Source organism: Empedobacter sp. UBA5987, assembly GCF_002429865.1.
In the GTDB taxonomy this organism is placed as follows: Bacteria; Bacteroidota; Bacteroidia; order Flavobacteriales; family Weeksellaceae; genus Empedobacter; species Empedobacter falsenii_B.
In genome coordinates this window covers 1-57,671 of sequence record NZ_DJBB01000015.1, presented here as the reverse complement: position 1 = coordinate 57,671, position 57,671 = coordinate 1, and the positions used below count along the sequence as shown (strand labels likewise).

The following is a 57,671-nucleotide window of genomic DNA, read 5'->3' as shown; positions in this document are numbered from 1 at the left end:
CAAAAAATGGTGTTTTGGTAAAAAATGCCGAAGCTTTAGAGCGCTTGAACAAAGTAACAACTTTAACGATTGACAAAACAGGTACGATTACTGAGGGAAAACCTGCAGTGGTGAATATCATTCCGTTTGAAGGAGCAAATAAAAATGAAGTATTGCTTTTAGCAGCAAGTATGAACCAAAATAGTGGACATCCATTGGCGCAATCTTTTGTTCATGCGGCTGAAAAAGAAAGCTTGAACTTGCATTCGATTCAGAATTTTGAAGATTTAGCAGGTAAAGGAGTAAAAGGTTTGGTAGACGGAAAAGAAGTGTATTTGGGTAACGAAGGATTGATGACATTTGCAGGGCTTCAAGTACCAAAAGTGGATAGTACGAACACTCTATCTTTCTTGGGTGTAAACGGAAAAGTGTTGGCTGCATTTGAAATTTCTGACGAAATAAAAGTATCATCGAAAGAAGCAATTCATAAAATAAAAGCGCAAAAAGTAGATGTAATGATGCTGACGGGCGATAATGAGCAAACAGCTTTGAAAGTAGCTAAAGAAGTCGGTATTGAGCATTTTAAAGCGAAAGTTTTACCTCAAGAAAAACTGAATACGATCAAAGATTTGCAAGACAAACAACAAGTGGTTGCGATGGCGGGCGATGGAATAAACGATGCTCCTGCATTGGCACAAGCTGATGTTTCGATTGCGATGGGAACAGGAACCGATGTGGCTATTGAAAGTGCGGATATTACTTTATTGAAAGGTGATTTGATTGGCGTGTATAAAAGTATTGTATTGAGTCATAAAATGATGCGAAATATTAAAGAAAATTTAGTTTTTGCTTTTATCTATAATGTATTAGGGATTCCAGTTGCAGCAGGATTATTGTATCCATTTTTCGGAATTCTATTATCACCAATGGTGGCTGCAGCTGCGATGAGTTTGAGCTCTGTCTCTGTCATTTTAAATGCTGCTCGATTAAATAGAGCAAAAATTTAGGTTTAATATAAAAGTGAAAATTGATAAAAAATAAAAATTGAAATAATGAAAAATATAAAATCGATTGTTGGAATTTCTGTTTTAGCAACATTTTTTTTAGTGTCTTGTTCAAAGAAAGATGAAGAAAAATCATCGCCAGAAACTACTCATGTAGAGCATCAAGAAAATATGAATATGCAAATGTCTCCAAATACAGAAAACTTGGCTTACAATGTGGGAGATAAAGTTCCGAATAAGCAAGTTTGTATGGTGAACAACGCGTATATGGGCAAAAATCAGTTCGAAGTTCCTTATGACGGAAAAACCTATTATGGATGTTGTAATATGTGTGTAGAAAGAATTCCGAATGATGAAACTGCGCGTAAAGCAAAAGATCCTTTTACAGGAAAGGAAATTGATAAAGCGAATGCGTATATTGTTTTGAAAGATCAACAAGGAAATGTTGATTATTTCGAAAATGAGGAGAATTATAAGAAGTATAGTCAGTTATAATAAATCATTCTCATGAGGAAATTACTTTGTTTACTTTTTATTCCGTTGGTGATTGCTTTACAGGCACAAAAACGTGTTGAATACGATTTATATGTACGTGATACCATTGTTAATTTTTCAGGAAAAGAGAAAAGAGCGATTTCGGTAAATGGTCAAATTCCTATGCCAACTTTGGAGTTTACGGAAGGTGATACGGCTGTCATTCGTGTACATAATAAATTGAATGAAGATACTTCTTTGCATTGGCACGGCGTGTGGTTGCCGAATAAGGAAGATGGAGTTCCGATGTTGACGCAGATGGGGATTAAACCTGGTGAAACGTACACGTATTCGTTTCCGATTATTCAGAACGGGACGCATTGGTATCACAGTCATTCGGGTTATCAAGAACAAATCGGGATGTACGGTTCGATGATTTTGAAGAAACGCGAAAATGATCCTACGTTCCGAAAAGGAATTGATGATTTACCTACAATTCCTGTGATGTTGAGCGAATGGACAGATCTTAATCCAAAAAATATTCAGCGAATGTTGCATAATGCAAATGATTGGGCGGGAATCAAAAAAGGTTCTACGCAAAGTTATGCTGAAGCAATTCGAGAAGGTCATTTCAAAACAAAATTGACCAACGAATGGAAGCGTATGTTGGCGATGGATGTGAGCGATGTTTATTACGAAAAATTCTTGATAAATGCTCAGAATGAAAGTCAACTGAAACAATTCAAAGCAGGAGATAAAGTACGTTTACGCATTTCGAATGGTGGTGCATCAACTTATTTTTGGTTGCGTTATGCGGGTGGAAAAATTACGGTTGTAGCAAATGATGGAAACGACGTAGAACCTTTAGAGGTGGATCGTTTGATTATTGGTGTTTCCGAAACTTATGATATTGTAGTTACAGTTCCCGAAGGTGGTTTGTCGTATGAATTTCAAGCAACTTCTGAAGATAGAACAGGTTCGGCTTCATTGTTCATTGGTGAAGGAAAGAAACAATTGATGGAACCACTTCCGAAATTAAAATATTTCGAAGGAATGAAGATGATGAACGACATGATGAATATGGACGGAACAATGAACGATATGGGCATGAAAATGAGCTTGCAGCAAATGGACATGAATACGGTGATGTATCCTGAAATTTCTGGTGAATCGAAAAAGAAATCTAAAAAATTAAAGAAAGATTCGGTAGAAAAGCATCAAGAAATGAATCATTCAGAAATGGTTGAAATGGATCATTCTTCGCACGGAAATACATCCTCAAACATTACCACTTTAAATTACGGAATGCTAAAATCACCTGAAAACACAACACTTCCGAAAGATGCTCCAATAAAAGAAATGCGTTTCGAATTAACAGGAAATATGAATCGTTATGTGTGGAGTATGGATAACAAAGTGTTTTCGGAATCGGATAAAATTCCAGTCAAAAAAGGTGAGATTCTGCGTATTACCTTATATAACAATTCGATGATGCGTCACCCAATGCATTTACATGGTTTCGATTTTCGTGTCATTAATAAAAATGGTGAATATTCTCCGCTGAAAAACGTGTTGGATATTATGCCGATGGAAACAAATGTCATCGAATTTGAGGCAAATACAGAAGGTGATTGGTTTTTCCATTGTCATATTTTGTATCACATGATGGGCGGAATGAATCGCGTTTTTGAGGTTGGAGATTATCAAAATCCTAATTTACCAAATAAAAAACATGCTTATAAAATGTTGCAAATGGAAAGTAATATGAAGCATGTTATGGTAGAAAATGATTTCGCTACAAATGGTTTAGATGGTATGTTGATGGTGCAAGATGCACGTTGGGCTTTTACTTCGGAGTGGGGAATTGGTTACAAACCAGAACACGGTTATGAAGTAGAAACACATTTGGGACGTTTTATTGATCGAAATCAATGGTTTCAAGTTTTTGTAGGTTTTGATTGGAATCAACACAAAATGTTAACAGACCACGGAATTGTAGAAAAGAATATTTTTGGTCAAAAAACAGATAGAAACAAAGGATTATTCAGTGCTGGTTTTGTGTATAAATTACCAATGTTAATTGATTTTCAGACCGAAATTTATCAAACAGGAAAAGTTCGTTTGCAACTGATGAGAGAGGATATTCCAATTTCAAAACGAGTTCGCGCTGGTTTTATGTGGAATACAGATAAAGAATATATGGGCGAGTTGAGCTATATCTTGAACAGAAATATGCACATCAGAACTCATTACGATAGCGATATGGGATTCGGTGTAGGATTGAGGTTAGTTTATTAGAAATATAAATAGTATAAAACATAAAAAGCTTCGAGAATTTTCTTGAAGCTTTTTGTTTTTAGATGATGTTGAATGATTAATCCATCGCTTTCAGTTCATTTAAGAAATCAACAATATCTTGTCCAGAATAATCCGCCATTCCCATTGTTGTATGTGCAATATTTCCTTTCTTGTCTAAAATAACTGTTGTTGGTAACGAACCATTAAAAAACTCAGTAGGAATAGATGAATTTGGATAAACTACAGGCAACGATAAATTTTTACGTTCCATAAATTTTGCTACTTTATCACGTTTTCCTTCTACTTCAACCGTCAAAATAACGATTTCGTTATCATCTTTTACTTTATCATAAAGTTTTTGAATTGATGGCATTTCCGCGATACAAGGCGGACACCAAGTTGCCCAAAAATTCATGAATACAACTTTACCTTTCAAATCTTCCATATTGATTGCTTTTCCGTCAGCATACACCATTTCGAATGTATAATTTGCTTTAGATTTTGGTTGAGTTGTTGGTTCAACTTTTTCTAATTTCGGTTCAAATAAGCCTAATTTCATTAAACCTTGTTGCATCATTGCTTTTGCTTCTGGCACAAAAAGTAAGACCAAAGCCAGCGCACCTATGATAATTGTTGAATAATTTCTTTTTAACATTGCTATAAATTTGTTATTGTTTGTTCCCATTGTAATCCGCTTATATCGGTTAAAACTACTTTGTGAATTTTGTCTGAAATATCAAAATTCAGATTTGCTTTCGCTCCCAAAGGTAACACCAAACTGTGTTTGTTCGGTGTAACTTTTGCTACATAATAATTCGAAATTTGTTGTTTGTCCAAATTAGATAACTCTTTCATATCCAAACTTTCAATTATTTCATTTTGATGATTATGAAAATCAATTTGGATTAAAAAAGAGCCATAAACATCAGCGCCTTCTATTCGCATTACATCAAATGAAACCTTGTTTTGATATTGTTTCAAATTAGATATTTCTACTTTTGGTTTGACAGATTTATTGTGCAAAGTCCCGTAAACTCCACCATGAAAAACCTGATTTGTAAACAAAGTAACGAATAAAATAAAAAAACTAAGACCTACAAAATAAGGTCTATACTTTTTGATTGAAATTGAATTCCAGTTATTTTCTTGTTGAATAAATTGATTTTTATTAAAGAAATAATCCAACGAAATTTTTCCTGAACCAGCCTGAAATAGTGTAAAACCTCCAGCTAATCCTAAAACGCCAATTTGCCATTCATCTAAACAAGTTGTACCAATCCAGCCCGAACCAAGTAAAATTCCCATTGCCAAAAAGAAAACAGCAATACTCATGAAACGTGTTTTGTAACCAAGTATTAAAAGTAAGCCAACAACGCCTTCTACAATGGTGAAAATCCACATGTTCCAAAGTAACGCTTCAGGATTTTCGACTAAATATTGAATAAGTGATTTGATGAAAAGGGCATTTGGTAAAAAATGATTGAATTTTTCGCCAATATAACCCGCAGCTTCTGGATCGAGTTTATTTTCTAAAATTAAACGCCTCCAAAAGGCAGAAAAGTACGTCCAACCAATGACTAAACGTAACGCCAATACAGCATTACCCATTGATAAAACAGATTTATTTTGCATGAATTTTTATATAAGTGATTGAATATTGTTGTCTAAATTAATTAAGGAAATTAAGACATCAACGAATACTTCAATTGCTTATACAACAGATAAAAAGGTATTTTTGGTGATTGAATTTCATTCGAATCAATATCTTCTTCTATTAATGAAGAGCGTGCTAACCCAATGAAATGAATAGATGAATCTGGTAAATCAAAATTCGGAACATCAAGATTCTTTGTTGATTTTTTAATCGTTTCAAACTTAACAACAGAACATGAATTCGAATGATTTTGATTGATTTTGACTTGAGAAGTTTTTGTTTGATGAACATTTTCTACTTGCAAAATCGTATGAATAGAAGCTTTGATGCTACATGGCGTAAGTAGCACAAGAATCGAAGAGATAATTAAAATGAAACTTCTAAAATTCATGAAACGAAACTAATCATTAATTTTCAATAAAAACCAATTCACAATTAAACTTTAAGAAATTATTAGAATTTCTATCTTTGTCTTGATGAAAGAAAAACCACTATTTTTTGTTTTAATAATTCTGACACTTTTATTCTTTGTTTTGAGTTTAAGCGTTGGAAAAGTCTCGATTTCTTTCACCGAAATTTTTAATGTTTTTTCTGGTCATTCAGATGAAATGTTGCATAATCTTGTGCTTAATTTTCGTTTACCAAAATCATTAACTGCTTTATTGGTTGGTATTTCGTTACCAGTTTCAGGTTTTTTGATGCAAGAATTATTCAAGAATCCATTAGCAGAACCTTCTGTTTTGGGAATAACTTCGATGGCAAGTTTAGGCGTTGCGATTGTGATTTTTCTTTTTTCGATGATTGGTTTAGAAGAATTTCTCAATAATCCTTGGATTACAATTATAGCATCATTTTTGGGCGCAATTGTTGCCTTGTTCTTGGTGATTTCGTTATCATTTCGTGTCAAATCATCGGCATCTTTGGTGATTATCGGATTTATGATTGCAGGTTTAGCAGGTGCATTAATTGGTATGATGCAATATTTTGCTCCTTCCGATAAAATTAAAGCCTATTTAGTTTGGGGATTCGGTTCATTGAGCGGTTTATCGTGGGAACAATTAGGCGTTTTTGGTTTATTTGTTTTGAGTGGAATAATTGTTTCATTATTTACTTTACGAGGAATTACCGCCTTATTATTAGGCGAAAAATATGCACAATCTTTAGGAATTAATATCAAAAAATTACGTTTTACAATTTTAATTTCAACAGCATTGTTAACGGCATCAGCAACGGCTTTTGCAGGACCAATTAGCTTTATTGGATTGGCTGTGCCACATATTTGCAGAACATTGTTACGAACAGGTGATATGAAAATTTTATACCGATGGATTTTCGTTTCAGGAATATTTTTCATGTTATTATTTTCAATTTTAACAGAAGTTTTTCCGTTTGGAACGTTACCAATTAATATTATCACAGCGTTGTTTGGAGCTCCAATTGTCATTAGTATTTTGTTGAACAATAAAAACGAAGTGCGATGAAAAATACCATTTTAAAATTAGAGAATGTTTCAGTTGGATATGGTTCAAAAGAAATTGTTTCAGCTATAAATGCGACTATAAATTCGAATGAATTGATTGCTGTTTTAGGTAAAAATGGTGCAGGAAAATCAACATTGATTAATTCGATTTTAGGTTTTCAGAAAACACTGAATGGAGAAATTTATTTAGAAAATCATTCAATCAAAAAATTATCTTCTCAAGAAATTGCGCAGCAAATTGCAGTCGTTTTACCACGTTTGTCAGTTGTTCCAAAAATTAAAGTTTCGGAATTGGTTGCGATGGGACGTTTGCCTTATCACAAGGTTCTGAAAAAGATTTCTATTGAAGAACAAAACTTAATTGATGAGGTTTTGGAATTGGTTGGAATTTCGAATTTAGCGAATCAATTTGCGAATGAAATCAGTGAAGGTCAATTGCAATTGGTGATGATTGCGCGTGCGTTGTGTCAAGATGCGAAATTGGTTATTTTGGATGAGCCAACTTCTAATTTAGATTTAGCGAATCAATATCGTATTTTCAATTTGTTGAATGAATTAAAATTGAAAACAGATAAATCGTTTTTGATGATCACACACGAAGTTGATTTTGCATTGGAAAAAGCGGATAAAATTTGGTGGATTGAAAATGGAAACCTTTTTGAAAATATTCCAGAACAAATGGCTTTTGAGCATCAAATTATTCAAAAATTATCCAATCAAAATTTAACGTATGATGAAAAAAATAATCGCTTTTCAACACAAAAATCATTTTCAAAAACGATTGGTGTAAAAGGAAATTCGGAATTAGCTTTTTGGGTGAAAAATGCCTTAATTCGAAATGGAATTTCTGTAGAAAATAATGCGGAAAATCATATTGAAATCACAGAAAATAACATCATCTTTGAAGGAATAAAGTTTGAAACGATAGAAGAAATTGTAAATTTTGTACAACACTATGAAAAATATAATTGTAACGGGAGCGAGTAGAGGAATTGGTTTTGAATTGGCAAAACAACATTTGGAATTAGGAAATCGAGTGTTGACAGTCTCTCGAAATGTAGATAAATTGAAGGAATTAACAGCTTTTGCAAAAGAAAATCAATATCAGTTTATCGGTGTTGATTTGGCTAATTTTGATGAGATTTCAGATGTTTTGAAAGCTGTGGAATCTTGGAATAAAGTAGATGTTTTGTACAATAATGCGGGAGTTTGTATCAACAAACCATTTATAGAAATGCAACAAGAGGATTTGTTAACTTCTTGGCAGATTAATTTTATGGCACCTTATCGCTTGATACAAGTTTTGATGCCAAAATTTGATACATCTTCTCATGTAGTTAATATTTCGACAATGGGAGCTGTACAAGGTTCGGTGAAATTTCCTGGTTTGTCTGTTTATTCGTCTTCAAAATCTGCAACGGTTAATTTGACTGAATTGTTAGCAGAAGAATTAAATGAACTTGGTCCAAGAATAAACGCAGTAGCGTTAGGAGCGGTGCAAACAGAAATGTTAGAAGAAGCGTTTCCGGGATATATTGCGCCTTTACAACCAGATGAAATGGCCGAATATTTGGTCGATTTTGGATTAAACGGTTGGAAATATTTTAACGGAAAAATTCAACAAGCTTCTATTTCTACGCCATAAAAAAACGTAATAAGAATCTATATAGAAGATGTAATCTGCATAAAAAAATAAGTTTTTATGCAGATTTTTTTATTTGAAATTAATGGAATGTCCTTAAAACTAAAACCTTATTTTTGTAGTATGCATATTTTAGTAGTAGAAGATGATCAAAGAATGTCTGAATTAATTCGAAGAGGATTAATAGAAAATGGATTCGAAGTTACTGTAGTTTATGATGGTGAAATGGCACTTAAATTAGCTCTTCGCGAAGAGTATGATTTAATTGTATCTGACATAATTTTACCTAAATTAAGTGGATTAGATTTTTGTCAAGAAATCAAAAAGCAGAAACCTTTTCTTCCTATTATTATGTTAACAGCTCTTGGAACAACAGATGATAAAGTAGAAGGGTTTGATGCTGGTGCAGATGATTATATGGTGAAACCTTTTGAAATGCGAGAACTTGTTGCTAGAATAGGGGTTTTATCAAAAAGAAATTTTAATCATAATTCACAATCCTTTTTATTAAAATATGATACTTTAGAGATGAATCTTCATACTAAAATTATAAAAAGAGAAGAAAAAGAAATTGATTTAACTCCTAAAGAATTTCGATTGCTTCAATATATGTTAGAAAACAAAGAACGAGTTTTGTCTAGAAATGAAATTGCAGAAAATGTTTGGGACACACATTTTGATACAGGAACTAATTTTATTGATGTTTATATAAATTATTTAAGAAATAAAATTGATAAACATTTTTCTACAAAACTAATTCACACAAAAACAGGTCAGGGATTTATATTTAAGAAAGATGAAAATAAGAGTTAGACTGACTATTTTATTCACTTTGCTTACAGCTGCAATACTTTTCTTTTTTGCTTTTATTATTTATTATTCTGCTAAAAAAGATAGAGAAAAAGAGTTTTTTGAATTATTGAAAAAAGAAGCAATTACAAAATCAAATCTTTTTCTTAAAGCTAAAGTTCCTTCAGAAGTTTTACATAATATTTATCATAATAATAGACAAACAATCAATGAAGTAGAAGTTGCGGTTTATAATCAAAACAAAAAACTACTTTATCATGATGCTGTTGAAATAGATTTTGTAAAAGAAACTGACGAATTATTTGATGAAATACAACAAAAAGGATTTGTAATTTTTTATCAAGATAAATGGCAAGTAGTTGGAATGAATTATGTTGTAGATGGCAATCATTACATTGTAACAGCGGCTGCTTTAGACGAATATGGATACAGTAAAATAAATAATTTATTGAAAAACATCATACTGATTTATATTTTTTCTTTGCTATTAATTATTTTGTCTGCTTTCTTTTTTACTAATAAAGCAATCAATCCAGTTAAAGAAATAACAAATAAAGCTAAACAAATTTCTGCTTCGAATTTAGATTTGAGAATTGAATTGAAATCAAAAGGAGATGAATTAGCAGAATTAACAACAACAATTAATCAAATGTTGCAACGATTAGAAAACTCTTTTGATGCACAAAAAAACTTTGTTTCTAATATTGCGCATGAACTTCGTACACCTTTGGCGGCAATTATAACAGAGTTAGAAATGGCTTTAGATAAAGAGCATACTAACGAAGAATATCAACAGTTAATCCAATTTGCATTGAATGATACGAAAAGAATTGTTCGTCTTTCAAATAGTTTACTTGATATGGCAAAAGCAAGTTATGATCCTTCTGAAATAAATTTTAAAACGATTCGGATTGATGAAATACTTTTAGATTCTGTTGCGCAAATTCAAAAAAGCAATAAAGAGTATAAAGTAGATTTAAACTTTATTAGAATACCAGAAGAAGAAAATGAAATTGAAGTTATAGGAAACGAGTATTTATTAAAGGTTGCTTTTACTAATTTAATAGAGAATGCTTGCAAATATTCAATTAATAATAGTTGTATTGTTCAAGTTGACTTTGATGATAAAGAAGTGAAAATTAATTTTATTAATAAAGGAGATAAAATTGATCAAGAAGAATTAGCATTGATTTTTAAACCTTTTTTTAGAAGTGATAAACATAAAAATATTCAAGGACAAGGAATAGGATTACCTTTAACAAAGAAAATTGTCGATTTACATGATGCTCGTTTAGAATTATATTCTGAAGAAGGAAAAGAGACTATTTTTCAGATCGTATTGAAGAAGTCATAATAAAACTTAAATCATTAAAAAAAAAATAATGGAAGCCTGCTATTTAGCAGGCTTTTTTTGTTCTAATAAAATTCTAATATTCTTCTAAAGGGTTTCTAACAGCAGTAGCTTTTGATGTATTGTAAATTTGCACCAGAAAAAAATATAATGGAAACAGATTCCCAATTTGTCAAACAATAAACCTAAGATTCATTTATAACTGCTTTTGAGATAATTGAAATTTTGGTTTGTCTTAAAAAAGGAAATAAAATGAATTTAATGAATTTTACAATGCAGTTAGGATTAGCTTTTCTATTAGGAGCTGCAATAGGTTTAGAGCGAGAATATCGTCAAAAAAGTGCTGGATTAAGAACAAATACTTTAGTATGTGTGGGTTCAGCAGCGTTTATATTAATGTCTTATTCTATCGGAGGTGATGCAGTAGGACGAATAGCTTCATATGTTATCAGCGGAATAGGTTTTTTAGGCGCTGGAGTAATCATGAAAGATGGATTAAGTGTAAGAGGATTGAATACTGCCGCTACCATTTGGTGTTCAGCAGCAATTGGGTTATTTGTCGGTTCAGGACTTTCAATAGAAGCAGTTATACTTACTTCAATTATAATGTTAGCGCATCTACTATTAAGACCAATTAGCAATCACATTTATCGTTATTCTTTCAAAAATAAAAACCACAAGGATACTGAATATTTATTGGTAATAAAATGTAGAAATGATGTAGAAAATCATTTGAGAGTATTACTAATGCGATCAATAGAGAATAATGAAAATCTTATGATGAAGTCTCTTTCAAGTGATGATGATTTAATAAATGATTCTGTAATGATTTCAGCAGAAATATCAGCTTTAAATCAACAAGATAGTCTTTTAGAAAAAATAGCAAGTCGATTAACAATTGAAAAAGATGTCCAGAAAATTCGTTGGGAAATTATAAGTAACGAAGTGTAAAAATAATAAACAGTAATAAGAATATACAGAAAAAATATCTCATGAAAATAACAAGATTAACTCATTTTATACTGCTTTTAGTAGGAAGTGCAATGTTTTTGACGAATAGTTGTAAAAATAAAACAGATCAAACTGATAATCCAGATTTTTATTGGGTAAATAATGAAATAGAATTATCAGAAAATTCTCCAATAGAATCTAAATTGAAATTAGAAACATCAAAACTTCAAACGATAGAATCGGAGTTAAGTTCGACAGGAGTTGTAAAAGCAATTCCTGAACGATTTGCTCAGGTAGCATCGCCTTTTGCAGGACGCATAGTAAAATCTTTCGTCACATTGGGACAGTATGTGAAAAAAGGCTCTCCCATTTTTGAAATAAAATCTTCAGAATATTTTTCAGCTCAGCAAGAATATTTTTCAGCTCAGCAAGAGTTAAAACAAGCAGAAATGAATTTGAAACGTCAAAAAGATTTATACAATCATGCTGTAGGTGTAAAAAGAGAATTAGAGGAGGCTGAGACAGATTACAAGTTAAAGAAAATAGCAACAGATCAAACTGCTGCATCATTGAAAGTTTTTAATTCATCTTCTAGAGTAGGAATGGGGCAATCTTTAATTGTTCGGTCTCCTATTTATGGACGAGTTGTAAGCAGCGATTTAGTTGTTGGTCAATTCATAAAAGAAGATCATGAAGCTTTAGTTACAGTAGCAGAATTATCAAAGGTATGGATTTCGGCACAAGTAAAAGAACATAATTTAGGCTTCTTAGAAGAGTTAAAAAATATAACATTTACAGTTGATGCTTTTCCATCAAAAATATTCGAAGGAAAAGTAATTAATATAGGACAATTGCTAAATGAAGAAACGAGGAGTGTTGATGTGCTTATAGAAACGAATAATAATCAATTTGTTTTAAAACCAGGAATGTATGTTAACGTAACATTGAATAGTCTAGATAAAGAAGAGATAATCCTTCCTGCAAAAGCTGTTTTTCAAGAAAAAGAAAATCAATATGTTTTTGTGAAAATAGGTGATAGAAAATATCGAAAAGCAAAAGTAAAAGCAATTGGAACTTCAGAAAATAACGATTTTGTTCGTGTTACAGATGGTTTAAAAGTAGGAGAAAGAGTAGTGATTGAAGGAGGTATTTTTTTAATGGGAGCAAAATAAATAAGCTATTGTGATGAATAAACTAATAGAAATGGCGATTGCCAAAAAATGGTTAATGGTAGCTTTGTTTTCTTTGGCTGCATTATTTGGATATTATTCTTGGAAACAATTATCTATCGAAGCTTATCCTGATATCGCTGATGTAACTTCGCAAGTAGTAACTCAAGTTCCTGGGTTGGCTGCGGAAGAAGTAGAACAACAAATAACAATTCCAATAGAAAGAGAGCTAAATGGTTTACCAGGTATGCATGTTATGCGTAGCAAAAGTACATTTGGATTATCTATAATTACGATTGTATTTAAAGATGGAGTAGATGATTATTGGGCTCGTATGAGAATTCAAGAACGATTGAATGATATTGAGTTGCCGTATGGAGCTGAACCAGGATTAGATCCTTTAACATCTCCTATTGGAGAAGTATTTCGTTATATTATTGAAAGTGATACAAAGAGTTTAAGAGAATTAACAGATTTACAACGCTTTGTTATTGTACCAAGAATTAATCAAGTTTCAGGAGTTGCAGAAGTAACAAATTTTGGAGGAATTACAACGCAATATCAAATAGAAATAGATCCAAATAAATTAACTCAGTATGATGTTTCGTTAAATGATATTGTAGAAACAATAGAAAAAAATAACATTAATGCAGGAGGAAGTACATTACCTCAAGGAGATATAGGATATGTGATTAGAGGAATAGGTCTTGTAAAAGATTTAGAAGATTTTGGTAAGATTGTTATTAAATCAGAAAAAGGTGTACCTGTTTTATTATCAGATATAGGCGAATTAAAATATGGAAACTTAGAGCGAAAAGGAATTTTAGGTTATAGCGATAAAAGCCGAAATCATAGTGACGGAATTGAAGGGATAGTTCTATTGTTAAAAGGAGAAGATACTTCTGTAGTTTTAGAAGGTATTCATGAAGCTGTAGATGAATTGAATAATGATTTGTTGCCAAAAGATGTAAAAATACATGCATTTTTAGATCGTACAGATTTAGTCGATACAACACTTAATACTGTTTCGTACACATTAATGGAAGGTATTTGTTTAGTCGTTATTGTACTTATTGTATTTCTTGGAAGTTGGAGAGGAGCTCTTCTAGTAGCTATAACAATTCCTATTTCATTGCTTATAGCATTTATATTAATGCATTTTACATCCATTCCAGCTAATTTACTTTCGTTAGGAGCTATAGATTTCGGAATTATTGTAGATGGAGCTATTGTGATGATGGAAACCGTTTTGAAAAAAAGAGAGGAAAATCCTAAAGAAGAATTAAAGGAGAAAACTATTTCAACGGTTGCAAAGCAAGTAGCAAAACCAATATTTTTTGCAACACTAATTATTATAACAGCTTATTTACCATTGTTCGCTTTTGAAAGAGTAGAACGTAAACTTTTTACTCCGATGGCTTTTACTGTTGGTTATGCATTACTTGGAGCTTTATCAGTTGCACTTTTATTAATCCCAGGATTAGCATTTGTAATGTATAAAAAACCAAGAAAAATTTATCATAATAAATGGTTGGAAAAGCTGACGAAATCTTATTCAAAGGTTATCAAAAAAATAATTGCTAAACCCAAAAAAGTTATTCTACCATTACTTCTAATTCTTGCTAGCGCGACAGTATTATCTATTTCTGTTGGAAAAGATTTTTTACCAACATTAGACGAAGGTTCTATTTGGTTACAAGTAGAATTACCTCCAGGATTATCGGTAGAGAAGTCAAAAGAAATGAGCGATGTATTGAGAGAACATACAATGAAATATGACGAAGTTACCTATGTAATGGTTCAAGCTGGTAGAAATGATGACGGAACAGATCCATGGACAGCATCTCATTTTGAAGTTTCAATAGGACTGAAACCATATAAAGAATGGCCTAGAGGAAAAACGAAGAATGATTTGATTCGAGAATTAGAATCAGAGTATGCTAGTATGCCAGGATATACAGTTGGTTTTTCACAACCAATGATTGATGGCGTTATGGATAAAATTTCAGGAGCACATAGTGAGTTGGCTGTAAAAATATATGGGAAAGATTTTACTGAAACACGTAAAATAACTGAGAATATCATGAAAGAATTAAAAATGGTAAAAGGAGCAGTTGATGTATCAATAGATCAAGAACCACCTTTACCTCAACTTCAAATTCATGCTAATCGAGATAAAATTGCACAATATGGATTGAATGTTTCTGATGTTTCAGAATTAATAGAAGTCGCAATTGGAGGAAAAGCTATTTCTCAAATATTTTCAGATGATAGAGTATATGATTTTACTTGTAGATATAAAGAAGATAGTAGAAATACACCAGAAAAAATACGAAAATTAACTTTGACAAATGTAGATGGTGTAAAAATACCATTAGCGCAAGTTGCCGATGTAAAACTAAATACAGGAGAAAGTACAATTACGCGTGAAATGAATAAACGTCATTTGACAATAAAACTGAATTTGAGAGACCGCGATTTAAGTTCTTTCCTAAAAGAAGCCCAAAATAAAATAGAACTAAATATTGATTATGATCATAGTCAATATCATATTAAATGGAGTGGACAGTTTGAAAATCAAGACAGAGCTTATAAAAGACTTTCAGTTATTATTCCAATTGCAATATTAGTCATGTTTATACTTTTATATGCAGCATTCGGTAAATTGAGACAAGCTTTGCTTTTAATAGGAATTATTCCTTTGGCGATATTCGGTGGAATGTTAGCTTTAAATGTAAGAGGAATGACGTTGAATGTATCTTCAGCAGTTGGTTTTATTGCATTATTCGGAGTTGCAATTCAGAATGGAGTGATTATGATTTCTCAAATCAATTTACTGAAAAATAAAGGAATGGAACTTTCTCAAGCTGTTATAGAAGGAACAAAAAATCGTTTCAGACCTGTTTTGATGACAGCTACAGTTGCGATTCTAGGATTATTACCAGCTTCATTAGCAACAGGAATAGGATCAGATGTTCAACGTCCATTAGCAACGGTTATCGTATACGGATTATTATTCTCAACAATCATTACACTTTTTGCCCTTCCAGCTTTGTATTATATGATCGAAAAGAAATGGGGAAAAGATTCAGTAGAAAAATCAGTTAATCAAAAACAAGATTAAAATGAAAAAATATTGGTTATTAGTTGTGTGTAGTTTATTTATAGTAAATACTAAATTAATTGCTCAAATAACAAATGAAAGAGAATTAGATTATAAAAAATTTATAGAAACAGTTCAGGCAAACAATATTTCTTATACAGCAGAACGCTTTAATGTAGATATTGCCGAAACAGAAATTTTAAGTGCAAAAGCATTTACGGATCCCGAACTTCAATTTGAATATTTTGATAATGGAGAAGCCAAAAGAAAAATGGGACTTGGATATTCAGCGGAAGTTGGATGGGTTTTAGAATTAGGAGGAAAAAGAAAAGCTCGAATTAATTTAGCTAAAAGTGAATTTGAATTAACGAAATTAATTCTTTTAGATTATTTCAAAAACTTGAAAGCAGATGCAACATTAGGATTTCTTCAAACAATCTATCAGAAAGAAATGTTGAATGTAAAAGAGAATTCTTATAACATGATGAATCAGTTAGCAAATTCGGATGAAATAAGATTCAAATTAGGAGAGATTTCTGAAACTGATGCAAGACAAAGTCGATTAGAAACTCAGTCATTAAAAAATGAAATAATACAAGCAGAAACAGATTTTGCTACATCAAAAATTCGATTATCAACTTTTATGGGAATTGATCAATATGCAGATTTATTTTCTACAGTAGGAGATTTGAAAACGTTTCAACGTGATTTTGATTTAATCAATTTGACTGAAATGGCTTTAAGTAATCGAACTGATTTATTAGTTGCCTTGCAAAGTAAAGATGTTAGTCAAAGAATGATTGAGTTAGCCAAAGCAAATCGTGTAATAGATTTGGGACTGATTTTAGGATTAGAGCATTCAACAGCTGTTAGAAATTTGATAGCAGAAACTCCTCAGTTCACACAAATTAAAGGAGGAGTAAATATTCCATTGAAATTTTCTAATAAATATAATAATGAATTGAAGGTTGCTAAAATGCAATTTAAACAAGAGGAGCTAAATTATAAACAAATAGAATTAGAGATTAAATCTCAAGTAAAAGAAGCATATGAGTTGTATGAAGGTTATAAAAAACAGTTGAAACAATTTGATATTGAAATATTAAAAAATGCGAATTTAATATTAGAGGCTAAAAAATACAGTTACAAAAGAGGAAATTCGTCTTTGTTAGAGGTTCTAGACGCTCAACGTACTTATAATGAAACTCAAAATCAATATTTGGAAACTCTTTATAATTGTGCTTCAGGTCTTATTGACTTAGAAAGAGTAGTAGGAATTTGGGATATTGATTTTTAAATCTTTACTAACTCTAAAGATTTATGAATTATATTCGTGATGATTTTTCAATTAAATGTCTAGGACATATTTCAACGGAAAAATTTAATAAGCTTCTATTTCTACACTTTAGGAAAATAGAATTTAGATGAAATAGTAAAAGTCGTTTTAGTGCGACTTTTATTATTGATTTAAAACTCGTTTTCTAAAAATGTACATTAACGGAAAACTGCGTAAAAACATCCAAATTCCGAATGCAATCCAGATTCCATAAATATTTAAACCAAAGTAATTTGCAAGATAAATGGTTGGTAGGAATCCAAGAAATGTTGCGATAATTAAGTTGTTTCGCAAGAGTTTAGCATCGCCCATTCCTTTGAAAAATCCATCAAAAATATAAGCTAATGTATTGATTGGTTGCATCAATAAAACCATCCAAAATACAGAATTGAAAATGATCAAAACATTTGGATCTTGATTGAAAATTTGCCCAATTTGATTATAAAAAATAAAACAAATAGCAATTAAAATACATGCAATTAAAACTGAATATTTGGAAATATCTTTGCTTAAAATCCAAAGTTTAGGATAGTTTCGTTCGCCTTGTAAACGACCTGCCATCGCGTTTCCAGCACCTGCATATCCGTCAATAAAGAATGAAAAGAACAACCAAATATTCATCAAAATACTTTGCGCGGCGATATAATTTTTTCCGTAATCGGTGGCGTAAGAATTCGCAAGAAAAAATGTAACATTCAACGAAGCTGTTCGTAAAATAAAATTGAAACTTAAGTTGATATATTTCTTAAAAAGTGGATGAATGGTTTTTCCTGGATTTAATCCAAATGAAGTTTTCGTGAAATAGTAGTAAAACGCCATAATTACCATAATCAATTGTGCAATCAAACTTGCATAAGCAGCGCCTTTAATATGATAAGCGGGAATTATCCCATTTACTCCAAAGATTAGAATATAGTCTAAAAAGACATGAACAAATGCAGCTGTTAAACTACATTTCATTGCCCAAACGGTGTTTTGCATTCCTCTAAATGCTCCAAAAAGAGTGAGCGAAATAAGTGTTAATGGAAAACCAAATGCTCTGATTTTGTAATAATCTACTGAAAATTGAAGAACCAAATCTTTTGCATTGTACAATTCGAATAGATTTTGTGCAAAAAAATACGTTGGAACAAAAATAAGTAAACTCAAAAATAGATTGAAATACAACGCTTGCGGAACTAAAGTTTTGAGACTTTCCAATTTATTTGCTCCAAAACTTTGCGAAACCAAAGACGAAATAGAGGTTTTGGTTTGGGTAACAATCCAGATAATTCCTGAAAGAAAAGAACCAACTAAACCAGTCGCAGCAAGTGCTTCAACCGAATACTCTTTTACATTACCCACCATCGCAATATCGGTTAAGGTAATAAGAGATTCGGCAATTCCCGAAAATATAGCAGGAATAGCTAATTGATTAATTTGTTTGAACGTAATTCTATCCGAAACCAAATTCATTTCGAAAAATTATTTTTTTACGCGTTTGTATGGAGGTTTGTTTTTGATGATTTGACTCAACATAAATAAGGTAGTTCCGACCAATGTGAAATAACCTAAAAGTGGTAAGCCCGGAATGTGATAATCGTTGTATTTGAACATGAAAATACATGCTAAATATCCAGCGAAAATCAAATAATAAATTACTTTTTTGAATGATCCGTAAGTAAATTTTCCTCGAATATATTCAATCAAATTCAACAGAATTAATAAGAAATAAAAGCCGAAAAAGATATAACGCAATGGGTTAATTGGACGATCGGTAGTTCTTATATTCACCATTAAATTGTAATTGTAAACACCGTTATAAATTAATAACAATAAGATAAGAACGATAATAATACGAAGTATTTTCATAAAGTATTTTTGCATTAAAAAAAGCTGTCGAAACAGCTTTTTGATTTTATTTTACAGGTTTGAAATCTAATGAAAGCGAATTCACACAATAACGTAAACCAGTTTCTGTAGGTCCGTCATCAAAAACGTGTCCTAAGTGACTTCCGCAATTTCCGCAAAGAATTTCTGTTCTCTTCATTCCGTGCGAAGTGTCTACGCGTTCTACGATTTTACCTTCTTTTATTTCTTTGTCAAAACTTGGCCAACCACAATGTCCATCAAACTTAGAAGAAGAAGAAAACAATTCTTCTCCACACGCATTACACGTATAAATTCCGTTCTCGAAATGCATGTTGAATTTTCCTGTAAAAGGACGTTCTGTTCCAGCTTCTCTTAAAACATAATACTCTTCAGAAGAAAGTTCTTTTTTCCATTCTTCGTTTGACTTATTGATATTGAATTGAGGTTTTTCGTTCATCGTAACAGTGTTTGAAGGTTGTTCTACTTTAGCATCTTCTTTCTTGTGTTGAGATGTACAAGAAACCATAAGGCTCAATATTAATCCAACAACAAAAAAAGAAGTATATTTTTTTAGGCAATCCATTGATTATATTTTTCAAAAGCTTGTCTGATTTCTTCTTCAGTACAAACTACATCATAACGACAATTTCCAATCTTATTGATCAAACTAAAGTTGATTGAATTGTTTTGATTTTTTTTGTCGTGTTTCATCCATTCCATTAAGTTCGGAAAAATTTTCATATCAATTGTATTTAATGCATACATTGACGAAAAACTTTCGCAAACTTCTTCCACATCAGCTTTAGAAATTAATTCTTGATCATAACTAAGGAACGTTTCAATAATCATTCCGATTACAATTGCTTCACCATGTAAAAGTGGAAAATCAGTTTCTAAGGATTCACTTTCGATAGCATGACCAATTGTATGACCAAAATTTAAAATTTTGCGTTCACCTTTTTCATACGGATCATTGTCAACCACATTTTCTTTGATATGAATAGAATCCATGATAAAAGGTGCTAAAGCTTCGGCATCGTGGGAAGGTAATTGCACCAAATTATCCCAATGATCACGATTTTTGATTAAACCATGTTTCAACATTTCTGCCAAACCAGATTTTACTTGACGTTGTTCTAATGTCAACAAAAATTTAGGATCAACTAACACCATTTCTGGCTGTGTAAATGTCCCGATCATGTTTTTCATTCCTTCTAAATCAATTCCATTTTTTCCGCCAGCAGAAGCATCGACTTGCGATAATAAGGTAGTTGGAATGTTAATAAATTTGATTCCACGCTTGAAAGTAGAGGCCATAAAACCTCCCATATCCGTTAAAACTCCACCACCAACATTGATAACTAATGAATGACGATCTGCACCCAATTCGCTTAATGCTAACCAAAGATTGGTTACAGTATCAATGTTTTTATTTTCTTCTCCAGAGTCAATTTCAAGGATTTCGTAAGCAGAAATATTGTCCAAATCGGCTAATAATAGCGGTAAACAATGCACATGAGTGTTCTCATCTACCAAAAAGAAGATAGAAGAAAAAGTGTTATTTGCAAGGTAATCGTCTAATATATATGCGATTGAACCAAAATGAATCGGAGCTGATTTCAAAATGAAAAATGTTTTTAAAATGTGCCTAAAATTACGACGACCTTTTTACATCGACCAAATATTTTGAATGATTTATTTTAGGAGGGCTGTCGATAGAATCTATATTGATATTATCGACTTATAAAATAATTATTTTTAAATTTGCACAAATTCATAGATCAATGAACATAGTTCTTTTTGATGGCGAAGAATGGGAAGATTTTTTGCCCCTAACATTTACAAGACCTGTAGCAGCCCTAAGAATGGGAATATTGAGTTTTGCAGAACGTTGGGAAAAAATACTAAATACAGAGGTTTCTTATCAAACGAAACCTTATTTGCAAGAAAAATTTCCTGCTAAACTTCAAACAGAAAATACATTTATCAACCCAACTTTTTTTCCGAATGAAAAATTAATTGAAGCGATAAAGGATTTAAAACCAAATCAAACCCTAATTTTTGACAATCAACTTGTAGCAGTTAAATCAACTGAAGAAACTCCAAAAATCACATCAGATATTATTCAATTTGAAGATGAAGTAATTCATCTACAACATTCTTGGGATCTGTTTACTTACAATTTCCAGGCAATTGAATTTGATTTTGATTTGGTGACAAAAGGAAGAACTTCTCAATCAATATCTACAACCAACCAAGTTTTAGCTCCTGAAAAAATATTTATTGAAGAAGGTGCGAAAGTTGAATTTTCTATTTTGAATGCATCAGAAGGTCCAATTTATATTGGAAAAGATGCCGAAATTATGGAAGGTTCTATGATTCGTGGCGGATTAGCTTTATGCGAGCATGCAAAAATAAATATGGGTGCAAAAATATATGCTGGTTGTACGATTGGTCCTTTTTGTAAAGTTGGTGGTGAATTAAATAATTCAATCCTAATAGCATATTCAAATAAAGGACATGATGGGTTTTTAGGGAATTCTGTAATTGGAGAATGGTGCAATTTAGGCGCGGATACAAATAACTCAAACTTGAAAAATAATTATGCAGAAGTAAAGTTATGGAGTTATAACCAAAAAAGATTTGTAAAAACAGGTTTGCAATTTTGTGGTTTAATAATGGGCGATTATGCTAAATCTGCAATCAATACACAATTTAATACTGGTACAGTTGTTGGAGTTTGTGCGAACGTTTTTCAATCAGGTTTTCCACCAAATATGATTAAACATTATAGTTGGGGTGGACAATCAGACGCTCCTGTTTTTAATTTTGATAAAGCTTGTGAAGCTGCAGAAAAAATGATGGAAAGAAGAAAAATTGCTTTTACACTTGCTGATAAAAGAATTTTAGAACATATTTTTAATTTAAATAATAACTAATTTAATAACGAGTAAATCATAAGAATTTAAGTTTAAAATTGTAATATGATTAATTTTACGTGTTAATCTTTTAACAATTAATTAAAAAATCCTTAATTTTGCTTTTTGTTAGAAAAGAATATTTGTGAAATGACTGGTAAATATAAAAACGTTTTAGAGTTAATTGGAGATACTCCATTAGTTCAGTTAAACAGAATTAACCAAGACATTCCAGGCGAAGTTTATGCAAAGTTAGAATGTTACAATCCTGGACATTCAACAAAAGACAGAATAGCTTTACATATTATAGAAGAGGCTGAAAAAAATGGTCTATTAAAACCTGGTGCTACGATTGTAGAAACAACTTCAGGTAACACTGGATTTGCTGTAGCTATGGTGGCTATCGTAAAAGGGTACAAATGTATCTTAGCGGTATCGGATAAAACAAAGGCAGAAAAGATTTCATTCTTGAAAGCGATGGGAGCAAAAGTATTTTTGTGCCCTGCGAATGTACCTGCTGATGATCCAAGATCATATTACGAAGTAGCAAAACGTATTGCTGCGGAAACGCCAAATTCTCTTTATATTAATCAATATTTTAATCAAGGGAATACAGAAGCTCACTATTTAACAACAGGTCCTGAAATCTGGAATCAAACAGAGGGTAAAATTACTCACCTAATCGGTTGTACAGGTACAGGAGGAACTTTGACAGGTAGTGCACGTTATATAAAAGAGCAAAACCCAGATGTGAAAATCATCGGAGTTGATGCTTATGGATCAATATTGAAAGGTTATCACGAAACTGGAAAAATTGATCAGAATGATATCTATCCTTACAGAATCGAAGGAATGGGAAAAAATTTAGTTCCTGGAGCTTTAGATTTTGAAATGGTTGATTCTTTTATCAAAGTGACAGACGAAGAAGCTGCTTATCGTACAAGAGAAATTGCTTTGAAAGAAGGAATTATGGCAGGATATACTTCTGGTGCTGCAACACAAGCATATAAACAATTGGCTGAAGCTGGAGAATTTGACGAAAATTCTTTAGTTGTAATTTTGTATCCAGACCATGGTTCGCGCTATATGACAAAAGTTTTTAGTGATGATTGGATGGCAGAGCAAGGCTTTACAAATAGCAGACTCAATGGTTTAGAAGCTCGAGCAACAGTCGAAAGAATTAAATAATACGTATATTTGTAAAAATTAAATATTTAAAGTAGGTAGTGTTCGTTCACTTTCTACTTTTTTTCAATTAATAAAAAATTAAACTATAATAAAATGGACATTTTTGAACGTTTAAAACAGAACCCTGGACCATTAGGTCAATTCGCTGATTATGGTGAAGGTTATTATGTTTTTCCACAGTTAAAAGGAGAAATTGGACCCGTAATGGAATTCCAAGGTAAAAAAGTAATTACTTGGTCAATCAATAACTATTTAGGTTTAGCTAACCATCCAGAAGTTCGTAAAGCTGATGCTGATGCGGCAGCTGAATATGGTATGGCTTATCCAATGGGAGCTCGCGCAATGTCTGGACAAACAGATTTTCACGCACAATTAGAGCAAGAATTGGCTGATTTTGTTCAAAAAGAGTCTGCTTATTTAATGAATTTTGGATACCAAGGAATGGTATCTACAATTGATGCTTTAGTGTCTAAAAATGATGTAATCGTTTATGATGCTGAATGTCATGCTTGTATCGTGGATGGTGTTCGTTTACACTTTGGTAAACGTTTTATTTATCAACACAATAACATCGAAAGTTTCGAAAAAACAATTATTCGTGCACGTAAATTAGCCGACAAACAAGGAGGAGGAATTTTAGTGATTACAGAAGGTGTTTTCGGAATGACAGGTAAGCAAGGTATTTTAAAAGAAATTGCTGCTTACAAAGACGAATACAAATTCCGTTTATTAGTTGATGATGCACATGGTTTTGGTACTTTAGGTAAAACTGGAGCTGGAGCTGGAGAAGAGCAAGGTTGTCAAGATGCAATTGATATCTATTTCTCTACTTTCGCAAAATCTATGGCTGGTTTTGGAGCTTTTATCGCTGGAAATAAAGATATTATCCGTATTTTAAAATATAACTTACGTTCTCAAATCTTTGCAAAATCATTGACAATGCCAATGGTAATCGGAGGTTTAAAACGTCTTGAATTGTTACGTTCTCATCCTGAGCTTAAAGATAAGTTATGGCACAATGTAGAAAAAATTCAGAAAGGATTACAAGATCGTGGGTTTGATATCGGTGGATCTGATACATGTGTTACACCAATCGTATTGAATGGTTCTCCTATCGAAGCGACTGTATTAGCGAAAGAAATGCGCGAAGAATATGGTATTTTCGTTTCTGTAGTAGTTTATCCAGTTATTCCAAAAGGAATGATTATTTTCCGTATTATCCCAACTGCTGCTCACGAAGACGAGCACATCGAATATACGTTAAACTCATTTGCTGAGATTAAAGATAAATTAGCTGACGGATATTACAAACGCAAAGCAGAAGAATTGAATGTTGATTTTGTTCAATACTAAAATATATATTCAATCAAATAATAGAAAAACCCTAAACTGAATAAGTTTAGGGTTTTTTGTTTGTATTCTGTTCAAAAGTAACGTCCATTATCACCGATTACACCATTTGATTTACTATATTTGTTTACAAATTAAACACACAAACACACAACAATTTTAATTATGAAAATTCACAATTTTAGTGCAGGACCATGCATTTTACCACAAGTTGTTTTCGACAAAATGGCTCAAGCTTGTTTAGATTTCAACAATTCAGGAACATCAATTTTAGAAATTTCTCACCGTCGCAAAGATGCGGTAGAAGTGATTGATACAGCAAGAGCGTTGGTAAAAGAATTGATGAATGTTCCAGAAACGCATGACGTAGTTTTTATGCAAGGCGGAGCTTCATTGCAATTTCCTACTGTAGCTTACAATTTATTGAAAGAAGGCGGAAAAGCAGCTTATACACAAACAGGAAAATGGGCAGAAAATGCTATCAAAGAAGCGAAGCGTTTCGGAGAAATCGAAGTTATAGCTTCTTCAAAAGATCAAAATTATAATTATATTCCGAAAGGATACACTGTTCCTTCAGATGTAGATTATTTCCACTGCACATCAAATAATACTATTTTTGGAACACAAATGAAAGAGTTTCCAAATTCTCCAGTTCCAATGGTTTGCGATATGTCTTCGGATATTTTATCTCGCACAATTGATGTTTCTAAATTCGGTGTAATCTATGCTGGAGCCCAAAAAAATATGGGCCCTGCGGGTTCTGCCGTTGCAATCGTTCAAAAAGATTTATTAGGTAAAACAGGACGTAATATTCCTGATTATTTAAACTACGAAACACATATCAAAAAAGAATCATCGTTTAACACTTGGCCAGTAATAGCAATTTACGGTGTCATGTTAAATTTACAATGGTTAAAAGAGCGAGGTGGAGTAGAAGCGATTGCAAAAATTAATACTGCAAAAGCGGATGCAATGTATGCTGAAATTGATCGTAACGGATTATTTACAGGAACTGCTGCAACAGAAGATCGTTCTCAAATGAATGCTACTTTTGTTTTAAATAACGAAGATTTCAAAGCTGATTTTGACGCAATGTTAAAAGAAGCTGGAGTTGTTTCTTTGGCTGGTCACCGAGATGTTGGTGGATATCGTGCGTCTATGTACAATGCTTTACCATTAGAATCTGTTCAAGTTTTGGTAGAAGTAATGAAACAATTTGAACAAAAATTTGGTTAATCAACAGACATTAGATGCTAGATATTAGTATTGAGAAATATATTATCTAACATCTAAAATCTCACATCTTAATTCTATAATAATAACATGAAAATATTAGCAAACGACGGAATTTCTAAGGCAGGAATAGAAGCTTTAGAAGGAAAAGGTTTCGAAGTAATAACTGCTCACGTAGCACAAGAACAATTAGAAAATTATATCAACGAAAACGGAATAGAAGTACTTTTAGTGCGTTCTGCGACTAAAGTTCGTCAACCTTTGATTGATGCGACAAATCTTAAAATTATTGGTCGTGGTGGAGTTGGTATGGACAATATCGATGTTGCTTATGCACGCGAAAAAGGAATTCAAGTCATTAATACGCCAGCATCTTCTTCTCAATCGGTAGCAGAATTTGTGATTGCGCATTTGTTTTCTATTGTTCGTAATTTGCACCAAGCCAATCGTAATATGCCTTTAGAAGGAGATTCTAATTTCAATGGATTGAAAAAAGCTTACGCAAAAGCAATCGAATTGAGAGGAAAAACAATGGGAGTAATCGGTTTTGGTCGTATCGGTGTAGAAGTAATTCGTGAAGCGATTGGTTTAGGAATGAATATTTTAGTGTATGATAAATTCCCAGCAACACGCGACATCGAATTAGAATTTTTTGATGGTCAAAAATTAACATTTACCATCACTTCTGTTGATTTTGATGAAGTGATTACAAAAGCAGATTTCATTTCGCTGCATGTTCCAGCACAAGATGGATATATTTTGGGCGAGAAAGAATTTGCAAAAATGAAAGATGGTGTGATTGTAATTAACACGGCTCGTGGAGGAGTTGTTGATGAAAAAGCGTTGGTTGATGCTATCGAAGATGGTAAAGTTGCAGGTGCGGCATTGGATGTTTTCGAGAATGAGCCAACACCAGAAATGGGTTTATTGATGAATGAATCTTTGTCGTTATCTCCTCATATTGCAGGTTCTACGAATGAAGCGCAGGACAGAATTGGAACTGAATTAGCTTCGCAAATCGTTGAGATTTACGGAAAATAATTTTGAGTTTCATTCTATCTAAAACTATTCAAAATGCCTCAATTTAAACCATTCAAAGGAATTCGACCTACAGAAAAAACTTCTCAAGAATTTGTGACGCTTGCCGTTAATCAATATTCGAAAGAAGAATTGGATTATTATATCAATAACAGAGAAAACTCTTTTTTGCATATTATTTTGCCAACTTGGGACGAAACGATTCAAGATCCGAAAGAGAAATTCAGAAAAGTTCGTGAGAATTTTGAGGATTTTATTTCGAAAAAAATATTAACGCAAGACAAGTCTTCTTTTTATATTTATCAAGTGATACAGCCTGATGGACGCGAAACAAAAGGACTTTTGGGCTTGGTGAATATTGATGATTATCGTCAAAATAAAATAAAAAAGCACGAAGAAACATTGGAACGTCGTGTGGAATTATTTGCAGATTATTTGAAAGAATCTCATTTCCATGCGGAGCCTGTTTTGTTGACCTATAAACCTGCTCAACGTGTAGATTTGTTGATTGATACGGAAATGAAACGCAAGCCGATTCTGAAAATAGAAGAAGAAAACGGAACGCAACATTTGTTGTGGAGAGTTGATAATCGTCTGAATTTGAAACAATTAAAAGATTCAATCGAAAAATTAGACGAATTATACATTGCAGATGGACATCATCGTATGGAAAGTTCGGAACGATACACAAAATTTGCGGTTGAAAATTCGAAAGATGAAGTCTATGGTGATGAAGCGTTTAATTATACGTTAGCACTTTTAGTTTCGAATGAAGATTTGATTATCAATGATTATAATCGATTAATTAAAGATTTAAATGGCTTAACTCCAGAAGCGTTTTTAACTGCTTTAGAAGTTGATTTTGAAATTATTCCGAAAGCTGATGAATTAGTTGTGCCAACAAAAAAACATCATATTGTGATGTATTTAGATGGTCAATATTATAGTTTATATGTCAAAAATAACTTATTGACAACCGAAGGATTAAGCGAGTTGGATACGTATATTTTCGAAGAAAATGTGATGAAACCAATTCTTAATATTCAAGATTCTAAAAAGGATAAACGTGTTCATTACGAATGTGGAACGCGTAATAGAGAAGGAGTGGAAGCACTTAAAAACAAGGTTGATCATCACGATTATATTGCAGCTTTTGCTTTCTATCCAGTGGATGTGAAGGATTTGCAATTGATTGCAGATTTAGGGCTTAAAATGCCTCCAAAAAGTACATATATCGAACCAAAACCTTTAAGCGGTTTTGCTGTATTCGATTTGAAAGAATAAAAAATGAGTATTCAAGAAAATTTAAAAACAATCGAAGCTACAATTCCTGCTCATGTGACATTGGTAGCGGTTTCTAAGACAAAACCTGTAGAGGATTTGCAAGAAGCTTATGCGGCTGGAATGCGAGATTTTGGAGAAAACAAAATTCAAGAAATGTGTGATAAATACGAAGTTCTTCCAAAGGATATTCGTTGGCATATGATTGGACATGTACAAACCAACAAAGTGAAGTATATGGCGCCTTTTGTGCATTTAATTCATGGAGTTGATAGTCTAAAATTGTTGAAAGAAATTCACAAACAAGCCGAGAAAAATAATCGCGTAATTGATGTTTTGTTGCAACAATTTATAGCAGATGAAGAAACTAAATTTGGTTTGGATCAAGAAGAAATTCAACAAATTATGCAAGAAGAAATTCAACATTTACCAAATGTAAGAGTTGTTGGATTGATGGGAATGGCAACGTTTACGGAAGATGAAAATCAAATTCGCGAAGAATTTCGTTCTTTAAAATCTAACTTTGATTCGTTGAAAAATAATTTCGAAAATCTAACTATTTTATCAATGGGAATGTCGGGAGATTATCAAATTGCGATAGAAGAAGGTAGTACAATGGTTCGCATTGGAAGTTCAATTTTTGGACATCGTAATTATTCCATATAATGGACTAATTTTTTTTAAAATAACAAAACCCTAAAATGATAAGTTTTAGGGTTTTTGTATTTTTAGTTTTGATTAAAAAGTTTTTATATGTTAACCATTTCCTACGCCTCCGCTTTGCTCTTGGTTAGATTTTGATCGTTCTATTTTGAATTGTTTTCCAAAATTATAACTTATTCCAATTCGGTACGATCTGTAAGATTGGCTTACACCAGTATTTATAACATTATTAGAAATGCTTGTGTATGAACCATTTTTGTTTTCGAAAAGGTTAGAGATATTTGCCGAAAGTTGTAATTTCTTTTTAAATACCATTGCTCTCATACCAATGTTATGACGCATAAAATCTCCAAATTTGTCTAATCCATCTGTACTTTTTGTATAATATGAATAAGTGTAATTAGCAAAAAGTGTTTTCTTTTTATTTAAATCTAAATTATTTGTAATTCTAAATTCCCCATTCATTCCGTCTAATGTATAATTCATTTCAGGAATTTTACTGGTTGTTTTACGATAGAAAACATCTGCCGAAGCATTTACTTTCCACCATTTATAAGGTTTTACGTTGATGTTTTCACTTAAACCAATACTATATGTTTTTCCAATATTATAAGGCTTAGAAAGTGTAATCTTGGTATCAGGATCCATGATGCTTACTTGTTCAAAAAGATCATTCGCATTGCGGTAATACAAACTTGTTACCAATAAATCTTTATACGCATGCTCTAACTCGAAATTATTCGAATTAGAAGGCGTCAAATTTGGATTTCCTTCTGAATAATTATACTCATTTTGTTTCGTTCTTCTTGGATTTAAATACCAAATAAATGGACGATCTACACGACGACTATAGTTTAATGTAAACGAATGATTTTCCGATGATTGATACATCAAATAAGCGGTAGGATATAAGCCGTCATAAGTTTTTTCGTAATTATTTTTCGGATCTTCCATAATGCTTTTCACTTGTGCATGCTCATAGCGTAACCCAACTTTTCCTGTCAGCTTTTCACTCAATTGTTTTTCTACCGAATAATACAATGCGTAGACATTCTCTTTGTAATTGTATTTGCTTGCAAAATCGGTATCTTCATGGAAATTATCATTCGGATTAAGTTTTAAAAATCGTTGATTTTCCGCTTCATCTGTTGCCCAACGTAAACGCGTTCCATAATTCATTTTCCACGAATTAACAGGATGCTCCATATCGATACTTGCATTGAATCGGTTTGAAGAGCCGTCATTTAAGCTGTAATTATTTTCGTATTTACCAGGGATTTCTGCCCAATTAGGATCAAATTCGTTACTGATATTTTTGTTATTGCTATCGTTTCCGTTATTCGAATAGTCAAAATCGAATGTTAACTTTTTACCTTCCGTTTTGAATTTTTTGATGATATGGTAATTTAATCCCAGATAATTCCAATTCCATTTTCCACCATCCCAATTCGTCGTCATATAACGATTTGTTTTGTTGTTCACTAAATCGAAAATATCAATGACTGAATTTCCTTTACTTTCTCCTTTACCATCTGAAATATCTAAATTGAAACCTGTAATTAAGTTGTCATTGATTTGATAATCAATACCAATTCGACCACCATAATAATTGTTCTCATTTTTATTAATTCCGTCCGAAGTCCATTTTTGATCTGGATATAAAGTTGTGTTTTTACTTTTACCATACCAATTTCCTTTACCACTATAAATATTAGAGGTTAATGTCCATTTTCCTTTGCGGTAATTGATATTCCCGTTCAAATTGAATCCACCGTATTTTTGCTGGTTGTATGAAGTCGAAATAGAACCATTCAAACTTTCTTGTTTTGCATTTTTCAATACAATATTGATGATTCCACTGTTTCCTGTCGCATCGTATTTGGCTGGAGGATTTGTAATGACTTCAATTTTTTCAATATCTTCTGTTCGAATGGTTTTTAGATAATTTGACAATTGTTCACTGCTCATTTGCATTAATCGGTCATTAATCATGACGCTTACTGAACCTTTTCCTATAATCGAAATAGCATCTGTCGCTTCTTCCACCTCGATACGTGGCGCAAGTTTCAATGCATCTAAGGCATTTCCACCTTTTGCACCTTCTGCTTGATCGACATTGAAAATTAATCGGTCTACTTTCTTTTCAACTAATTTTTTTTGTCCTGTTACAACGGCTTCCGTTAACGTTACATTTTCATTTTTTGGAACTAAAATAACACCTAAATCAGTATTTTTAGTAACTTGTAGCGTAACTGAATGTAACGTAACACCAGCTTCTTCTATTTTGAATGTATACGAATCTTCTTCCAAAATTACTGAGAAATGTCCATTTTCGTCTGTAGAGATTTCATCTACAATTTTATCTCCTTGCAAAATCACAACATCTGCTAAAGCAACAGGCGTTTGATTGGTATATTGTATAATTCCTTTTACTTCTTGTTGTGCATAGGTCTGAATTGCTGCAAAACAAATAATTGGAAGAAAGTATTTTTTCATATTATAGGGTTATTTACAAATAAGACGCAGCACTGTTTGAAAAGTTACATGGTTAAATGTGAAATAATTCTTAAATATGTGTTAAATGAATTATGAATTAACTTAGCTTAAGTAATTCATTTAAACCTTCTTTCTCAAAAATTAATTGTCCAACTCGAATGTCGGAAGAACCATTTTTTATTTTGTAGGTATAAATTGGCAAATTATCTTCAATAATACATTCCAAATGCAGAAATTCTGTGTTATCAAGTTGTTGTAATTCGTCCAGAATTTCATTGAGATGTGTTGAAATAAATGTCAAGGTATTTTGATGTGAATCTAGACCTTTTATTGTTTTTGTTAACAAATTTGTCGCATCAATCGAATTTGTTCCACTAAACAATTCATCGAAAATAGCGAAACTATAACCTGCTTCTTTACTCGAAATGAGATAATTTTTTAGGTTCATAATTTCATTCATAAAATGACTATATCCTTTCAACACATTGTCTGTATGATCGATATTGATACTTATAGTTTGATAAAAAGGAATTGTTGCTGATTTGCATGGAACTGGAAGTCCAAGATTTCCCAAATAACTACAAAAAGCAATTGCACGAAAAAAAGTTGATTTTCCTGACATATTTGCACCTGTTAATACAACAACATTTTTAGAAGTTTTGAAATTATTTTTGACAGGATTTTTGAGTAATGGATAATAAAAATCAACTAAATCGAGTTCGTTTTGTGGTGAAATAGTCGGGAAAATAAATTGATGTTCAATTACTTTTAAACTAATAGATAAATATGCTTCGAAGAGATGAAGTTGCTCGAAAAATGAATTGATTTGTGCTTTGTTTTCAATCAATAAATCGTTTGCATTTAGAATTTCCTTGCTCTTAAATTTTCTATTTCGAATGAATTGATAATTTTTTTCCGTTTCAATTGACATCAATGTAGCAATCATATTGTCTAATAGATTTCGAAATTTAGTTGGAAACAATTGTACTTCTAACGATTGCAAAAACGTATAAATTTTATTGAAGAAAATATAAAGTTGTGTTAGCGAACTTTCGAGCGTAGATTTAACAGATGAATAGAATTTTATCTTTAGAAAATCGACTGATTCAACGTTATTTATTGTATTCAAAACCTCGTTGTATTCCGTTTTAGAATAATTGTAAAGTGATTTTCCTTTCACTTGTTGTGTAAAACCTTTGATAATATTTTGCCTATCCATCATCTCTTGCAATGTTTTCGGTTTTGTATTCAATAATTGGAGTAACGTCGAACGTGAATTATAATTCAACGTCATATTAAAAAGAGGTAGAATATCTTTATCTACATTCAAATTATCAATGTTCATCATGGTTGGCAACTATTTCTATTGAAACTATTTTTCAAGATAATCATATTTGATTAAATTACTGAACAAAATAGGATTTAACATTAATTTAAAAGCTACACAATATGAAAAATGAAATTTATCCATGTCTATGGTTTGATGGACAAGCTCAAGAAGCCGCAAATTTTTATTGTTCGATTTTTCCTAACTCAAAAATTATAACCGATAATCAGATGGTGGTTATTTTTGAGTTGAACGGAAAAAAGTTTATGGGATTGAATGGAGGTCCAAATTTTAAGTTTAATGAAGCGACTTCATTTGTTATTGATTGTGAAACGCAAGAAGAAATTGATTTTTATTGGAGCAATCTTACTTTGGATGGAGGAGAAGAAGGGAATTGTGGCTGGTTGAAAGATAAATTTGGTCTTTCTTGGCAAGTTGTACCGACTGTTTTTCCAAAACTTTTGAGTAATCCAGAAAAAGCTCAACGCGTGATGCAAGCGTTTATGAAAATGAAAAAGTTTGATATCGCTACATTGGAAAATGCTTAATTGGTAGGAAAATTTTGAAAATTATTTCTCCCAAAACTACTTTCGGAGCTCATCATATTTGACTAAATTTGAAGTATGAAAGCAAGTTTTGAACCTTATATTTTGAAATTCAAAAATCCAAGCGGTACTTCGCGCGGCGTTTTGACAGAGAAATTGACGTATCTTTTTACATTAGAAGAAGATGGAAAAGAATATGTTGGTGAATGTGGATTGTTTAAAGGGTTGAGTTTTGATGACCGCCCTGATTATGAAGAAAAATTGCAATGGGTTTGTGACAATATTGACTTAGGAGTTGATGAATTGTGGCGTGAATTGCGCGAATGGCCTTCGATTCAGTTTGGAGTAGAGCAGGCTTTTCAGAGTATGTTTGCGAATCGTTACAACGAAAATTATACAGATAAATTGAATCCTGATTTGTATGAATCAGCTTTTTCGACAGGTGATAAAGGTATTCAAACTAATGGTTTAATTTGGATGGGTTCGATTGATTTTATGCGCGAACAAATCAAAGAAAAATTAGCGATTGGTTTCAACTGTATCAAGTTGAAAATCGGTGTTGATTGGGAAAATGAGCATAAGATTATTCAACAATTAAGACAAGATTTTTCTGCGGATCAATTAGAATTAAGAGTAGACGCGAACGGAGGTTTTACGTTTGAGGAAGCAAAAGTGGTGTTGCAACAATTGGCTGATTTAAAAATACATTCGATTGAACAACCTATCAAAGCTGGACAAGTAGAGTTGATGGCAGAGTTATGCGCTGCTACACCAACACCAATCGCATTGGACGAAGAGTTAATCGGAATTGTTCATCAAGAAGATAAATTCAACTTATTAGAAAAAATCAAACCGCAATATATTATTCTAAAACCAAGTTTGGTTGGGGGAATTAGAGGTTCGTTGGAATGGATTAATGCAGCAGATACATACGAAATTCCGTTTTGGATAACATCAGCATTGGAAAGTAATATAGGCTTAAATGCTATTGCACAATGGACAGCGATTTTATATCCAGAAATGCCACAAGGATTGGGCACAGGAGGTTTGTTTACAAACAATTTCCCAAGTCGATTAGAATTAAGAGGAGAATATTTATTTCGAAACAAATTAGCATGAATAAAGTAATTATCGCATTTTTTGCAACAATCGTTTTAATGAGTTGTCAAACGACAAAAAAAACAATTGATTTAGTTGCAATTCAAAAATATCAAACCGAATTGGCGACTTTTTATACTGATCTTAAAACGACGCCATTGGTAGACGAAGAAAAAACGAATTTCAAAGGAATTACATTTTTTCCGATTAGCGAAAAATATATTGTGAAAGCGAAATTTACGCCAATCAAAGATGGAAAGGTGATTCCGTTTCCTACTTCTGCGAAGAAAATCAAAAATTACAAAGAATACGGAACGGTGACATTTATGTTGGATAATGTTGAACAAACGTTGACGGTTTATCAATCTTCTCCAATTATGGAGAAATATGCTGACAGTTTGTTTTTACCTTTTATGGACGAAACAAACGGCGTGACGTCTTATGGAGGCGGACGTTATTTGGATTTGACAACAAAAGATTTGGGTACAAAAGCCAATGAAATAACGTTGGATTTTAACCAAGTGTACAATCCTTATTGTGCATATAGCAAACATTACAATTGTCCGATTCCGCCAGCTAATAATGTGTTGGATGTCGAAATTAATGCAGGTGTAAGTTATCATAAATAGAATGTTGTATTTAGATTTTTCTCAACCTAATTTTGATGTCAACGCTATTCAATTTACCAATGAATTTGAGCAGTCGGTTAAAGATTTTTTGGTTGAATGGTTTTCTGATTCTGAGGTGATGATTGCGCATACTTCTGGCTCAACAGGAACTCCGAAAGAGATTATTTTGAACAAAGAAAATATGCGTAAAAGTGCGAATATGACGGGGAAATATTTGCATTTAGAGAAAGGAAATTCGGCTTTATTGGTGATGCCTGTTACTTATATTGCCGGAAAATTGATGTTGGTTCGTGCAGTAGAAATTGGTTTGAAATTGATTTGTATGCAACCGACTTCGCATATTTCTCTGGATGAAATTAATCGTGGAATTTCGCAAGATTTTACTTCGATTGATTTTGTTGCATTAACGCCTATGCAAGTCGAAAATTCGTTAGATTTTGTTTCGAAATGTCAAAAGTTAATCATCGGAGGAGCGCCTCTTTCAGGGAAAGTGAAACAAGAATTGTTTGCTTTTGAAAATGAAGTCTACGAAACGTATGCAATGACGGAGACGATTACGCATATTGCGTTTAAACAAGTTTCAAATCAAAAAAATCCTAATGCAGCACAAATTTTTGAAGCTTTTGATGAGGTAACGATTTCACAAGATGAGCGAGGTTGTTTGGTGATTGATACGCCTTATGATGGATTGCAAGTTATAACGAATGATATCGTTGAAATCATTGATTCGCGTAAATTTAACTGGATTGGACGTGCAGATAATGTGATAAATTCGGGTGGAATAAAATTATTTCCCGAACAAATAGAAAATAAGCTGAAACCGTTCATTCATTCTGATTTTTATATCACTTCAAAAGTAGACGACTTATTAGGTCAGAAATTAATTTTAGTGGTAGAAGGAGAGGAGAGAAGCTTGGATTTTTCTTCAGCAGATTTAACCAAATATCAAGTTCCGAAAGAAATTATTTTCATTTCTACATTTTCTCGAACGGAAAGTGGTAAAATAAAACGACAACAGTTTTAGGATCGACCTATTTTTTTATTTTGTTCGTGTATTTTACCTAAAATAGCTTAATTTTATCACTACTAAAACTTATACTGTGGATTACAATCGACTTTTTAATGATATTTTTTTCTTGATTTTTGATGATAAAATGGATGAAAATCAATATCCTATTTGGAAAAGTTTTTCGTTTATTCACAATCCAATTCAGCAATTAATTAAGGCACAAGATTTATTAAATCAGTTGCTACACGAATATCCAAAAGATAAAAAAGCACTTTTTTTGAAAGGAGTTGTTCAGCGCAATTTAAACTTCAACGAAGAGTCGATTTTGTATCTTTTAGAAGCAAAAAAGGAAGATTATTACTTGTATGCTGCGAATTTCTACATAGCCGAATATTATATTCATAAATTGAAATTTGAGGAAGCACAAAAGTATTTGAAAGAAATTGAAATTGTGTATCCTACCAATCAACGTTTTCTTTTCTTATCGATTTTAGTGAGTTTAGAATTGTTTGATTTTGAAGAAGCTAAACGATATTTGAATATTTTGTATCAATTGGTTGAGGATAAACAAGTTTTAGAATTATTGAGTAAAAACCTTCAGATTACTGAAGAAATTGTCTTGAAAACGACAAATCGATTGGTCTTAAAAAATTTCAAGTTGAGAAGTTTTAATTATAATCTTCAGCTCAAAACAAATTTGATTGCTTTTTATAAGAATTTCGCTGATATCGGGGTTAATTTTAATGGAATCAATTGCTTTATTATGGCACTTACCTTGAAGCAAATTACGTTGTATCCGACGTTTCATAATCTTGAAATTTATAATGTTCAAACGATTTTAGATTATATTGATGTTGATAAAAAAGGGATTCAAATGCGCTTAGAAGACATTGATTTTGACCATGATTTTGTCAAAAATTACCACGAATATTTAGAAGTCGAAATTCTATTGAAAGAAGATTAGTTTTTTTACTCAACTACATTTTTCTCAAGGAAATATTTTTGTTGTGATCTTGAAACGAGTTCAATCTGACAATTTAGTAGTTGCAATTAAGTTAGAAAATTACGTATTTATTAAGCTAGATTTAGTTCAGCTTAGTATAAGTTGAGGAAGACTTTTCTATTGAAATGATAAATAGGTAACGTGAATAAAAGTGGACAATCAGAAAAAAAACTTTAATTTTGCTAAAATTTATAAGATGGAATTTGTTCAAGATAAGGAAGAAGTTTTTGATAACGTCGAGTTGTTTTTAGAAAGTCTAGAAGTTGGAACGGATGAAGAAAAAAAGAAATCGATTCAGTTAATCAAAAAATCGAAAACATTTTTGGTGATTGATGCGGATGAGGTGATGGTTTTTGCGCCAAGTACATTTATTGGCATTAAAGAAAATAACATTCAGCAGTTTACAGGGAAGCTATTAGAGCACGAAACCAATCCTATTCTAACGAAATTGTTCGGTTCTACGCCAAAAATTGATAAAACTTTGGACGAATTATTTTTAGATTTTTGCGACGAAATAGAAGTTAATCGCAATGATGTTGGGATTTCCCGAGACTATTGGATTATAAAAGATATGTAAAAAAAGAGCTTTTCATCTACAAGTGAAAAGCTCTTTTTTCTTAAAATGTTAAAGGATAACATTGATTTTTGCTTTGCTAATAGGTTTTATTCCAGTCAAAGCACCATCAATTTCGCACTTCAACAAACCACTTCCTCCACCATAATGATGGATTTGCTTTATAGTAGGGAAATAAGTGCTTATCCATTCCTCCATTTTCTCTACCTCCGAAGCACCAATTCCACTACTGTATAATATTATTTGGACGTTGTTTGTTGATACGTATCCTTTCAATTCTTCTTGTGAGCAGGTACAAAATGCTTTCCAGTTTTCATTTTTGTTAATCACGCGTTCTAACGTGTCTACAATTTCTTTGTTTTTACCATAAACGGCGATTTGTACTTGCATATTAGATTAATTTTAAGGCAAAGTAACAACATAACGCATGGTCTAACATTGATTTACGATAAGAAATAAAAAGACATAAAAAAAAATCGTTCCAATTCGAAACGATTTCTATGTTTTATTGTTGATTTTCTAATTGTGCTAATCTTTCGGCAGCTAAATAAAATTCAGGATTCAACTGCAATGCTTTTTTGTATTCCTCTACAGCTTCGGCTTGTTTCTCAAATTTTTCTAGGATTGCGCCTTTGTTGTAGTATGATAAGAAATGATTTGGATTTAACTCGATTGATTGATTAAAATCGTTTAATGCATTTTCTAAATCATTCAATACAAAATAAGTATTTCCTCTGTTGTAATACGACAAGAAATGTGGTTTCATTTCAATTACTTTCGAATAATCTTCGATTGCTTTATCCAATTGTTGCAATTGATCGTAACAAAATGCACGATTGTGGTAACATGATTCGTAATCTGGATTAATTTCTAAAGCTTTATTGAAACATTCGATCGCCTCATCGTATTTGTTCAAATTCATCAATACATAACCTTTTTGATGATAAGCTACAAAACTTGCCGGATCAATCTCGATCACTTTATCAAAATTCTCAGCTGCTTTTGTTGGATTATATTGATTGAAATTTGCCATTCCTCTGTAGAAATAGAAGTTTGGATTTTTATCATCTAATTCAATTGCTTTATCAAAATCCTTGATTGCATCTGTATTTTGTTTCATATAATATTGGCTCAATCCACGACCGAAATATGAATTTGCCACTTCTATTTGACGCTTAATCGATAATGTAAAATAATCAATCGCTTTTCTATACTGACCTTTGCGGAGATATTGACTCCCATCTTCATAAAAACTCATAGTTCAATATTACAACAAACTCTTTAAATTTTAAATAAAAAATTTTAGAAAAGTTTATCTTTACGCAAAACAACACACATGAAAATAGAACATTTAGGGATTGCCGTTAAAGATTTGGGATTATCGAATGAATTGTTCGAAAAATTATTAGGAAAAGCACCGTACAAAGAAGAAGCAGTGGAGTCGGAAGGTGTGAGAACCTCTTTTTTTGAAGTAGGCGAATCGAAGATCGAATTGGTCGGTTCTGAAAAAAATGATAGTGCTATTGAAAAATATTTAGAAAAAAATCGCGAAGGAATTCACCATATTGCTTTTGGAGTAGATGATATCGAACTCGAAATAGAGCGTCTTAAAAATCAAGGGTTTACTTTTATTAACGAAACGCCAAAATTGGGAGCAGATAATAAACGTATTGTTTTTTTACACCCTAAAACAACAAATGGCGTATTGGTAGAGCTTTGCGAAGATGTAAAATAATTTTGAAGTTCAAAAAAATAGCTTTAATATTGCAAACGAATTAGGTGATAGCTTCCTTTTTATTGCTTAATTCTCTGGTCCTATAACTCAGTTGGTTAGAGTAGCTGACTCATAATCAGCAAGTCCTTGGTTCGAGCCCAAGTGGGACCACTTTATTATAAAGCACTTACAAGAATGTAAGTGCTTTTTTTATATCTTCACTGAAACAATACTGAAACATTTTACTAAATGGATAATATTTTTAGATTCTATAAAACAATAAATTCCGATTCTGAAATTGAATTTTTAGTAGTTGATTTATACTTAGAAAACTTTCAAAGATTAATATCTAATGGTATTAATTTTACTTACTCTCTAGAAAATAAATTTCTTACAATTCATAAAAAAGAAGATAAACCGTTCTCAATTAGCTTTGAAAATGTATTAAAAGAGCATATAGATGAAGAAAATCAAAGATCAAAGAAATTGTTATCTGAATTAAGTTTATCTAATAATATTAATATAGATAATTTAATAGTTCGCTTAAAAAATGAACTTCAAGAATTAATTAATGATAATTATGTTTTTTATAATGAATACCCTTTCATCTATGATAGTCTAGATGAAATTTTACAATATATTAATAAATATATTGTACCAGGAGATAATAATAAAATAGAGTTAGACACTTCTAAAATATTAACATTTAATTCTTCTAATAAAATTATAAATAAAATAGAAGAAATTTTTTCATTCTTCAAAGGTAAAAATGAGAAGGGTGAAATTATATTAGATTTTAATGACTATGAATATTTAAAAGAAAAAATACTATTCTTAGTAACAAATAATTCAGTTCCTGAAATCGAAAGGAAATTAAAGCCTAAATTAAATGTAAATACTTTGAGTTTTTGTTTTTGGGTATTACATAAGGAACTTTTTACATCAAAAAAAATCAAAGATAATTTTATAGATACACTTCAAAAATTATTTATTAACTATAAAGACCAAGAAAAATCATCTATAAAAAAACAATTAGGTACAAAATCTAGGGTAACTCAGAGAAAAATCTTACCTAAAATTATATTAAACTACCTTGTTTAAGGTGGTTTTTTTGTTATCTACATTATATCTACAAAAATTACTACATATCTACAAAATAAGAATTTTGTCTACAATACTTCTTCAACAACATTTGCTTCATAATAATTCCTCAAATATTAAGAGCGCTCTGGGGATACAAATTTTTTTAAAATATGAAGAATAACTATATCAGCTTCAAAGAAGCAATAGATTATTTAAAAGTTAGTAAGTCAACATTGTACAAACTAACCTCAAATAGAGAAATTGAATTTTATAAACCTAATGGAGGTAAAATTTATTTCAAATTAGAAGATTTAGACAGCTGGATTAATAAAGGAAAGAAGTTGTGTAAACATGCAGTTTTTCAAGAAAGTTTAGATTTTAAAAGTAGAAAAAATGGAAAATAACAGTATAACATTGAACGAAAGTATATATGTAAAGCTACCACATTTTATAAAAGAGTTAACAGATCAGTATGAAGGAAGAGAAAGAGATATGATTTTATTGTCTACTCTAGGGGTTTTAAGTAATTGTTTTCCAAATTATTATTCTGAATATGATGGTAGAAAAGTATATTCACATTTGTATATAGCGATTTTAGCAAATGCTGCATCAGGAAAAGGAGTAATAAATGTTACGAGAAAATTACTTGAACCTATTCATCAATATGTGAAGGATAAAAAGGATAATTTTTTCTTACAATCAGAAGAAGATGCTGTATCTAAAGATAAAAAAGATAAATCATCAACGACAAATAACTCAACTGAAATAAAGATTTTACCAGGAAACATTTCATCAGCAGAAATGCATTCATACTTTAATAAATCAGAACACGGAATGTTAATAATGGAAAGTGAAGCTGATACTGTAGGTACTATGTTAAAGAATGATTGGGCTAACTATTCAGATGTTTTGAGAAAGGTTTTTCACAATGAACCAATTTCAATAAGTAGAAGTACGGATGAAAGATATTTTGAAATCAATAATCCTAAGTTATCTATTGTACTTTCGGGAACACCTAATCAATTGAGTCCAATAATAAGCTCAGTTGAAAATGGATTATTTTCTAGGTTTTTATATTATTATTTTGATGAACCTCAGAGGTTTAAAAATGTATTTCAAAAGACATCATTAAATGTCAATACTCTTTTTGAAAAAAATGGAAAAATATTACTAGAAGTTTACAAAGTATTAGAAAATGGTAGTATTGAATTTAAACTAACGGATAATCAACAAGAACAATTTTTAGAGTTTTTTACAGATACTACCGAGCTTATACAAGAATCAGATTGTAATGGATTAGATGCTAATGTTAAAAGATTAGGGATTATTCTTTTAAGAATTTTACAAATATTTTCAATTTGTAGAAGGTTTGAAGAAATTATTACATCTAATTTAAATGAAATTATTTGTGATGATATAGATTTTAATACCGGACTTCAATTAGTTAAAGGTTTATTTGAACATACAAAAAATGTCTTCATTAATAATACGAAAGCACTTATTGTATCAGATTTTGATATGAGTATATTAAAAAAACTTTCAAATGAGTTTTCAAGACAAGATGCAGTTAATATTGGTAAAGAAATGCAGGTTAACATACGTACTATTGATGATAAGTTAAATCAATGGTGTTCTAAGAAAATTATTGTAAGAGTTTTTCAAGGTAAGTATAAAAAGGTTATATAACCTTATGTAAAACATGTAAATCATGTAAAACTAAATTTTAGTAGGCTCAAATCTGAGTCTACTTTTTCAAACATTAAATCATATTGAAATAATGAGCAATACAACTGTAAATGTTGTCATTGGTAATAAACTATTGTCTGATGGCAAGGTAGGTATATACCTTAGAATTACTAAAAATAGAAAGAAGAAAGAATTCCATTTAGGTAAAAAGTGTTTTAAAGAAAATTTCCAAAATGGCTTATTAACCAAGAAAGAAAAAGATTATAAAATAATCAACCAAATAATATCAACAAGAGTAAATGAGGCTTATAGTATTATTAATACACTAGAATTAGAAGGGAATAATTTTACATTGGATGATTTTACTAGATTGTACAGAAAGGATGAAAAAGCTGATTTGGATGTTTATCAATTTATTGACGATTATATAATAGAACTTAAAATTTCAAAAAGATTAGGAACAGCCAAAACAATCATTGATTTAAGAAGAACACTTTTTAAATTTCATCCAAACAATCTTCCTTTTAAAAATATTTCTTCTGGGTTTTTAGAAAAATTTGAAGTCTTTATGAGATCAAGAGGTAATACAGATGGAGGAATAGGTGTCAGAATGAGAGAATTAAGATCTATTGTTAATACGGCTATAAGAAGAGATTTAATGGAGGAGAAAGATTATCCATTTAAGAAATACAAAATTTCTAAATTAAAATCAAGTGGTAATAAAAGAGCACTATCAGAACAAGAATTTATTGCTTTTAGAGATGTCAATTTATCTAATAGACCAGACTTAATAGAGGCTTATGATTATTTTATGTTTTCTTTTTATACAAGAGGAATGAATTTTATTGACATTATGAAATTAAAATGGACTGATATAAATGATGGTAGAATAATTTACAGAAGGTCTAAAACAAAAAGAGATTTTAATATAGAAATTACAGATCAAGTTAAACTGATTTTAGATAAGTACAGAATTAGGCAAAATGAAAGTGAGTACATTTTTCCTATTATATTAAAACATGGATTAACAGAGGAGCAGATTGTTTTTCGAAAACAAAAAGTTATTACACGCTGTAATAAAAAATTAAAAATTATAGGAGAGTTATTAGGTATTAATCAAACTATAACAACTTATGTAGCTAGGCATACATATGCAACTATAATGAAAAATAGAGGAGCTAGTACAGAAATAATTTCAGAATCTATGGGACATAGTAGTGTTCAAGTTACTATGTCATATTTAAAAGATTTTGATAATCAAGCTTTAGATGAAGGAAATAGTATTATTTCAGACTTATAATTTTAAGAGTTAATTATTCATTGTGGTAATTAACTTTTTTTCATTTCAAAATTAACCAATTAATATTTACAATTATGCAATTAAGAAAATCAGAAAGAAAAAAAGCCAAGATAAAAATGGCTTTACAAGGTTCAAGTGGAAGTGGAAAGACTTATTCAAGCTTACTACTTGCACAAGGTATCACGAATAAAGATTTCAGTAAAATAGCCATTATAGATACTGAAAATGGTAGCGCAGATTTATATGCACACTTAGGAGATTACAATGTTCTTGCTCTTCAACCTCCTTATACACCTGAAAAATATATAGAAGCTATTGAATTATGTGAAAAGGAAGGTATGGAGGTAATTATTATTGATAGTATTTCTCATGCTTGGGATGAGTTATTAGACTTTCATTCAAAGTTAGCAGGGAATAGCTTTACAAATTGGGCAAAAGTAACTCCAAGACAGAAGGCTTTTACAGATAAAATACTTCAATGCAAAGCTCATGTAATAGCAACAATGAGAACCAAACAAGATTATGTATTAAATCAGAAAGATGGAAAATATGTTCCTGAGAAAGTAGGATTGAAAGCAGTACAAAGAGATGGACTTGATTATGAATTTACTTTAGTATTTGACATAGACATCAAACATTTTGCAGTATCAAGCAAAGATAGAACAGGTTTATTTATGGGTAGACCTGAGTTTATTATTAATTCTGGTACAGGTAGAAGGATTTTAGAATGGTGTAATAGTGGAGTAAATGATGAAGTAATTTCAGAAAATGATGTGTTAGGTAAAATCTCTACATGTCAGACTATTAATGAACTTACAAAGCTATATCAACAATATCCGCAATTTCAACAAAATTTAAATTCATCTTTTACAACAAGAAAGAATGAGTTATCACTTATAATTAACCAACAAAATATACAACAGAATGGAACTTTTAAACATTACTAATCCAAATCCTATTATTCCAATCAATTCAAGGAATATAAATTTTGAAGATATGAGTATTTCTAAACCTCCTGGTAAATACGAAGAAAGAAATATACCAGGAAATAATAATAACTATCAACCAAAACCTTTTATAGAAGCTAATACAATTGAGGTAGATTATAATCACTTACAGACAGAATGCATAATACCTGTGTTTAGCAAGGATAATGAAAAAACAATTGCTCATCAAGAGTTTATAGATATTGCTCAAGAAGGATTATTTGATGTATTTGAGAATGAAAAATTTGAGATGCCTGAAATTAGGGTAAGTCATCAAGTAAAAGGTAGAACACCAGAAGCAATTCACAAAAATGCAGCAGAGCTTTTAGATCACGAGAAAACCATTTACTATGAAAGGATGGCTTTTATTATAAGAATTCCAACTATTACAGATACTATTAATGGAAATCAACTCTCTTTAACAATTGGAGGTGTGAGAGCCTATAATCAGGAGAATTTGTACAGTAAAAAAAGCTTTGAAAAATTCAAATTCTTTATTGGGTTTCAAAATAAAGTTTGCTGTAATCTATGTATATCTACAGATGGCTTTAGTTCAGAAATGAAAGTTACTTCTTATGCTGAACTAAAAAATAAAATCACAGATTTAATACGAAATTACAATGCTCAGAGGCATTTAGAGCAACTCAAAGAATTTTCTGAATATTCTTTGTCAGAACATCAATTTGCTCAGTTAATAGGCAAATCCAGGCTATATAATCATCTCCCTAAGAAAGTAAAATCTTTAATCCCAAAGCTAAATTTCAATGATGGACAATTTAATACAATAGCTAAAGATTACTACAATGATGAGAGCTTTTGTAAAGACGAGATGGGAAATATAAACCTTTGGAATGTTTATAATCTTTTTACACAAGCTGGTAAAAGCAGTTATATAGATACATTCCTTGAAAGAAATCTGAATGCCTTAGAATTTAATAAAGGCATCCAACAGGCACTAAATGGTAATTCTAATTATCATTGGTTTTTGAGTTAATTTGAATGAAAACAGTCCTCAAGAGGACTGTTTTTTATTTCCATACAATTTTTACAATATCAAACAATAGCCTATGTCTTTCATCTAATTCAGTTTCTCCAAAGATGTCATAAGGTTTGAAATCTAGTTTGTATTCATTTATCATCTTATTAAAATCTAATTTTGATTTATATGTATCACTTCTTAAAGTTTCATTCCAATATAAAGTATTAGCGTAAGACTTTAATTTCTTTTTAAATGTTTCATTATTACTTGAGATATTATCTAAACCTTTTAAGAGTAGTAATCCTCCTAATCTATTTCTTTCTCTCTCAAATAATTCATCATCATTGTTGAATAAAGCCTTATTCTCTTCGTTATAGGAAAGGATATGTTCAATGTGGAATCCATTAACAGCACCTGTATTTTGTACAAGATTATAAAAAGTTTGCTTCATTTCCATCTTAGTGTTTGTCGATATAAATTTTTCAATTCTAGCGAAAAAATATCTTTTAAATCTTTTTTCAAGGTCAATACCAGTATCTTTGAATAAGCTATAATTAAATTCATTGTCTACACTAGTACCTCTAACATCTGATAGTTGAGATAATAAATATTTTTTAAAAACAGTATCTATTTCATCAAGTGAGGCATTTCTAATTTCGGAACCTAATTTATATATGTCTGTAGAAAATGAATTACTATTATAGCTTCTCTGTAGTTGAAGTAAGCAAAACATTTTATCTAAATTTCTACTAATGCTGTAAATTTTTTCTTCTTCATATTGGTCATTTAATTCACATGCAGATAGAATTAACAAAAACTGCATATTCATTTGAGTTAGATTGTTATAAAAAACATAAGGCTGTTGTTCATTAAAATCTTTATAGTAATTATATATCTTATGATATAAGTTTGTAAAGTACTTAAAATCATTTAATAAAAATTTTTTAACACCTTTAGGATTATGGTTTAATTTTAGAGTTTTATCATATTCTTCTTCGAACATAACTCTGTGATAATCTTTATCAAATTTTTGAGCTAAACCTCTTGTATCAGATAATTTACCTTTTAAAAAGTAGGTAAAGAAATCATCTATTTCGTCTTCTTTAAAATCATTTATTAATTTCACTTGTTTATCCCAAATTTCATTCAATTCAAGCGCAACTAGTTCTTCTTTATCAATTTGCCCAAGTAATTTACCTTTCAGGATTTCATAAGGTTTTAATTTTACACCTCTATCATTAATGACTTCAAACACCATTGGTACATCTGTTTGTTTGACATCCAAATTTATTAGTACTAACCTCTTTAGAAAATAGAATGTAAAAGCTTGAAATTTTGATTTATCTTTTAATTCAGAATTTATAAATCTTGAAATTTCAATAAAATTCTTAACCATATTTTGAGCAGTAATTCCAGATTCTATTGAAATACTATTTGGTTCTTTTTCATCAAAAAGATCCTGTAATGTTGAAATATGTGTTATGTGGTTCATCCAAAAATTTTTTTGAAAACCTGATCGCCCCATAATTTTATCTTCTAACCATCCTTTTAAATCAGCTTCTTTGAATTTTTCTGCTAAATGTTTTAGTTTTATAAGTATTAAAGTCAAAGTTGTTAATCTTTGTTGTCCATCTACTACAAATAGTTTTCCATCAACAAGATTAGTTACATATGTATTTAAATAATACCATGAATATTTATCAATATTCTTATCAATAGGAATATCAGAATCTTTAAATTTCTTATATTCTTCATTAAATCTGTAAAAAACGTCATCTAATAATCTCTTTACAGGTTCTTCATTCCATTTGTATTGTCTTTGATAAAAATCTATATAATATGTAGTATTAGAGAATACACTGTCTATGTTTTGTTTATCTGGAGAAATGTCCATATTGTAAATTTTAATGTTGTTATTTTTTAAATGAGGTTTAATTCTATAATGATATTTTAATACCAATCATTAGGAATTAAAGCTTCTGAATTATTGTCCCATTCAGCTACTAAATTGAAATTAGTATCATCAATATCTTCCCATAATTCTTTGGGAACATGTTCAAGAATTATTAATTGAATTTTAAAATCTGTTTTTTTCATAAATTCAAAAGATGTTGTGAAAATTTTTCTAGTATCTTCTATGTCCTTAGAATCTTTTGTAAATTCTTTTGGGTAATATACTTGACTAGGTTGGTCTAGAATTAAGAAACTTGGAATGAAATTAACTTTACCTGTTTCATTTAGTTTGAAAAAGTATTCATGTAATCCAAAAATAGTTGCTAAGTGGTATCCCATGTAATTTGCACCACTACCAATTCTTGACAAAAAGTATTTATTTTTTGTATTAATATCTTCAATTTTAATTACAAGACTTTCAGAAGGATCAAACAAGACTCTTCTTTTATTATTATCTTCAATAGGTAATAATTTAATATAATTTGAAATGAGATTATTTAGTTTATTTAAAGAATTTTCTTTGTCAAATTTCTTTTTAAGTTTATTTAGTATTAATCTATCTTTTGCTATTGATTGTTCTAATAATTCAATTTCAATTTCAAGTTCTCCTGATGGTGAAATTCTGTTTAAATTTTCAACGACATGTTCTATTTTACCAATGAATTCATAAACTCTTTTTACAGAATTGCTGTTTTGTTTTTCTTCTGATAGTAAAATATTAAGATTTTTATCAATTTCATTGACTTGATTTTCTCTGAATTTAATCTCATTTTTCAATTCTTTTTTCTCCTTGTCAAAACTCAATTCATTTGATGTCAGTTTTGCTAGAGTTTCTATATTTTTTTGTCTTTCTTGGTTTAAATGCAGTAATTCATTAATTGCTTTATCTGAATTTGAACCACAAAATGGACATTGACTCTTCCCTTTTCTATCTAAAAACCATTCTATAGGTCTTAATCTTAATTCCTTTTCTTTTACAACATCATCGAAATAAAGTTCTTTAGAATCATCAATTTGAATGACTTTATTATATTTATAACGTAAATCATCTAATTGTCTAATTATTAAATTTCTTTGATTATTTAGATTATTTAATTTTTCAGAAAATCTATTAGCAGTACCATCTTTATAAAATGTACCAGAGTTAACATCTTTAATTATATTTGAGAGTTCATTTTTTATTTCATCTACACTTGAAGATTTAATACTAATATCAGATTTGGATAATCCTATAGTTACGGCTTCTGTGTAGTATTTGTAAATGTCTGATTGCCAATCTTCATATTGAGTCTTAATTTGTTCAAATTTTGTTATCTTTTTATTTTTTTCTTTTTCTTTTTCGATAATTTTATTTTCTAAATCTATTATCTCATATGATTTATATCCTAATATCAAAGGGAAGATTGTTTTTAACTTTTGTAAATGTTCCCAAGAATCACTTTTGTAGAACATTGTTGTAGGATTAGCAATAATATTTTGAGTTTGAAATTGAAAAGCAGCAGTGTCTCTAAAACTAGCAGGAATATTAAAACTATTATTATCACTATTTTCAGTACCTACATTTTTAAAACCTGCAATATTATTGATAAAGGATTTAAAATAATTAAGGTTTATAGAATAATCATTTTTATTATATAACCAAGCATTGTTTCTCAGTTCAATATTTTTATCAGAAGACTCTTTATAAAAATACATTTTAGATTTATGTTCGTCATAATTTTCTCTTCCTATGAAATAAAAATCTTCATTAATTTTGACATACAAAGCAAAAACTTCAGTTGTATCTCTAATTAATCCTATTGGAATATTACAATCCCCACTTCCTAAACAATAATCAATAATATTAATTATCGCAGATTTTCCTTTTTGACTAGTGCCTGTAATAATATTGATTTTATCCTCTATAAATGTTATGAATCTAGGACTCTTTTCTTTATTCTTGGGATAAAGAATAATATTCTTAATATATAAATGCATTAAAACCTAATATTTAATTCTAATTGGATGTTTTTTTCATCTGTTTTTGCAAACATGTTTCCAAGTTTTTTAGCAGTATCTTGAATGTTTTTAACAATATTTTCCTTGTTAGTTGAAGCTGGAATAGATATTTTTTTCTTTAACATTTCTTCAGAAATTGTAATTTCATTATTATCATTTATGCTTAATAATTGTTTGTTAAATGCAAGATTAAGTGCATCAAATGTTTGAGAAGACATTTTATTAGCTCTGTCTTGTAAACCTAATATTATACTTTTATCTTTAAGAATCGCATTAATCAATTCTTTTGAAGATTTGAAATTGCCCATATTTTCCTTATTATAAACAATAGGTAGAACATAAAAAAGATATTCTAATTTAGGGAAAGTACTTTTGTTTTTTTTATTTTTAGCTACCATAGAGTAACCTTGCACAAAGCTATGACATGCTAAAGCTCCAATAGCTATATTTTGAAGAATGTCATATAAATTAAATTCGGTTCTTAGATTATTCATTGTTTTTCATAATAAGATTTTCCCAATTAGGATGCCATCCAATTTCAGGGATATTTGATAGTTTTAAAAAACTACCATTTTTGATATAAATATTATCAGTATTAAAATTAATGTCGTTTTGAAACTGAATATTAAGATCATTAATTATATAGTTATAAACTTTAATACCTAGTTCATTCATTTCTTCATCAGAATATTCTTCAATATCTTTAATAATTGTGCTATAAAAATAAGTTTCCCATTTATTTTTGCAAACATTTATAAAATCTATAAAATCCTCTTTAATAATATTTCCTTTATTAATAATATAAGTATGTTCAATCTCATACCTAAGAAAATCTTCAATAGCATTTCTGACAAAAAATTCTTTTGTCTTTTTATTTGTTTTTAAAACATTTATCTGTTTAACAAAAATTTCATCTTTTTTTGTTTCAAATTTTATATTATCAATATTGATTTCTTTTTTTGCTCTGAATATTGCATTAATAATAGATGGTGATGTTAAGTTTCTATTATACTGTAAATCAAAATCTTTTTTTGTAATTTCAACATCTGAACTATTATTCCATTTATGTTTACAAATACTTAATATCCAGCCATAAATATTGCTATATATTCTATTTTGTGTATCTTCATCATATGTACTAATTCTTAGTTTTGAAATAATTTCTTTTTTCAAATCTGTCTTATCATAGATTTCAAGATTTTTTAAAATTATGTTCAATTCATTTTTATTTTCTAAGGCATAGTTTATTAATGAAAGAATTTTAGATATATGTGCACCTTTTTTTTGATCCTTTTTTTTGAATTCAATTAATTTTTCTTCTTGCTTTTTTTTAATCTCATTAATTTTATTAAAAATAATTTCAATAGAAGATTTATTTTCGCACATAAATCTTAGTAATGAACTTTTAGGAATCTTTTTATTTGTAGAACAATAGAATTTTGTTTTAGAATTAAATATTGATGATTTAATTTTATTTATCCATATTTCAATTGTTCTCCACAAATCTTTACTTGTATCTTGAAAAGTACTTCCAGTTTCAGCAATACTGTTTTTATCTTGCTCAGCAATTATTATTGTGCCATTTTCTGAATGTACAGCAACATCGTCTACTTTTTCAATTGATATATATCCATTTTCATCTGTTATATCACAAAGAAGAAGAAAAGCTCTGTCAAATTGATAAAGATACCCAGATATTGAACCTTTAGCTGAATCTTCCATTTTTAATCTATTTAATTTTAATACTTTATATACTAAATTTTAATTATACAATAATACTAAATTTACACGACTTTATTTTGTGTTAACTTTCTATTTAATTTTTTTTATAAAAAAATTGAGTGTGTAAACCTCCTTGAACAAAGACCCTCACTTCTTTTTAGAGGGAAAACTCCCCCTTCTTGTTATATCAGGTAAATTTATTTAAAGCTCATATTATTATTCAAGGTGATAGCTGAGTAGATGAGGTTATTTTTAATCTCCTGGTAAACATATTTTAACTCAAACAAAATATATTCCAATGGTAACAGTTATCGATTTTAAAGAAAGACTAAAAAAAGATGGAGAGAAATTCTATGTTTTAGAAGTTCAATCTGGTATTGAAATGGTTAAAAGCCAAGTATCAGATAAGTTTTATGCAACTGCAAAAAAAGCATTTGTTCCATCAACATTTAACAAAGTTACTTGCCAAACTTTAATTGGTGAAAAACTTCCTGGTAGTATAGAGAAAGTAAATACAGAGTTGTATGATTTTACTATCCCAGAAACAGGAGAATTAATAACGTTAGGTCATAGATATGAATTTATACCTGAATGTTAATAAATCTCAGTAGATTAAAAATAATATAGATTCATTTCAGGCTTTGTTAAGTGCAAAGTCTGAATTTTATTTCTTTAACCAGGAGTAAATGATAATGTATTAGACGTAAATTAAACTATTAATAAATTACCTGAATAAAAGTTCAGATATAATATTAATAGCGGTTTATTTAATCTCTACTATTTCAGATAATGAAACTTCTAAAGCATTTGCTATTCTATAAAGTGTAAAAATTGTAGGATTTGTTCTTCCTGCTTCTATTCTTGAGATGTTAGTAGTGTCTATTTCTCCTTTTATTTTACCAACTAAATCTACTTGAGTTAATCCTTTGGATAATCTAATTTCTTGAATCTTCTTACCTACAAATTTTAATAGTTCTTCTTTTTCCATTGTTGACATATTTGGCAACTCAAGGAAAGATTATTACGTTTGTAGTTTAATGTCATATATGGCAAGTTTAAAAAATAACTGAGTTTACGGATTCACGTAAAAATTATATAGTAAATGAGAATACCTTTAGCTTTTATTAATTATGGAAAAAACTTTTAAAAAAATTGAGCAGTTCATTATGAGGAATAATATTTCAAGATGGCTGTTATTCCTTCCTACATCAGTTCTATCAGCATTTATCGTAGGTTTTTTAGTTCAATTAATAATAAACATTGCTTTTTCATATTTTGGTATTTATGATGATGTAAAATTATTTCGATATATAATTGAGGGCTTCTTTTGTGGTTTTACACTAATGTATGTAGCTGGTTATATTGCTCCAAATAAGATTGGAAAAATTATCATTCTCTTGATTTTATTGAGTTTGTGTGTTGTCCAAATAATATCAATTTTTATTAACAATAATAACGACTATATGTTATTGCTTTATGGTGCTCTTTTATTATTAGGAGCATACATTGCAAACAAACTTTTAACTGAAAAATCTATTAAGAACACATAAGTATATAAAAACTAAATATTTAATAAAAAATAAATTAAACAATATGAAAGCATTTTTTTTCTTACTTTATTGTATTTTCACAATAACAGCAGTCATTACACATTTTTGGACTGTAATAATAGCTTTTTCAGAAGCTGGCTTTTTTGGAGGATTAATAACACTGTTTATTCCATTCCTAAGTGAAATTTTCTGGATGTTTAAAATGTTTGGTGTAAATAATTTTTATGCTTATACAGCTTTATTTCATTTGATATTATATATCCCATTTTATATAGCTAGCAAGTAATTTGTTGAAATGCATTTATATAAATGTATTTCAATAGAGTTTCAAAATTGTATTTTATAGGTAGATTTTTAAATGAAGATACAATTTTATCTTTAAAAGATGATATCGGAAAAAAGTTCAAGTAAATAGAACAGGTAATATTAGTACGTATATGATATACATAATCCCAATTATAGTGGTAATTATTTTCTTTATAGTTAAGAAAATAATGCAATACAACAAAGAGTTAAAGCTCGATAAAGAAGAATTGATGAATCAGAACATCTATGAAAAATTTAAGGTATTGATGGATGGATTTAATAGTTATTGTTTTAATGGAACTGGTAAAGTAAATGTTCTTGATGATAAAAATGCAAATGTTTATCAAGAAGGAAGTAATCAAATAGTAATGTTTCTATATAATGCAGGAATGTTAACTGTTGTTTGGAAATATAAATATTTTCAAAATGAAATGGTTTATGAGAGAAATTTTCCTGATGCAAGGAATGCTACAGAAATAGGACTTAAAAGTGCATTAAAAGTAATGATAGAGGAGTTCAATGAAAGGTTAGTTGAACATAAAGCAAAAGTTGAAAGTAATTTATAATAAACCATGAATATTCAAATTTCAGAGAATCTTATCAAAATAGTACTTTCAGTTTTGTTTCTATTGTGTTTGATAGATATGCCATATGGTTTTTATCAATTAATTCGATTTATAGCATTAATAGGTTTTGGAGTACTTGCTTATCAATCTTATCAAAAGGAAAGACAAACAGAATTTGTTATCTATTTGATTTTAGCAGTTTTATTTCAGCCAATATTTAAAATTTACTTAGGACGTACAATATGGAATATTATAGATGTTGTAGTTGCTATTGGATTATTATTAAGTATGATAAAAAAGCAAGTTAAAAATTAGATTGAAGTAAGATTCAAATAAATCATATTAGAAAAACTGATGGAAAATAACAATCCTAATAAAGATGAATACTACTATACCTTGTTTGAATCTGGAAATAAGGGTTTTGTATTAAAAGAAGAATTTGAACCTCAAAAATTTCAATATCAATTAACAGAAGATTTTTTTGATTTATCTGCTCTGGTAGGTGAAAAATTTCATAATGGTATTTCTGAAGAAAAGTTATTAGAAGAAATAGGTTATAGTTTAGTGTACGAATTAAACTCTCATAAAGAAGAAATTAAATCATTTCCAGAAGGATTTTGCTCTGTATTAGGAACAAGCAAAGATAAAAGTGATAAGAATACAATGTACATAATTGTAACTTCAAAAAAGATTACTGATTTCTCAAACTTACCACGACATACTTCAAGTAGATATACAGTTTTCTTAGATAGTATAAGGAATGATGAAGGTGAAGAGTTATCAAATGAAATGTTTATGAATTAAAATAAAAACTATGAAAAGAATTTTACTATTCTGTATAATGCTAATGAGTTCATCATTATTATTTAATTGCTCAAATGATGATGATTCATCAATAGAAAATACATCAACTCAAAAATTAATAGGTAAATGGTATTTTGAAGACCCCAAAGAAGTAGGTTATACAACAAATAATTCATTTACTTTCTCAAAGGATAAAACAGTTGTTTATTCATATTGGTCTGGAGGTAAAGCAAATGAATTTGATTCAGAAAAAGGTACTTATGAATTGAAAGGTGATGTATTAACAATGACTTTTCCTAAAGGAGTAAGTTTAACATATGTACAAAATGTATCATATATTAACGATAGAAAGATAGAATTTACTTCAACAGGTAATTCTAATGAACAAGCATATGAAGGAACTTATTATAAAGAGTAAATCTCAGTGTATAATAACTATTTAATATAAAAGCCACTCAATTAAAGAGTGGTTTTTTCTTTAAAATAAAATACAAATGAACAAAATATACATACCATTTGCAATAGGGATGTATTATGAAGAAGTTGAGTTTGAAGTTGAAGTATTATATGATAGGATTATTGGCTATGACAGTTATCTTTATGTAGGCAATAATTTTAAAGATATTGAAATAGAGTTAATCTTTTATTGGGATATATTAGTGTGTATATTAATTAAATCAACAAAAGAAATAGAAAGATATAATATTGATGACTATTTGCTAATCAAAAACTATTATATAAAATCAGATGTTAAGATTCAGAACTTGGTAGTTAATTCAATTGTGTCAATGTAGTGTTTACTAAGAGATTTTACATGTTTTACATTAATTACATACTAATGTGTTTCTAATTTTAGACTGAAACAATACTGAAACATTTGTAGTAATTGAATCTAAAAAAATGATAAGTATTGAAAAGAATAATATTTTTAAATTATTGAAATACAATTAAATGAAAGGAATTGAAAAAGAATGTTAAAAAAATAAAACAGACTCATAATCAGCAAGTCCTTGGTTCGAGCCCAAGTGGGACCACAAAAGCACCTTTTTAAAGGTGCTTTTTTTATTTAATAATGCTGATTTTTAATGATTTAGCATTTTAACTACATTTTAAAATCACCATTTTTTACCATAGTTTTGATACCCGTTTGATACCCATTTTATTTTTTTATTAGTTTCTTTTACTCCAAGTTCTACCTTCGTTTTTTGAATAATATAATCCTTTACTTGTATTGGCAAGTAATTCTTTACCATTGTCAATTAACTCAATAAAGTTTCCATAAGAAGACCCTGAGAATCTTGTGCTCCAAGTCCTCCCATCATTTTTAGAATATTCTAATTTGTTAGAGTTTGTTGGATTGATACGAATCATTTCGCCATTGTAATTAATCATTTGTGACATAATTTTTAATATTTATAGTTTTTGTTAATGTGGACAAGTTAATCCCTGTTTTAATTATATTTTTTCGTTTTTACATAATTGTATTATTTATTTCTCTATCAAATAATAAAGAGATAATTCATAATCGTTATTTTCTACTACATCATTTTCTTCAATATTCATTACAATAGAAGCATTATTATGCATTTCTTTTTGAATTACATCATTGATTAATCCTATATCATCCATCGTAATTTCTTTAGAATGATCGCATTTAATTTTGATAACAATTTTATCCTGGAATGATTTATTTCTTAAAAATGATGACATTTCATTTACTATTTTTTCAATACTTCCTATAAAAGTTTCTTTTAAACCATTTTCTAAAATGTGCTTTTCAATTTTATATTCTTTTTCTTTCATTTTTTTTATTTTGTTTCAAAACTATATTGAGGTGTGGACATAGTATGGTCTTAGCTATTGATAAATTTGAAAATAATATTTTTTAAAAATTATGCACACCTAAAAATTTCTTAAAAATGATTGAAGAAAATATAAATAAAGTTGATGAATTAGTAGAATTGATAAAAGAATATTCTTCTAAAAATCCTGAACAACGATTTACACAAATCTTATTTAATTTAAAAATAAACGAATTTAAAGATGACGATTTTACACAGGGTTTAAGAGATAACTACAATGATCTTGATCAAAATGTATTGAAAAGAATTCGAGAACGATTAAGGTTATTAAATAAATAATTTTAATATAAAAGCAAACCGACATTGTTTGTCCGTAAGCTATTTTATGTTTGTATTAAAATTACAAAATATGGCTAAAAGAGAACAAATGTTTCGGTTGATGAATATATCAAACTTCCTAAAATCTAAACCAAGAGGTGTAACATTTAGAGATATTCAACAGTATTTGGAAAAAAAATACGATGAAGAAGATTATGATGGTGAATTAGCTTTCAGTGAAAAAACTTTTAAGCGCGATCGTAAATTGCTTCTTGAACTTTTTAAAATAGAAACAAAGTTCAATCGTTCTACAATGCTTTATCAGATTATTGAAGATAACGAATCAAATCAAACTATTTTTGATAATTTATTATTAGTTAATGCATATAAAAAGGCAGCTGACCAAGCAAATATCTTACTTTTTGAAAAAAGACAAGCTTCTGGTTTGGAAAATCTTGATGGACTAATTCATGCAATTAAAAACACAAAAATTATTAGTTGCACTTATACGAAATATTGGGAAGGTGTACCTAATAAAAAGGTTTTAGAATCTTATGCTGTGAAAGAATTTAGAAATCGTTGGTATTTGATTGCAAAAGATCGTAATGATGATGATTTTACTTTGAAAACATATGGATTGGACAGAATTTCAAATTTAGAAATTCATTCTTCAACATATGTAAAGAATAAAAAAGTGAATGTAGAAGATATGTTTATCAATTCGTTTGGTATTATTTCGACATTAGGACAAGAGCCAACTAAAATCACTTTATCTCTGATACCTTGGCAAGGAATGTATGTGAAATCATTACCCATTCATCATTCGCAAAAGATTCTTGTAGACAATGAAAATGAGTTAAAATTGGAATTAAACTTAGTTCCTACTTATGATTTTTTCCAAGAAATATTAACGCATAATCAACGATTATTATCATTAGAACCAAAAGCAGTAAGAGAGGAATATCTTAAATTTTTACATGTAGGATTAAATAATCTTACAAAATAATAACATATTTAACAATTACGTAAAAACGTAAAATTATATTTGTTGAATAAAATTCGTTTTCATAGTATTGCATAATCAACATTATGTAAACAATACAATATTTCATTAAATCATCATGGTGCTTTAAGCGATGCTAAAGCTTGTGCTGAATTGTTTTTGATACATTTACAAAACATAAGTAAAATTTAAAAATGAACAATAAAATATCAATAAAAACTATAAGTGAATTACTACAATATAACTTCTTTATTCCTTCTTATCAGAGAGGTTATCGCTGGACTGAACAACAAGTAACTGATTTGTTGAATGACATAAATGAATTCACAACAGATTCTGATGAAAAAAATTGGTATTGTTTACAACCAATTGTAGTAAAACAAAAAAAGGATGAGAACAAGTGGTACGTAATTGACGGACAACAACGGTAACTGTTGCACAACTCCA

Annotated in this window: 61 protein-coding genes and 1 tRNA gene (1 of these 62 running past the window's edge); 44 read left to right on the top strand and 18 right to left on the bottom strand. The window is 29.9% G+C overall.

Annotated elements, in window-relative coordinates; genetic code table 11:
• The 3 genes in view from B3J26_RS02450 to B3J26_RS02440 are tightly spaced (at most 45 nt apart) and all read left to right on the top strand, a layout consistent with a single transcriptional unit that may run on beyond the window.
• Nucleotides 1-986, top strand: the 3' portion of a protein-coding gene (locus tag B3J26_RS02450) for a copper-transporting P-type ATPase (RefSeq protein ID WP_280051323.1). The gene continues 1,666 nt to the left of window position 1, outside the view; only the last 986 of its 2,652 coding nucleotides appear in the window; its start codon lies off the left edge, out of view; its stop codon occupies nucleotides 984-986.
• 45 nt (nucleotides 987-1,031) lie between these two features.
• Complete coding sequence (locus B3J26_RS02445; protein ID WP_280051322.1) at nucleotides 1,032-1,478, top strand: hypothetical protein; 447 nt, start codon at nucleotides 1,032-1,034, stop codon at nucleotides 1,476-1,478.
• A 12-nt stretch (nucleotides 1,479-1,490) separates the two neighbouring features.
• A complete protein-coding gene (locus B3J26_RS02440) occupies nucleotides 1,491-3,755 on the top strand; it encodes a multicopper oxidase domain-containing protein (RefSeq protein ID WP_291073066.1) in 2,265 nt (754 codons plus the stop codon).
• Between the two features lie 76 nt (nucleotides 3,756-3,831).
• Here the strand turns inward: B3J26_RS02440 and B3J26_RS02435 are convergent, their stop codons facing one another.
• The 3 genes from B3J26_RS02435 to B3J26_RS02425 are packed head-to-tail and all read right to left on the bottom strand — an operon-like array spanning nucleotide 3,832 to nucleotide 5,800.
• A complete protein-coding gene (locus B3J26_RS02435) occupies nucleotides 3,832-4,410 on the bottom strand; it encodes a TlpA family protein disulfide reductase (RefSeq protein WP_260392418.1) in 579 nt (192 codons plus the stop codon).
• Nucleotides 4,411-4,412: 2 nt separating this feature from the next.
• A complete protein-coding gene (locus B3J26_RS02430; RefSeq protein ID WP_291073063.1) occupies nucleotides 4,413-5,387 on the bottom strand; it encodes a TQO small subunit DoxD in 975 nt (324 codons plus the stop codon).
• Between the two features lie 50 nt (nucleotides 5,388-5,437).
• Nucleotides 5,438-5,800 (bottom strand): hypothetical protein, encoded by a 363-nt coding sequence (locus B3J26_RS02425; protein ID WP_291073061.1) that lies wholly within the window; start codon nucleotides 5,798-5,800, stop codon nucleotides 5,438-5,440.
• A gap of 85 nt (nucleotides 5,801-5,885) precedes the next feature.
• Between B3J26_RS02425 and B3J26_RS02420 the strand changes: the two genes are divergently transcribed.
• The 9 genes from B3J26_RS02420 (at nucleotide 5,886) to B3J26_RS02380 (ending at nucleotide 17,212) form a co-directional block, all read left to right on the top strand.
• Nucleotides 5,886-6,890 (top strand): FecCD family ABC transporter permease, encoded by a 1,005-nt coding sequence (locus tag B3J26_RS02420; RefSeq protein WP_291073059.1) that lies wholly within the window; start codon nucleotides 5,886-5,888, stop codon nucleotides 6,888-6,890.
• Entirely contained in the window at nucleotides 6,887-7,876 is a 990-nt protein-coding gene (locus B3J26_RS02415; protein WP_291073057.1) for an ABC transporter ATP-binding protein, read from the top strand. Before B3J26_RS02420 ends, B3J26_RS02415 begins: the two co-directional genes overlap by 4 nt.
• Nucleotides 7,845-8,534 (top strand): SDR family NAD(P)-dependent oxidoreductase, encoded by a 690-nt coding sequence (locus B3J26_RS02410; protein WP_114999363.1) that lies wholly within the window; start codon nucleotides 7,845-7,847, stop codon nucleotides 8,532-8,534. The genes B3J26_RS02415 and B3J26_RS02410 overlap by 32 nt, the downstream gene beginning before the upstream one ends.
• Before the next feature lie 120 nt (nucleotides 8,535-8,654).
• Nucleotides 8,655-9,344, top strand: coding sequence for a response regulator transcription factor (locus B3J26_RS02405; RefSeq protein ID WP_114999365.1), 690 nt, complete (start codon nucleotides 8,655-8,657; stop codon nucleotides 9,342-9,344).
• On the top strand, nucleotides 9,328-10,695 hold the full coding sequence (locus tag B3J26_RS02400) for a HAMP domain-containing sensor histidine kinase (RefSeq protein WP_291073055.1): 1,368 nt from the start codon (nucleotides 9,328-9,330) through the stop codon (nucleotides 10,693-10,695). Before B3J26_RS02405 ends, B3J26_RS02400 begins: the two co-directional genes overlap by 17 nt.
• A gap of 249 nt (nucleotides 10,696-10,944) precedes the next feature.
• A complete protein-coding gene (locus B3J26_RS02395; protein ID WP_219034440.1) occupies nucleotides 10,945-11,643 on the top strand; it encodes an MgtC/SapB family protein in 699 nt (232 codons plus the stop codon).
• A 41-nt stretch (nucleotides 11,644-11,684) separates the two neighbouring features.
• A complete protein-coding gene (locus B3J26_RS02390) occupies nucleotides 11,685-12,815 on the top strand; it encodes an efflux RND transporter periplasmic adaptor subunit (protein WP_291073053.1) in 1,131 nt (376 codons plus the stop codon).
• A 13-nt stretch (nucleotides 12,816-12,828) separates the two neighbouring features.
• Nucleotides 12,829-15,936: an efflux RND transporter permease subunit gene (locus B3J26_RS02385; RefSeq protein WP_291073051.1), complete on the top strand. Its 3,108-nt coding sequence runs from the start codon at nucleotides 12,829-12,831 to the stop codon at nucleotides 15,934-15,936.
• Nucleotide 15,937: 1 nt separating this feature from the next.
• The gene (locus tag B3J26_RS02380; protein WP_291073049.1) at nucleotides 15,938-17,212 is read left to right on the top strand and encodes a TolC family protein; all 1,275 of its coding nucleotides are present in this window, start codon (nucleotides 15,938-15,940) and stop codon (nucleotides 17,210-17,212) included.
• Nucleotides 17,213-17,374: 162 nt separating this feature from the next.
• Here the strand turns inward: B3J26_RS02380 and B3J26_RS02375 are convergent, their stop codons facing one another.
• Genes B3J26_RS02375 through aroB form a run of 4 tightly spaced genes read right to left on the bottom strand, consistent with a single transcriptional unit; the run spans nucleotide 17,375 to nucleotide 20,725 of the window.
• Nucleotides 17,375-18,706 carry an MATE family efflux transporter gene (locus B3J26_RS02375; RefSeq protein WP_291073047.1) on the bottom strand — a complete coding sequence of 444 codons (1,332 nt, stop codon included), beginning with the start codon at nucleotides 18,704-18,706 and terminating at the stop codon, nucleotides 17,375-17,377.
• 9 nt (nucleotides 18,707-18,715) lie between these two features.
• Nucleotides 18,716-19,102, bottom strand: coding sequence for a hypothetical protein (locus tag B3J26_RS02370; protein WP_038336995.1), 387 nt, complete (start codon nucleotides 19,100-19,102; stop codon nucleotides 18,716-18,718).
• A 46-nt stretch (nucleotides 19,103-19,148) separates the two neighbouring features.
• A complete protein-coding gene (gene msrB, locus B3J26_RS02365) occupies nucleotides 19,149-19,685 on the bottom strand; it encodes a peptide-methionine (R)-S-oxide reductase MsrB (protein WP_084106956.1) in 537 nt (178 codons plus the stop codon).
• The gene (gene aroB, locus B3J26_RS02360) at nucleotides 19,673-20,725 is read right to left on the bottom strand and encodes a 3-dehydroquinate synthase (RefSeq protein ID WP_084106957.1); all 1,053 of its coding nucleotides are present in this window, start codon (nucleotides 20,723-20,725) and stop codon (nucleotides 19,673-19,675) included. Before aroB ends, msrB begins: the two co-directional genes overlap by 13 nt.
• Nucleotides 20,726-20,886: 161 nt before the next feature.
• On the opposite strand from aroB, the gene B3J26_RS02355 reads away from it, so the two are divergent.
• From B3J26_RS02355 to B3J26_RS02325, 7 genes are all read left to right on the top strand, one after another.
• Nucleotides 20,887-22,041 carry a GlmU family protein gene (locus B3J26_RS02355; RefSeq protein WP_291071253.1) on the top strand — a complete coding sequence of 385 codons (1,155 nt, stop codon included), beginning with the start codon at nucleotides 20,887-20,889 and terminating at the stop codon, nucleotides 22,039-22,041.
• Between the two features lie 129 nt (nucleotides 22,042-22,170).
• The gene (locus tag B3J26_RS02350) at nucleotides 22,171-23,208 is read left to right on the top strand and encodes a PLP-dependent cysteine synthase family protein (RefSeq protein ID WP_038336998.1); all 1,038 of its coding nucleotides are present in this window, start codon (nucleotides 22,171-22,173) and stop codon (nucleotides 23,206-23,208) included.
• Between the two features lie 93 nt (nucleotides 23,209-23,301).
• Nucleotides 23,302-24,561 (top strand): aminotransferase class I/II-fold pyridoxal phosphate-dependent enzyme, encoded by a 1,260-nt coding sequence (locus B3J26_RS02345; protein WP_291073045.1) that lies wholly within the window; start codon nucleotides 23,302-23,304, stop codon nucleotides 24,559-24,561.
• A gap of 162 nt (nucleotides 24,562-24,723) precedes the next feature.
• Nucleotides 24,724-25,794, top strand: coding sequence for a 3-phosphoserine/phosphohydroxythreonine transaminase (gene serC / locus B3J26_RS02340; protein WP_291073043.1), 1,071 nt, complete (start codon nucleotides 24,724-24,726; stop codon nucleotides 25,792-25,794).
• An 87-nt stretch (nucleotides 25,795-25,881) separates the two neighbouring features.
• Nucleotides 25,882-26,832, top strand: a complete 951-nt coding sequence (locus tag B3J26_RS02335) for a D-2-hydroxyacid dehydrogenase (protein ID WP_291073042.1) — start codon at nucleotides 25,882-25,884, stop codon at nucleotides 26,830-26,832.
• A gap of 33 nt (nucleotides 26,833-26,865) precedes the next feature.
• Nucleotides 26,866-28,113, top strand: coding sequence for a DUF1015 domain-containing protein (locus tag B3J26_RS02330; RefSeq protein WP_291073041.1), 1,248 nt, complete (start codon nucleotides 26,866-26,868; stop codon nucleotides 28,111-28,113).
• Between the two features lie 3 nt (nucleotides 28,114-28,116).
• Nucleotides 28,117-28,776 (top strand): YggS family pyridoxal phosphate-dependent enzyme, encoded by a 660-nt coding sequence (locus B3J26_RS02325; RefSeq protein WP_286486145.1) that lies wholly within the window; start codon nucleotides 28,117-28,119, stop codon nucleotides 28,774-28,776.
• 90 nt (nucleotides 28,777-28,866) lie between these two features.
• Here the strand turns inward: B3J26_RS02325 and B3J26_RS02320 are convergent, their stop codons facing one another.
• Nucleotides 28,867-31,269, bottom strand: a complete 2,403-nt coding sequence (locus tag B3J26_RS02320; protein WP_291073038.1) for a TonB-dependent receptor domain-containing protein — start codon at nucleotides 31,267-31,269, stop codon at nucleotides 28,867-28,869.
• Nucleotides 31,270-31,366: 97 nt separating this feature from the next.
• Nucleotides 31,367-32,617, bottom strand: a complete 1,251-nt coding sequence (locus B3J26_RS02315; protein WP_125350114.1) for a MutS-related protein — start codon at nucleotides 32,615-32,617, stop codon at nucleotides 31,367-31,369.
• Nucleotides 32,618-32,718: 101 nt separating this feature from the next.
• Here B3J26_RS02315 and B3J26_RS02310 point away from each other — a divergent pair, with 101 nt between their 5' ends.
• The 6 genes from B3J26_RS02310 to B3J26_RS02285 all read left to right on the top strand — a co-directional run bounded on the left by B3J26_RS02310 (nucleotide 32,719) and on the right by B3J26_RS02285 (nucleotide 37,457).
• The gene (locus B3J26_RS02310; protein ID WP_125350113.1) at nucleotides 32,719-33,144 is read left to right on the top strand and encodes a VOC family protein; all 426 of its coding nucleotides are present in this window, start codon (nucleotides 32,719-32,721) and stop codon (nucleotides 33,142-33,144) included.
• 75 nt (nucleotides 33,145-33,219) lie between these two features.
• Nucleotides 33,220-34,260: an o-succinylbenzoate synthase gene (locus B3J26_RS02305; protein WP_221855291.1), complete on the top strand. Its 1,041-nt coding sequence runs from the start codon at nucleotides 33,220-33,222 to the stop codon at nucleotides 34,258-34,260.
• On the top strand, nucleotides 34,257-34,868 hold the full coding sequence (locus tag B3J26_RS02300) for a DUF1684 domain-containing protein (RefSeq protein WP_291073034.1): 612 nt from the start codon (nucleotides 34,257-34,259) through the stop codon (nucleotides 34,866-34,868). Before B3J26_RS02305 ends, B3J26_RS02300 begins: the two co-directional genes overlap by 4 nt.
• 1 nt (nucleotide 34,869) lies before the next feature.
• On the top strand, nucleotides 34,870-35,892 hold the full coding sequence (locus B3J26_RS02295; protein ID WP_291073032.1) for an AMP-binding protein: 1,023 nt from the start codon (nucleotides 34,870-34,872) through the stop codon (nucleotides 35,890-35,892).
• 76 nt (nucleotides 35,893-35,968) lie between these two features.
• Nucleotides 35,969-36,841, top strand: coding sequence for a tetratricopeptide repeat protein (locus B3J26_RS02290; protein WP_291073030.1), 873 nt, complete (start codon nucleotides 35,969-35,971; stop codon nucleotides 36,839-36,841).
• 235 nt (nucleotides 36,842-37,076) lie between these two features.
• A complete protein-coding gene (locus B3J26_RS02285; protein ID WP_280038239.1) occupies nucleotides 37,077-37,457 on the top strand; it encodes a hypothetical protein in 381 nt (126 codons plus the stop codon).
• Between the two features lie 48 nt (nucleotides 37,458-37,505).
• Here the strand turns inward: B3J26_RS02285 and B3J26_RS02280 are convergent, their stop codons facing one another.
• Both B3J26_RS02280 and B3J26_RS02275 read right to left on the bottom strand, forming a co-directional pair.
• Entirely contained in the window at nucleotides 37,506-37,844 is a 339-nt protein-coding gene (locus B3J26_RS02280; protein ID WP_114999401.1) for a hypothetical protein, read from the bottom strand.
• Nucleotides 37,845-37,959: 115 nt separating this feature from the next.
• Nucleotides 37,960-38,712, bottom strand: coding sequence for a tetratricopeptide repeat protein (locus tag B3J26_RS02275; RefSeq protein ID WP_038337013.1), 753 nt, complete (start codon nucleotides 38,710-38,712; stop codon nucleotides 37,960-37,962).
• 78 nt (nucleotides 38,713-38,790) lie between these two features.
• On the opposite strand from B3J26_RS02275, the gene mce reads away from it, so the two are divergent.
• From mce to B3J26_RS02235, 8 genes are all read left to right on the top strand, one after another.
• The gene (mce, locus tag B3J26_RS02270) at nucleotides 38,791-39,189 is read left to right on the top strand and encodes a methylmalonyl-CoA epimerase (protein WP_219034454.1); all 399 of its coding nucleotides are present in this window, start codon (nucleotides 38,791-38,793) and stop codon (nucleotides 39,187-39,189) included.
• A 76-nt stretch (nucleotides 39,190-39,265) separates the two neighbouring features.
• A tRNA-Ile gene (locus B3J26_RS02265) sits at nucleotides 39,266-39,339 on the top strand.
• Between the two features lie 78 nt (nucleotides 39,340-39,417).
• Nucleotides 39,418-40,269, top strand: a complete 852-nt coding sequence (locus B3J26_RS02260) for a hypothetical protein (RefSeq protein WP_291073029.1) — start codon at nucleotides 39,418-39,420, stop codon at nucleotides 40,267-40,269.
• Nucleotides 40,270-40,421: 152 nt separating this feature from the next.
• Entirely contained in the window at nucleotides 40,422-40,655 is a 234-nt protein-coding gene (locus B3J26_RS02255; RefSeq protein ID WP_291073028.1) for a helix-turn-helix domain-containing protein, read from the top strand.
• The gene (locus B3J26_RS02250) at nucleotides 40,645-41,937 is read left to right on the top strand and encodes a DUF3987 domain-containing protein (protein WP_291073025.1); all 1,293 of its coding nucleotides are present in this window, start codon (nucleotides 40,645-40,647) and stop codon (nucleotides 41,935-41,937) included. Before B3J26_RS02255 ends, B3J26_RS02250 begins: the two co-directional genes overlap by 11 nt.
• 91 nt (nucleotides 41,938-42,028) lie before the next feature.
• The gene (locus B3J26_RS02245; RefSeq protein ID WP_291073023.1) at nucleotides 42,029-43,237 is read left to right on the top strand and encodes a site-specific integrase; all 1,209 of its coding nucleotides are present in this window, start codon (nucleotides 42,029-42,031) and stop codon (nucleotides 43,235-43,237) included.
• A 74-nt stretch (nucleotides 43,238-43,311) separates the two neighbouring features.
• Nucleotides 43,312-44,184 carry an ATP-binding protein gene (locus B3J26_RS02240; protein WP_291073021.1) on the top strand — a complete coding sequence of 291 codons (873 nt, stop codon included), beginning with the start codon at nucleotides 43,312-43,314 and terminating at the stop codon, nucleotides 44,182-44,184.
• Nucleotides 44,162-45,217 (top strand): DUF3871 family protein, encoded by a 1,056-nt coding sequence (locus B3J26_RS02235; RefSeq protein WP_291073019.1) that lies wholly within the window; start codon nucleotides 44,162-44,164, stop codon nucleotides 45,215-45,217. The genes B3J26_RS02240 and B3J26_RS02235 overlap by 23 nt, the downstream gene beginning before the upstream one ends.
• 34 nt (nucleotides 45,218-45,251) lie before the next feature.
• Here the strand turns inward: B3J26_RS02235 and B3J26_RS02230 are convergent, their stop codons facing one another.
• The 4 genes from B3J26_RS02230 to B3J26_RS02215 are packed head-to-tail and all read right to left on the bottom strand — an operon-like array spanning nucleotide 45,252 to nucleotide 50,875.
• Nucleotides 45,252-47,096, bottom strand: coding sequence for a DUF262 domain-containing protein (locus B3J26_RS02230; RefSeq protein ID WP_291073017.1), 1,845 nt, complete (start codon nucleotides 47,094-47,096; stop codon nucleotides 45,252-45,254).
• A gap of 56 nt (nucleotides 47,097-47,152) precedes the next feature.
• The gene (locus tag B3J26_RS02225; RefSeq protein ID WP_291073015.1) at nucleotides 47,153-49,132 is read right to left on the bottom strand and encodes a DUF3732 domain-containing protein; all 1,980 of its coding nucleotides are present in this window, start codon (nucleotides 49,130-49,132) and stop codon (nucleotides 47,153-47,155) included.
• Nucleotides 49,132-49,647, bottom strand: coding sequence for a three component ABC system middle component (locus B3J26_RS02220; protein WP_291073013.1), 516 nt, complete (start codon nucleotides 49,645-49,647; stop codon nucleotides 49,132-49,134). The genes B3J26_RS02225 and B3J26_RS02220 overlap by 1 nt, the downstream gene beginning before the upstream one ends.
• The gene (locus tag B3J26_RS02215) at nucleotides 49,640-50,875 is read right to left on the bottom strand and encodes an ABC-three component system protein (protein ID WP_291073011.1); all 1,236 of its coding nucleotides are present in this window, start codon (nucleotides 50,873-50,875) and stop codon (nucleotides 49,640-49,642) included. Before B3J26_RS02215 ends, B3J26_RS02220 begins: the two co-directional genes overlap by 8 nt.
• 298 nt (nucleotides 50,876-51,173) lie before the next feature.
• Here B3J26_RS02215 and B3J26_RS02210 point away from each other — a divergent pair, with 298 nt between their 5' ends.
• Complete coding sequence (locus tag B3J26_RS02210; protein ID WP_291073010.1) at nucleotides 51,174-51,473, top strand: hypothetical protein; 300 nt, start codon at nucleotides 51,174-51,176, stop codon at nucleotides 51,471-51,473.
• A 165-nt stretch (nucleotides 51,474-51,638) separates the two neighbouring features.
• Here the strand turns inward: B3J26_RS02210 and B3J26_RS02205 are convergent, their stop codons facing one another.
• Nucleotides 51,639-51,863, bottom strand: a complete 225-nt coding sequence (locus B3J26_RS02205; protein WP_291073008.1) for a helix-turn-helix domain-containing protein — start codon at nucleotides 51,861-51,863, stop codon at nucleotides 51,639-51,641.
• A gap of 142 nt (nucleotides 51,864-52,005) precedes the next feature.
• On the opposite strand from B3J26_RS02205, the gene B3J26_RS02200 reads away from it, so the two are divergent.
• The 7 genes from B3J26_RS02200 (at nucleotide 52,006) to B3J26_RS02170 (ending at nucleotide 54,895) form a co-directional block, all read left to right on the top strand.
• Nucleotides 52,006-52,425 carry a hypothetical protein gene (locus B3J26_RS02200; RefSeq protein ID WP_291073006.1) on the top strand — a complete coding sequence of 140 codons (420 nt, stop codon included), beginning with the start codon at nucleotides 52,006-52,008 and terminating at the stop codon, nucleotides 52,423-52,425.
• Nucleotides 52,426-52,468: 43 nt separating this feature from the next.
• On the top strand, nucleotides 52,469-52,711 hold the full coding sequence (locus tag B3J26_RS02195) for a hypothetical protein (protein WP_291073004.1): 243 nt from the start codon (nucleotides 52,469-52,471) through the stop codon (nucleotides 52,709-52,711).
• Between the two features lie 208 nt (nucleotides 52,712-52,919).
• Nucleotides 52,920-53,297 (top strand): hypothetical protein, encoded by a 378-nt coding sequence (locus B3J26_RS02190; protein WP_291073002.1) that lies wholly within the window; start codon nucleotides 52,920-52,922, stop codon nucleotides 53,295-53,297.
• A 6-nt stretch (nucleotides 53,298-53,303) separates the two neighbouring features.
• Entirely contained in the window at nucleotides 53,304-53,612 is a 309-nt protein-coding gene (locus tag B3J26_RS02185; protein ID WP_349679501.1) for a DUF6804 family protein, read from the top strand.
• Nucleotides 53,613-53,651: 39 nt separating this feature from the next.
• Nucleotides 53,652-54,101 carry a hypothetical protein gene (locus B3J26_RS02180; RefSeq protein WP_291073000.1) on the top strand — a complete coding sequence of 150 codons (450 nt, stop codon included), beginning with the start codon at nucleotides 53,652-53,654 and terminating at the stop codon, nucleotides 54,099-54,101.
• 43 nt (nucleotides 54,102-54,144) lie between these two features.
• Entirely contained in the window at nucleotides 54,145-54,519 is a 375-nt protein-coding gene (locus B3J26_RS02175; protein WP_291072998.1) for a lipocalin family protein, read from the top strand.
• 76 nt (nucleotides 54,520-54,595) lie between these two features.
• The gene (locus B3J26_RS02170; RefSeq protein ID WP_291072997.1) at nucleotides 54,596-54,895 is read left to right on the top strand and encodes a hypothetical protein; all 300 of its coding nucleotides are present in this window, start codon (nucleotides 54,596-54,598) and stop codon (nucleotides 54,893-54,895) included.
• A gap of 376 nt (nucleotides 54,896-55,271) precedes the next feature.
• Here the strand turns inward: B3J26_RS02170 and B3J26_RS02165 are convergent, their stop codons facing one another.
• Complete coding sequence (locus B3J26_RS02165; protein ID WP_114999416.1) at nucleotides 55,272-55,502, bottom strand: hypothetical protein; 231 nt, start codon at nucleotides 55,500-55,502, stop codon at nucleotides 55,272-55,274.
• A gap of 87 nt (nucleotides 55,503-55,589) precedes the next feature.
• The gene (locus B3J26_RS02160; RefSeq protein WP_114999417.1) at nucleotides 55,590-55,904 is read right to left on the bottom strand and encodes a hypothetical protein; all 315 of its coding nucleotides are present in this window, start codon (nucleotides 55,902-55,904) and stop codon (nucleotides 55,590-55,592) included.
• A gap of 116 nt (nucleotides 55,905-56,020) precedes the next feature.
• On the opposite strand from B3J26_RS02160, the gene B3J26_RS02155 reads away from it, so the two are divergent.
• From B3J26_RS02155 to B3J26_RS02145, 3 genes are all read left to right on the top strand, one after another.
• The gene (locus B3J26_RS02155) at nucleotides 56,021-56,242 is read left to right on the top strand and encodes a hypothetical protein (protein WP_114999419.1); all 222 of its coding nucleotides are present in this window, start codon (nucleotides 56,021-56,023) and stop codon (nucleotides 56,240-56,242) included.
• A gap of 70 nt (nucleotides 56,243-56,312) precedes the next feature.
• Nucleotides 56,313-57,227 carry a helix-turn-helix transcriptional regulator gene (locus tag B3J26_RS02150; RefSeq protein ID WP_181816282.1) on the top strand — a complete coding sequence of 305 codons (915 nt, stop codon included), beginning with the start codon at nucleotides 56,313-56,315 and terminating at the stop codon, nucleotides 57,225-57,227.
• 191 nt (nucleotides 57,228-57,418) lie between these two features.
• Entirely contained in the window at nucleotides 57,419-57,655 is a 237-nt protein-coding gene (locus B3J26_RS02145; protein ID WP_291072994.1) for a DUF262 domain-containing protein, read from the top strand.
• Nucleotides 57,656-57,671: the final 16 nt, after the last annotated feature.

Bases quoted from the DNA above. Each gene is read 5' to 3' on its own strand.
- B3J26_RS02440 (WP_291073066.1), top strand. From the start codon at position 1,491: ATGAGGAAATTACTTTGTTTACTTTTTATTCCGTTGGTGATTGCTTTA.
- B3J26_RS02385 (WP_291073051.1), top strand. From the start codon at position 12,829: ATGAATAAACTAATAGAAATGGCGATTGCCAAAAAATGGTTAATGGTA.
- B3J26_RS02380 (WP_291073049.1), top strand. From the start codon at position 15,938: ATGAAAAAATATTGGTTATTAGTTGTGTGTAGTTTATTTATAGTAAAT.
- B3J26_RS02240 (WP_291073021.1), top strand. From the start codon at position 43,312: ATGCAATTAAGAAAATCAGAAAGAAAAAAAGCCAAGATAAAAATGGCT.
- B3J26_RS02205 (WP_291073008.1), bottom strand. From the start codon at position 51,863: ATGGAAAAAGAAGAACTATTAAAATTTGTAGGTAAGAAGATTCAAGAA.
- mce (WP_219034454.1), top strand. From the start codon at position 38,791: ATGAAAATAGAACATTTAGGGATTGCCGTTAAAGATTTGGGATTATCG.
- B3J26_RS02220 (WP_291073013.1), bottom strand. From the start codon at position 49,647: ATGAATAATCTAAGAACCGAATTTAATTTATATGACATTCTTCAAAAT.
- B3J26_RS02255 (WP_291073028.1), top strand. From the start codon at position 40,422: ATGAAGAATAACTATATCAGCTTCAAAGAAGCAATAGATTATTTAAAA.
- B3J26_RS02330 (WP_291073041.1), top strand. From the start codon at position 26,866: ATGCCTCAATTTAAACCATTCAAAGGAATTCGACCTACAGAAAAAACT.
- B3J26_RS02310 (WP_125350113.1), top strand. From the start codon at position 32,719: ATGAAAAATGAAATTTATCCATGTCTATGGTTTGATGGACAAGCTCAA.
- B3J26_RS02230 (WP_291073017.1), bottom strand. From the start codon at position 47,096: ATGGACATTTCTCCAGATAAACAAAACATAGACAGTGTATTCTCTAAT.
- B3J26_RS02285 (WP_280038239.1), top strand. From the start codon at position 37,077: ATGGAATTTGTTCAAGATAAGGAAGAAGTTTTTGATAACGTCGAGTTG.
- B3J26_RS02325 (WP_286486145.1), top strand. From the start codon at position 28,117: ATGAGTATTCAAGAAAATTTAAAAACAATCGAAGCTACAATTCCTGCT.
- B3J26_RS02320 (WP_291073038.1), bottom strand. From the start codon at position 31,269: ATGAAAAAATACTTTCTTCCAATTATTTGTTTTGCAGCAATTCAGACC.
- B3J26_RS02145 (WP_291072994.1), top strand. From the start codon at position 57,419: ATGAACAATAAAATATCAATAAAAACTATAAGTGAATTACTACAATAT.
- B3J26_RS02215 (WP_291073011.1), bottom strand. From the start codon at position 50,875: ATGGAAGATTCAGCTAAAGGTTCAATATCTGGGTATCTTTATCAATTT.
- B3J26_RS02155 (WP_114999419.1), top strand. From the start codon at position 56,021: ATGATTGAAGAAAATATAAATAAAGTTGATGAATTAGTAGAATTGATA.
- B3J26_RS02245 (WP_291073023.1), top strand. From the start codon at position 42,029: ATGAGCAATACAACTGTAAATGTTGTCATTGGTAATAAACTATTGTCT.
- B3J26_RS02195 (WP_291073004.1), top strand. From the start codon at position 52,469: ATGAAAGCATTTTTTTTCTTACTTTATTGTATTTTCACAATAACAGCA.
- B3J26_RS02355 (WP_291071253.1), top strand. From the start codon at position 20,887: ATGAACATAGTTCTTTTTGATGGCGAAGAATGGGAAGATTTTTTGCCC.
- B3J26_RS02260 (WP_291073029.1), top strand. From the start codon at position 39,418: ATGGATAATATTTTTAGATTCTATAAAACAATAAATTCCGATTCTGAA.
- B3J26_RS02410 (WP_114999363.1), top strand. From the start codon at position 7,845: ATGAAAAATATAATTGTAACGGGAGCGAGTAGAGGAATTGGTTTTGAA.
- B3J26_RS02180 (WP_291073000.1), top strand. From the start codon at position 53,652: ATGGAAAATAACAATCCTAATAAAGATGAATACTACTATACCTTGTTT.
- serC (WP_291073043.1), top strand. From the start codon at position 24,724: ATGAAAATTCACAATTTTAGTGCAGGACCATGCATTTTACCACAAGTT.
- msrB (WP_084106956.1), bottom strand. From the start codon at position 19,685: ATGGATTGCCTAAAAAAATATACTTCTTTTTTTGTTGTTGGATTAATA.
- B3J26_RS02425 (WP_291073061.1), bottom strand. From the start codon at position 5,800: ATGAATTTTAGAAGTTTCATTTTAATTATCTCTTCGATTCTTGTGCTA.
- B3J26_RS02375 (WP_291073047.1), bottom strand. From the start codon at position 18,706: ATGAATTTGGTTTCGGATAGAATTACGTTCAAACAAATTAATCAATTA.
- B3J26_RS02395 (WP_219034440.1), top strand. From the start codon at position 10,945: ATGAATTTAATGAATTTTACAATGCAGTTAGGATTAGCTTTTCTATTA.
- B3J26_RS02430 (WP_291073063.1), bottom strand. From the start codon at position 5,387: ATGCAAAATAAATCTGTTTTATCAATGGGTAATGCTGTATTGGCGTTA.
- B3J26_RS02415 (WP_291073057.1), top strand. From the start codon at position 6,887: ATGAAAAATACCATTTTAAAATTAGAGAATGTTTCAGTTGGATATGGT.
- B3J26_RS02275 (WP_038337013.1), bottom strand. From the start codon at position 38,712: ATGAGTTTTTATGAAGATGGGAGTCAATATCTCCGCAAAGGTCAGTAT.
- B3J26_RS02235 (WP_291073019.1), top strand. From the start codon at position 44,162: ATGGAACTTTTAAACATTACTAATCCAAATCCTATTATTCCAATCAAT.
- B3J26_RS02210 (WP_291073010.1), top strand. From the start codon at position 51,174: ATGGTAACAGTTATCGATTTTAAAGAAAGACTAAAAAAAGATGGAGAG.
- B3J26_RS02280 (WP_114999401.1), bottom strand. From the start codon at position 37,844: ATGCAAGTACAAATCGCCGTTTATGGTAAAAACAAAGAAATTGTAGAC.
- B3J26_RS02435 (WP_260392418.1), bottom strand. From the start codon at position 4,410: ATGTTAAAAAGAAATTATTCAACAATTATCATAGGTGCGCTGGCTTTG.
- B3J26_RS02445 (WP_280051322.1), top strand. From the start codon at position 1,032: ATGAAAAATATAAAATCGATTGTTGGAATTTCTGTTTTAGCAACATTT.
- B3J26_RS02370 (WP_038336995.1), bottom strand. From the start codon at position 19,102: ATGAAAATACTTCGTATTATTATCGTTCTTATCTTATTGTTATTAATT.
- B3J26_RS02200 (WP_291073006.1), top strand. From the start codon at position 52,006: ATGGAAAAAACTTTTAAAAAAATTGAGCAGTTCATTATGAGGAATAAT.
- B3J26_RS02345 (WP_291073045.1), top strand. From the start codon at position 23,302: ATGGACATTTTTGAACGTTTAAAACAGAACCCTGGACCATTAGGTCAA.
- B3J26_RS02300 (WP_291073034.1), top strand. From the start codon at position 34,257: ATGAATAAAGTAATTATCGCATTTTTTGCAACAATCGTTTTAATGAGT.
- B3J26_RS02315 (WP_125350114.1), bottom strand. From the start codon at position 32,617: ATGATGAACATTGATAATTTGAATGTAGATAAAGATATTCTACCTCTT.
- B3J26_RS02190 (WP_291073002.1), top strand. From the start codon at position 52,920: ATGCAATACAACAAAGAGTTAAAGCTCGATAAAGAAGAATTGATGAAT.
- B3J26_RS02400 (WP_291073055.1), top strand. From the start codon at position 9,328: ATGAAAATAAGAGTTAGACTGACTATTTTATTCACTTTGCTTACAGCT.
- B3J26_RS02335 (WP_291073042.1), top strand. From the start codon at position 25,882: ATGAAAATATTAGCAAACGACGGAATTTCTAAGGCAGGAATAGAAGCT.
- B3J26_RS02160 (WP_114999417.1), bottom strand. From the start codon at position 55,904: ATGAAAGAAAAAGAATATAAAATTGAAAAGCACATTTTAGAAAATGGT.
- B3J26_RS02150 (WP_181816282.1), top strand. From the start codon at position 56,313: ATGGCTAAAAGAGAACAAATGTTTCGGTTGATGAATATATCAAACTTC.
- B3J26_RS02185 (WP_349679501.1), top strand. From the start codon at position 53,304: ATGAATATTCAAATTTCAGAGAATCTTATCAAAATAGTACTTTCAGTT.
- B3J26_RS02350 (WP_038336998.1), top strand. From the start codon at position 22,171: ATGACTGGTAAATATAAAAACGTTTTAGAGTTAATTGGAGATACTCCA.
- B3J26_RS02305 (WP_221855291.1), top strand. From the start codon at position 33,220: ATGAAAGCAAGTTTTGAACCTTATATTTTGAAATTCAAAAATCCAAGC.
- B3J26_RS02295 (WP_291073032.1), top strand. From the start codon at position 34,870: ATGTTGTATTTAGATTTTTCTCAACCTAATTTTGATGTCAACGCTATT.
- B3J26_RS02225 (WP_291073015.1), bottom strand. From the start codon at position 49,132: ATGCATTTATATATTAAGAATATTATTCTTTATCCCAAGAATAAAGAA.
- B3J26_RS02420 (WP_291073059.1), top strand. From the start codon at position 5,886: ATGAAAGAAAAACCACTATTTTTTGTTTTAATAATTCTGACACTTTTA.
- B3J26_RS02175 (WP_291072998.1), top strand. From the start codon at position 54,145: ATGAGTTCATCATTATTATTTAATTGCTCAAATGATGATGATTCATCA.
- B3J26_RS02165 (WP_114999416.1), bottom strand. From the start codon at position 55,502: ATGTCACAAATGATTAATTACAATGGCGAAATGATTCGTATCAATCCA.
- B3J26_RS02405 (WP_114999365.1), top strand. From the start codon at position 8,655: ATGCATATTTTAGTAGTAGAAGATGATCAAAGAATGTCTGAATTAATT.
- B3J26_RS02390 (WP_291073053.1), top strand. From the start codon at position 11,685: ATGAAAATAACAAGATTAACTCATTTTATACTGCTTTTAGTAGGAAGT.
- B3J26_RS02170 (WP_291072997.1), top strand. From the start codon at position 54,596: ATGAACAAAATATACATACCATTTGCAATAGGGATGTATTATGAAGAA.
- B3J26_RS02250 (WP_291073025.1), top strand. From the start codon at position 40,645: ATGGAAAATAACAGTATAACATTGAACGAAAGTATATATGTAAAGCTA.